Origin of the sequence: Cytobacillus sp. T106 (assembly GCF_040492155.1) — a bacterium.
In the GTDB taxonomy this organism is placed as follows: Bacteria; Bacillota; Bacilli; order Bacillales; family Cytobacillaceae; genus Bacillus_AB; species Bacillus_AB infantis.
Map to the genome: position 1 here is coordinate 229,397 of NZ_JBEUMK010000001.1, position 57,671 is coordinate 287,067.

General features: G+C 46.5%; 46 protein-coding genes, 1 tRNA gene, 1 pseudogene and 2 other annotated features (2 of these 50 running past the window's edge). Of the genes and pseudogenes, 43 read left to right on the forward strand and 5 right to left on the reverse strand.

The window, feature by feature from the left end:
* The 30 genes and pseudogenes from sdhA to ABU165_RS01280 all read left to right on the forward strand — a co-directional run.
* Positions 1 to 993, forward strand: partial view of a succinate dehydrogenase flavoprotein subunit gene (sdhA, locus tag ABU165_RS01135; RefSeq protein ID WP_009796029.1) — the 3' portion only. 768 nt of this gene lie to the left of the window's left edge; the window shows 993 of its 1,761 coding nt (coding positions 769-1,761); its start codon lies off the left edge, out of view; its stop codon occupies positions 991 to 993.
* Positions 994 to 996: 3 nt separating this feature from the next.
* Positions 997 to 1,758 (forward strand): succinate dehydrogenase iron-sulfur subunit, encoded by a 762-nt coding sequence (sdhB, locus tag ABU165_RS01140; protein WP_009796030.1) that lies wholly within the window; start codon positions 997 to 999, stop codon positions 1,756 to 1,758.
* 121 nt (positions 1,759 to 1,879) lie between these two features.
* On the forward strand, positions 1,880 to 2,344 hold the full coding sequence (locus ABU165_RS01145) for an acyl-CoA thioesterase (protein ID WP_022544252.1): 465 nt from the start codon (positions 1,880 to 1,882) through the stop codon (positions 2,342 to 2,344).
* A gap of 260 nt (positions 2,345 to 2,604) precedes the next feature.
* Positions 2,605 to 2,829, forward strand: a complete 225-nt coding sequence (gerE, locus tag ABU165_RS01150) for a spore germination transcription factor GerE (protein ID WP_009796032.1) — start codon at positions 2,605 to 2,607, stop codon at positions 2,827 to 2,829.
* Between the two features lie 227 nt (positions 2,830 to 3,056).
* Positions 3,057 to 3,518, forward strand: a complete 462-nt coding sequence (locus ABU165_RS01155) for a MarR family winged helix-turn-helix transcriptional regulator (protein ID WP_022544251.1) — start codon at positions 3,057 to 3,059, stop codon at positions 3,516 to 3,518.
* A gap of 10 nt (positions 3,519 to 3,528) precedes the next feature.
* The gene (racE, locus tag ABU165_RS01160) at positions 3,529 to 4,329 is read left to right on the forward strand and encodes a glutamate racemase (RefSeq protein WP_101550482.1); all 801 of its coding nucleotides are present in this window, start codon (positions 3,529 to 3,531) and stop codon (positions 4,327 to 4,329) included.
* A 207-nt stretch (positions 4,330 to 4,536) separates the two neighbouring features.
* A complete protein-coding gene (gene recQ / locus ABU165_RS01165; RefSeq protein WP_009796036.1) occupies positions 4,537 to 6,696 on the forward strand; it encodes a DNA helicase RecQ in 2,160 nt (719 codons plus the stop codon).
* Between the two features lie 218 nt (positions 6,697 to 6,914).
* Positions 6,915 to 7,985: a GerMN domain-containing protein gene (locus ABU165_RS01170; RefSeq protein WP_094766933.1), complete on the forward strand. Its 1,071-nt coding sequence runs from the start codon at positions 6,915 to 6,917 to the stop codon at positions 7,983 to 7,985.
* Between the two features lie 115 nt (positions 7,986 to 8,100).
* Positions 8,101 to 8,844 carry a ribonuclease PH gene (gene rph, locus ABU165_RS01175; protein WP_101550476.1) on the forward strand — a complete coding sequence of 248 codons (744 nt, stop codon included), beginning with the start codon at positions 8,101 to 8,103 and terminating at the stop codon, positions 8,842 to 8,844.
* Positions 8,845 to 8,863: 19 nt separating this feature from the next.
* The gene (locus ABU165_RS01180) at positions 8,864 to 9,478 is read left to right on the forward strand and encodes an XTP/dITP diphosphatase (RefSeq protein WP_306009007.1); all 615 of its coding nucleotides are present in this window, start codon (positions 8,864 to 8,866) and stop codon (positions 9,476 to 9,478) included.
* A complete protein-coding gene (locus ABU165_RS01185; protein ID WP_224951632.1) occupies positions 9,471 to 9,995 on the forward strand; it encodes a metallophosphoesterase in 525 nt (174 codons plus the stop codon). Before ABU165_RS01180 ends, ABU165_RS01185 begins: the two co-directional genes overlap by 8 nt.
* Before the next feature lie 163 nt (positions 9,996 to 10,158).
* Positions 10,159 to 10,235 (forward strand) — tRNA-Arg (locus ABU165_RS01190).
* 802 nt (positions 10,236 to 11,037) lie between these two features.
* Entirely contained in the window at positions 11,038 to 11,943 is a 906-nt protein-coding gene (gene ilvE / locus ABU165_RS01195; protein ID WP_022544247.1) for a branched-chain-amino-acid transaminase, read from the forward strand.
* A gap of 17 nt (positions 11,944 to 11,960) precedes the next feature.
* Positions 11,961 to 12,214 (forward strand) — a binding site (T-box leader).
* Between the two features lie 80 nt (positions 12,215 to 12,294).
* The gene (gene ilvB, locus ABU165_RS01200) at positions 12,295 to 14,010 is read left to right on the forward strand and encodes an acetolactate synthase large subunit (protein WP_094766937.1); all 1,716 of its coding nucleotides are present in this window, start codon (positions 12,295 to 12,297) and stop codon (positions 14,008 to 14,010) included.
* Positions 14,007 to 14,525 carry an acetolactate synthase small subunit gene (ilvN, locus tag ABU165_RS01205; RefSeq protein WP_101550470.1) on the forward strand — a complete coding sequence of 173 codons (519 nt, stop codon included), beginning with the start codon at positions 14,007 to 14,009 and terminating at the stop codon, positions 14,523 to 14,525. The genes ilvB and ilvN overlap by 4 nt, the downstream gene beginning before the upstream one ends.
* A 47-nt stretch (positions 14,526 to 14,572) precedes the next feature.
* On the forward strand, positions 14,573 to 15,595 hold the full coding sequence (gene ilvC / locus ABU165_RS01210) for a ketol-acid reductoisomerase (RefSeq protein ID WP_009796044.1): 1,023 nt from the start codon (positions 14,573 to 14,575) through the stop codon (positions 15,593 to 15,595).
* A complete protein-coding gene (locus ABU165_RS01215; protein WP_129613930.1) occupies positions 15,582 to 17,114 on the forward strand; it encodes a 2-isopropylmalate synthase in 1,533 nt (510 codons plus the stop codon). The genes ilvC and ABU165_RS01215 overlap by 14 nt, the downstream gene beginning before the upstream one ends.
* Positions 17,115 to 17,137: 23 nt before the next feature.
* Entirely contained in the window at positions 17,138 to 18,247 is a 1,110-nt protein-coding gene (gene leuB / locus ABU165_RS01220) for a 3-isopropylmalate dehydrogenase (protein WP_318059597.1), read from the forward strand.
* A gap of 95 nt (positions 18,248 to 18,342) precedes the next feature.
* Positions 18,343 to 19,761 (forward strand): 3-isopropylmalate dehydratase large subunit, encoded by a 1,419-nt coding sequence (gene leuC, locus ABU165_RS01225; protein WP_318059596.1) that lies wholly within the window; start codon positions 18,343 to 18,345, stop codon positions 19,759 to 19,761.
* 11 nt (positions 19,762 to 19,772) lie between these two features.
* Positions 19,773 to 20,351 carry a 3-isopropylmalate dehydratase small subunit gene (gene leuD, locus ABU165_RS01230; protein ID WP_148948960.1) on the forward strand — a complete coding sequence of 193 codons (579 nt, stop codon included), beginning with the start codon at positions 19,773 to 19,775 and terminating at the stop codon, positions 20,349 to 20,351.
* Positions 20,352 to 20,902: 551 nt separating this feature from the next.
* Positions 20,903 to 22,160, forward strand: a pseudogene (gene ltrA, locus ABU165_RS01235) (group II intron reverse transcriptase/maturase).
* A 189-nt stretch (positions 22,161 to 22,349) separates the two neighbouring features.
* A complete protein-coding gene (locus ABU165_RS01240) occupies positions 22,350 to 23,375 on the forward strand; it encodes a tetratricopeptide repeat protein (RefSeq protein ID WP_253618089.1) in 1,026 nt (341 codons plus the stop codon).
* A gap of 168 nt (positions 23,376 to 23,543) precedes the next feature.
* Positions 23,544 to 24,827, forward strand: a complete 1,284-nt coding sequence (gene tig, locus ABU165_RS01245) for a trigger factor (protein WP_009796050.1) — start codon at positions 23,544 to 23,546, stop codon at positions 24,825 to 24,827.
* A 530-nt stretch (positions 24,828 to 25,357) separates the two neighbouring features.
* Positions 25,358 to 26,623, forward strand: a complete 1,266-nt coding sequence (clpX, locus tag ABU165_RS01250) for an ATP-dependent protease ATP-binding subunit ClpX (protein ID WP_022544244.1) — start codon at positions 25,358 to 25,360, stop codon at positions 26,621 to 26,623.
* A 185-nt stretch (positions 26,624 to 26,808) separates the two neighbouring features.
* Positions 26,809 to 28,476 (forward strand): ATP-dependent protease LonB, encoded by a 1,668-nt coding sequence (gene lonB / locus ABU165_RS01255; RefSeq protein WP_009796052.1) that lies wholly within the window; start codon positions 26,809 to 26,811, stop codon positions 28,474 to 28,476.
* Positions 28,477 to 28,801: 325 nt separating this feature from the next.
* Complete coding sequence (gene lon, locus ABU165_RS01260) at positions 28,802 to 31,138, forward strand: endopeptidase La (protein ID WP_094766943.1); 2,337 nt, start codon at positions 28,802 to 28,804, stop codon at positions 31,136 to 31,138.
* A complete protein-coding gene (gene yihA / locus ABU165_RS01265; protein WP_009796054.1) occupies positions 31,125 to 31,712 on the forward strand; it encodes a ribosome biogenesis GTP-binding protein YihA/YsxC in 588 nt (195 codons plus the stop codon). Before lon ends, yihA begins: the two co-directional genes overlap by 14 nt.
* Positions 31,713 to 31,976: 264 nt before the next feature.
* Positions 31,977 to 32,759 carry a transporter substrate-binding domain-containing protein gene (locus ABU165_RS01270; protein ID WP_009796056.1) on the forward strand — a complete coding sequence of 261 codons (783 nt, stop codon included), beginning with the start codon at positions 31,977 to 31,979 and terminating at the stop codon, positions 32,757 to 32,759.
* Positions 32,760 to 32,851: 92 nt separating this feature from the next.
* Entirely contained in the window at positions 32,852 to 33,499 is a 648-nt protein-coding gene (locus ABU165_RS01275; RefSeq protein ID WP_009796057.1) for an amino acid ABC transporter permease, read from the forward strand.
* 17 nt (positions 33,500 to 33,516) lie between these two features.
* Positions 33,517 to 34,254, forward strand: a complete 738-nt coding sequence (locus ABU165_RS01280; RefSeq protein ID WP_101550460.1) for an amino acid ABC transporter ATP-binding protein — start codon at positions 33,517 to 33,519, stop codon at positions 34,252 to 34,254.
* A gap of 89 nt (positions 34,255 to 34,343) precedes the next feature.
* On the opposite strand, the gene ABU165_RS01285 is transcribed toward ABU165_RS01280, so the two are convergent.
* The gene (locus ABU165_RS01285; RefSeq protein ID WP_101550605.1) at positions 34,344 to 34,829 is read right to left on the reverse strand and encodes a LiaI-LiaF-like domain-containing protein; all 486 of its coding nucleotides are present in this window, start codon (positions 34,827 to 34,829) and stop codon (positions 34,344 to 34,346) included.
* Positions 34,830 to 35,088: 259 nt separating this feature from the next.
* Here ABU165_RS01285 and hemA point away from each other — a divergent pair, with 259 nt between their 5' ends.
* The 8 genes from hemA to ysxE all read left to right on the forward strand — a co-directional run bounded on the left by hemA (position 35,089) and on the right by ysxE (position 44,065).
* Positions 35,089 to 36,438 carry a glutamyl-tRNA reductase gene (hemA, locus tag ABU165_RS01290; protein ID WP_148948965.1) on the forward strand — a complete coding sequence of 450 codons (1,350 nt, stop codon included), beginning with the start codon at positions 35,089 to 35,091 and terminating at the stop codon, positions 36,436 to 36,438.
* A 15-nt stretch (positions 36,439 to 36,453) separates the two neighbouring features.
* On the forward strand, positions 36,454 to 37,287 hold the full coding sequence (locus ABU165_RS01295; RefSeq protein WP_009796061.1) for a cytochrome c biogenesis protein: 834 nt from the start codon (positions 36,454 to 36,456) through the stop codon (positions 37,285 to 37,287).
* Positions 37,288 to 37,346: 59 nt separating this feature from the next.
* The gene (gene hemC, locus ABU165_RS01300) at positions 37,347 to 38,282 is read left to right on the forward strand and encodes a hydroxymethylbilane synthase (protein WP_009796062.1); all 936 of its coding nucleotides are present in this window, start codon (positions 37,347 to 37,349) and stop codon (positions 38,280 to 38,282) included.
* Positions 38,279 to 39,058: a uroporphyrinogen-III synthase gene (locus ABU165_RS01305; RefSeq protein ID WP_148948967.1), complete on the forward strand. Its 780-nt coding sequence runs from the start codon at positions 38,279 to 38,281 to the stop codon at positions 39,056 to 39,058. The genes hemC and ABU165_RS01305 overlap by 4 nt, the downstream gene beginning before the upstream one ends.
* Position 39,059: 1 nt before the next feature.
* The gene (gene hemB / locus ABU165_RS01310) at positions 39,060 to 40,040 is read left to right on the forward strand and encodes a porphobilinogen synthase (protein WP_009796064.1); all 981 of its coding nucleotides are present in this window, start codon (positions 39,060 to 39,062) and stop codon (positions 40,038 to 40,040) included.
* A gap of 56 nt (positions 40,041 to 40,096) precedes the next feature.
* Entirely contained in the window at positions 40,097 to 41,386 is a 1,290-nt protein-coding gene (gene hemL / locus ABU165_RS01315; RefSeq protein ID WP_009796065.1) for a glutamate-1-semialdehyde 2,1-aminomutase, read from the forward strand.
* Positions 41,387 to 41,587: 201 nt separating this feature from the next.
* Positions 41,588 to 42,877, forward strand: coding sequence for a stage VI sporulation protein D (gene spoVID / locus ABU165_RS01320; RefSeq protein ID WP_318059595.1), 1,290 nt, complete (start codon positions 41,588 to 41,590; stop codon positions 42,875 to 42,877).
* A gap of 117 nt (positions 42,878 to 42,994) precedes the next feature.
* Positions 42,995 to 44,065 carry a spore coat protein YsxE gene (gene ysxE, locus ABU165_RS01325; protein WP_094766949.1) on the forward strand — a complete coding sequence of 357 codons (1,071 nt, stop codon included), beginning with the start codon at positions 42,995 to 42,997 and terminating at the stop codon, positions 44,063 to 44,065.
* Positions 44,066 to 44,071: 6 nt separating this feature from the next.
* Here the strand turns inward: ysxE and ABU165_RS01330 are convergent, their stop codons facing one another.
* A complete protein-coding gene (locus tag ABU165_RS01330; RefSeq protein ID WP_009796068.1) occupies positions 44,072 to 44,263 on the reverse strand; it encodes a hypothetical protein in 192 nt (63 codons plus the stop codon).
* A gap of 164 nt (positions 44,264 to 44,427) precedes the next feature.
* Positions 44,428 to 44,665: a binding site (T-box leader), on the forward strand.
* A 71-nt stretch (positions 44,666 to 44,736) separates the two neighbouring features.
* On the opposite strand from ABU165_RS01330, the gene ABU165_RS01335 reads away from it, so the two are divergent.
* The 4 genes from ABU165_RS01335 (at position 44,737) to ABU165_RS01350 (ending at position 53,643) form a co-directional block, all read left to right on the forward strand.
* Positions 44,737 to 47,379 (forward strand): valine--tRNA ligase, encoded by a 2,643-nt coding sequence (locus ABU165_RS01335; protein ID WP_094767244.1) that lies wholly within the window; start codon positions 44,737 to 44,739, stop codon positions 47,377 to 47,379.
* Positions 47,380 to 47,457: 78 nt separating this feature from the next.
* Complete coding sequence (locus ABU165_RS01340) at positions 47,458 to 48,771, forward strand: bifunctional folylpolyglutamate synthase/dihydrofolate synthase (RefSeq protein WP_318059594.1); 1,314 nt, start codon at positions 47,458 to 47,460, stop codon at positions 48,769 to 48,771.
* Positions 48,772 to 48,898: 127 nt separating this feature from the next.
* Complete coding sequence (locus ABU165_RS01345) at positions 48,899 to 50,611, forward strand: sensor domain-containing diguanylate cyclase (protein ID WP_318059593.1); 1,713 nt, start codon at positions 48,899 to 48,901, stop codon at positions 50,609 to 50,611.
* A 197-nt stretch (positions 50,612 to 50,808) separates the two neighbouring features.
* Entirely contained in the window at positions 50,809 to 53,643 is a 2,835-nt protein-coding gene (locus ABU165_RS01350) for a VWA domain-containing protein (protein WP_353762498.1), read from the forward strand.
* Between the two features lie 50 nt (positions 53,644 to 53,693).
* On the opposite strand, the gene ABU165_RS01355 is transcribed toward ABU165_RS01350, so the two are convergent.
* Genes ABU165_RS01355 through ABU165_RS01365 form a run of 3 tightly spaced genes read right to left on the reverse strand, consistent with a single transcriptional unit; the run spans position 53,694 to position 56,779 of the window.
* The gene (locus tag ABU165_RS01355) at positions 53,694 to 55,685 is read right to left on the reverse strand and encodes a hypothetical protein (protein ID WP_318059591.1); all 1,992 of its coding nucleotides are present in this window, start codon (positions 55,683 to 55,685) and stop codon (positions 53,694 to 53,696) included.
* The gene (locus tag ABU165_RS01360) at positions 55,675 to 56,280 is read right to left on the reverse strand and encodes a PilW family protein (protein ID WP_318059590.1); all 606 of its coding nucleotides are present in this window, start codon (positions 56,278 to 56,280) and stop codon (positions 55,675 to 55,677) included. The genes ABU165_RS01355 and ABU165_RS01360 overlap by 11 nt, the downstream gene beginning before the upstream one ends.
* Positions 56,264 to 56,779 (reverse strand): type IV pilus modification PilV family protein, encoded by a 516-nt coding sequence (locus ABU165_RS01365; protein ID WP_318059589.1) that lies wholly within the window; start codon positions 56,777 to 56,779, stop codon positions 56,264 to 56,266. Before ABU165_RS01365 ends, ABU165_RS01360 begins: the two co-directional genes overlap by 17 nt.
* 157 nt (positions 56,780 to 56,936) lie before the next feature.
* Here ABU165_RS01365 and ABU165_RS01370 point away from each other — a divergent pair, with 157 nt between their 5' ends.
* A protein-coding gene (locus ABU165_RS01370) for a hypothetical protein (protein ID WP_318059588.1) crosses the window boundary here: on the forward strand, positions 56,937 to 57,671 show its 5' portion. 621 nt of this gene lie beyond the right edge of the window; only the first 735 of its 1,356 coding nucleotides appear in the window; it begins with the start codon at positions 56,937 to 56,939; its stop codon lies beyond the right edge, outside the window.

Below are 57,671 nucleotides of genomic sequence, written 5' to 3' on the forward strand. Positions count from 1 at the left end.
GGCGGCCGTGTATGGACCTATAAAGATGGGAAGCCATGGTACTTCCTGGAGGAGAAATATCCTGCCTACGGAAACCTGGTGCCGCGTGATATCGCCACACGTGAAATCTTCGATGTCTGCGTCAATCAGAAGCTTGGCATCAATGGCGAGAACATGGTTTATCTTGACCTGTCCCATAAAGATCCTAAAGAGCTTGACATCAAGCTAGGCGGAATCATTGAAATCTATGAAAAATTCATGGGGGATGACCCTCGCAAGGTACCTATGAAAATTTTCCCTGCCGTACACTATTCGATGGGCGGACTGTGGGTAGATTATGATCAGATGACGAATATCCCAGGTTTATTTGCAGCAGGGGAGTGCGATTATTCCCAGCATGGTGCAAACCGCCTGGGCGCCAACTCCCTTCTGTCTGCCATCTACGGCGGAATGGTTGCAGGTCCGAAAGCACTCGAATATATCGCCGGCCTTGAAAAGAGTGCAGAAGATGTTTCGTCTTCCGTTTTCGACAGGTATGTCAGACAGGAAGAAGAAAAATGGAGCAGCATCATGTCCCTTAATGGAACAGAGAATGCATATGTTCTCCATAAAGAGCTGGGCGAATGGATGACAGATAATGTAACGGTTGTCCGCCATAATGATAAGCTATTGAAAACTGATGAAAAAATCGTAGAATTGCTTGAACGCTATAAAAATATCAATATCAATGACACAGCAAAATGGAGCAATCAGGGAGCTGTCTTCACACGCCAGCTTCAAAACATGCTGCAGCTTGCCAGGGTCATCACAATTGGTGCCTATAACCGGAATGAAAGCCGCGGGGCTCACTATAAGCCTGAATTTCCTGACCGTAATGATGATGAGTTCCTGAAGACGACCATGGCAAAGTTCGCTGGTCCTGATTCAGCGCCACAATTCCATTACGAGGAAGTAGATACAGGCCTGATCACGCCTCGTAAACGTGATTACACGAAGAAGAAAGGGGGAAAATAAACGATGTCTGAAAACAAAACGGTTACATTTCAAATCACCCGGCAGGACTCGCCTGATTCAGCCCCTTATCAAGAAGAGTTCAAACTGGCTTACCGCCCGAATATGAACGTTATCTCAGCACTGATGGAAATCCGCCGTAATCCGGTTAATTCCAAAGGGGAGAGCACGACGCCGATTGCATGGGACATGAACTGTCTTGAAGAAGTATGCGGCGCCTGCTCAATGATCATAAACGGCAAGCCGCGCCAATCCTGTACTGCGCTTGTCGACAAGCTCGAGCAGCCGATCAGGCTTGAGCCGATGCGTACATTCCCTGTCGTCCGCGACCTTCAGGTAGACAGAAGCCGCATGTTCGACTCCCTGAAAAAGGTGAAAGCATGGATTCCGATTGACGGAACATACGATCTTGGACCTGGACCGCGCATGCCTGAGAAGAAGCGCCAATGGGCTTATGAGCTGTCCAAGTGCATGACTTGCGGCGTTTGCCTTGAGGCCTGCCCGAATGTGAACAGCAAAGCCGATTTCATCGGTCCTGCCCCGTTATCACAGGTGCGCTTGTTCAACGCCCATCCAACTGGTGAGATGAATAAATCCGAACGCCTGGAGCAGATCATGGGCGATGGCGGACTGGCGAATTGCGGAAATTCCCAGAACTGCGTTCAGTCCTGCCCGAAAGGCATCCCTTTGACTACCTCAATCGCAGCATTGAACCGGGATACAACAATCCAGTCATTCAGAAGCTTCTTCGGAAGCGATCAGGCTTAATAGAACAGACCCCCTTTCAGGCTGAAAGGGGGTTTTTGTGCATTTGATGTTTCCAAATCCGGTGAAAGAAATTATAATAATATAAAACGACTGAATGTTCATTCATTATTGGAGGCGCGTCATGAGTAAAATGAATTATGTTGATGACTTTGCGGCTTGGGAGGAAAGCTTTGTGTTTTCCCATCCTGTCAAGGTCCGGTTTTCAGAAACAGATATGTTTGGCCATTTGAATAACACAGTTCCCTTCACATATTTTGAGGAAGCAAGAATAGAGTTTTTCAAGAGCATCGGCTTCATGCAGGAATGGGTGAAGCCTGGGAACGAAACGATTCCTGTTGTAGCCGATCTGCAGTGCGATTTCCTGAAGCAGGTATTTTTCGATGAAAGCCTCAGCATCCATGTAAAAGCAGAAAGCATTGGGCGGTCTTCAGCAGATCTTCATTATATGGCAAAACGGAAAGATGGAGCAGTCTGCTTTGCGGGCAGGGGGACAATCGTGCAAATTTCCAGGAAAACAGGAAAAGGCGTACCCTGGACCGAGGGAATGAGGAATCTTCTTACAGCCGGAAAAACCATCCACGCTTAAGCCGCAGGAGCAGTTCTTTCACACCTGCTCCTGCAGCTGCATATAATTGGGGGAGCAGGTGTATGGAGCATGAATCATAAATCATGTGGCTGTATGGCGCGGACCCCCAACTAAACCAGGCAATAGCCCTTTTAGAAAAAATAATCTCTCCTTCCAGTAAATGCAGTCACTCCGCCAGTACAGATTACATATGATATGGTGACTAAATATATACCCATCCCGCGGTTCATAGCTGGCGAAGGCAAGGAGGGTTACAATACTTGAAGGAGAACGAATATACTCACAAGCCGTTACTCACCAAACGTGAAAGAGAAGTATTCGAGCTATTAGTTCAAGACAAGACAACGAAAGAAATCGCTGGTGAACTATTTATTAGCGAAAAGACGGTTCGCAACCATATTTCAAATGCTATGCAAAAGCTTGGCGTTAAGGGGCGTTCTCAAGCCGTTGTAGAGCTCCTTCGAATGGGAGAGCTAGAACTTTGATTATGGCCGGCAATCTTGGATAAGGTTGCCGGTTATCATATTTTATAGGGCAGTTTTGCAGGGGAGAGCCTGCCGGCAGGACGTGCAGTCTGCAGAATTGACGCATTTTTTGCATTGCCTGGATTTCCATCTTGAAAATTGGATGAAAAAAGTAGACAATAAAGCAAAGAACTGCAATCTTTCCGCCTGCATAAAGACTGGAATTGCTTAAATGGGAGTTGTATGGGATGACGCATGGAAATAATAAAGACATAAAAGAAACGATTGATATTGTTGCAGATATTGAGAAAGACCTTCGCTACATATCCGGCATCATTAAGCAAAAAGGCCGGGAAATATTAAGCAATTATACAATTACGCCCCCACAGTTTGTTGCCCTGCAGTGGCTGCACGAGGAAGGGGACATGACAATCGGCGAGCTTTCTAATAAAATGTATTTAGCCTTCAGTACAACGACAGACCTTGTGGACAGAATGGAAAAAAACGAGCTCGTCCAGAGAGTGAAGGACCCGAATGACAGGCGGGTCGTCCGCATCCATCTGCTGCCGGAGGGAGAGCGGATCATCGAAGAGGTTATCGTGAAGAGGCAGATCTACTTGCGCGAGGTTCTCAAGAATTTCTCCAAGGATGAAGTAACCGTACTGAAGAACAACTTAACGCAATTACACCAAGATATGCGCGAAAAATGAGGCGGTATGTTTGAAGCAACCAATTGGGATCATTGATTCAGGGGTCGGCGGTTTGACAGTGGCAAAAGAAGTCATGAGGCAGCTGCCGAATGAGAATATCGTTTATTTGGGAGATACTGCCCGGTGCCCCTACGGGCCGAGGACGGCTGAAGAAGTAAGGCGGTTTACATGGCAGATGACTGAGTTTTTATTGACTCAGGATATCAAAATGCTTGTGATTGCCTGTAATACGGCAACTGCGGTCGTGCTTGAGGAAATACAGGAAAAGCTCCCCATTCCTGTCCTTGGGGTCATCTATCCCGGGGCAAGGGCGGCTTTAAAGGTATCCAAAAGCAATAAGATCGGAATCATCGGCACGATCGGCACGGTCAACAGCAAAGCCTATGAAAAGGCCCTTAAGCAAATCAACCGGAAGGTATGTGTGAAACCTTTGGCCTGCCCGAAATTTGTCCCGCTTGTGGAAAGCGGGGAATATGGGAGTGCTGTAGCCAAGAAAATTGTTGCTGAAACCTTGAAGCCTTTAAGGAACAAGGATCTTGATACACTGATCCTTGGGTGTACGCACTACCCGCTGCTTGAACCCTTGATTAAAAATATCATGGGGCCGGGTGTGAAAGTGATCAGCTCAGGTGAAGAGACCGCAAGGGAAGTCAGCACCATACTGGACTACCGGGGATTGCTCAATCAAAGTGCGGACGAGCCTGTCCATAAATATTTTGCGACAGGATCCATAAGCATTTTTACGAAGATTGCGGGCCAATGGCTGCAAAGGCCGATTGACCATATTGAAAAAATAAAGCTGGAAGCATAGCCTCCTTATTGGGGGCTTTTGCTGTTCGATTTTTTAAAAAGTCAGGCTGTGTTATTGTACCTTGTTGATTTTGGGCTCATTTCAGAACAGCTGAAATGAGCCCAAAATCAACAGCAATGTTTAACAATGCCAAAAGTTAATAGCAGAAATAAAGGCATAAGGCTTCCGAAAATGGTACAATTCTAGTATCTCTAAAAGAAAAAGGTGATGATATTGATAGAACAAGCGGAAAAGCTGCTTAAGCAATATTTCGGCTATTCCACCTTCCGTAATGGCCAAAAAGAAATCATTCAGAATGTCATGAATGGCCGCCATACTCTTGGCATCCTCCCGACAGGAGGAGGAAAATCCCTCTCATTTCAAATTCCCGCACTCGCGATGCCTGGCACCGCCATCGTCATTTCCCCGCTCATTTCTTTAATGAAGGACCAAGTAGACGCATTGCTTGCAGCAGGCGTGTCCGCCACTTTCATAAACAGCAGCCTCACTCAGCAGGAGCTGATGGAAAGGACCTCAGGGATCCGGAATGGAGAGTATAAGCTGGTTTATGCTGCGCCGGAGCGTTTTGATTCCACTGGATTCATCCATCTGCTGAATTCCATCGATATTTCGATGATTGTATTCGATGAAGCACATTGTATCTCCCAATGGGGCCACGATTTCAGGCCGAGCTACCGCTCCATTATTCCTGCGCTCGGGCAGTTGAACGGCAGGCCGATCCTTGTCGGGCTCACCGCAACTGCGACAGAGGATGTGGCCAATGATATCTGCGGGCTGCTGCAGATCAGGGACGAAGATATATTCATTACCGGGTTCGCGAGGGAAAACCTTGCTTTTAAAGTGGCCAAAGGCGTCAACAAGAGAGAATTCATTGCAAGTTATATCCGTAAGCATCAAGGACAGCCGGGTATTATTTACACCTCGAGCCGCAAGGAAACCGATCAGCTGCAGCAATTTTTGCAGGGGAAAAACATCCCGGCTTCACGCTACCATGCCGGCATGAATGAGGAAGACAGGAAAACAGCCCAGAATGATTTCGTCCATGACCAGACAGACATCATGGTGGCCACCAATGCGTTTGGCATGGGGATTGATAAATCAAATGTCCGTTTTGTTATCCATTACAGCCTGCCGAAGAATATTGAGGCCTATTATCAGGAAGCCGGCAGGGCCGGGCGTGACGGGGAGGAGAGTGAATGCATCCTTCTTTTTGCCCAGCAGGATATCCAGCTGCAGAAGTTCCTGATCGAGGAAACCGGCCTTGACAGCCGGAACAGGGAGCTTGAATTCAGCAAGCTGAACCGGATGGTGAACTATTGCCATACAGAGCAATGCCTTCAATCCTACATCATTGAGTACTTCGACCATGGAAGCGATGAAAGCCGCTGCGGAAAATGCAGCAATTGCATGGATGACAGAGAGAAGATTGATATTACGCTTGAAGCACAGATGATTTTCTCATGTATAAAGCGCATGGGTGAGCGCTTTGGCGTGAGTCTGACAGCGCAGGTGCTGAAAGGTTCCAATAATAAAAGAATCCGTGATATGAAATTCAATGAGTTGTCTACCTATGGATTGATGCGAAATCGTGCAGAAAAAGAAATTGCTGCTGTTATTAACTATCTGCTTGCTGAAGGTTTTCTCAGCCTGACAGACGGGAAGTATCCGGTGATCATGCTGACATCAAGGGTCCAAGGGGTTCTTAAGGGACAGGAAACGATCATGATGCGCAAAACAAAGGCAATCGAACAGAAGCCCGAAGCTGAAGGGGATCATGACCTGTTTGAACGGCTGCGTGCATTGCGGAAGCAGGTGGCTGAACAGGGGAAAATCCCGCCATATGTTGTTTTCCCTGATAGCACATTGCGCGAAATGAGCAAGTATTACCCGGCTGATGGAGAGTCTATGCTGCAGATCAAAGGCGTCGGGCAGATGAAGTATGATAAATACGGCAGCATGTTCGCTGAGGAAATCAAATTATATATGCAGGAGAACAATATTGAACCGCCGTCTGCCCTCCCCCCGAAAGAGGAAAAACAGGCGGACAGGCTCAAGGTTGATGAGGAGCCAAGCTATATGGTTTCCTACAAGCACTATATGGAGGGGATGGGCATAAAAGAGATTGCCAAGCAGCGCGGCTTTTCTTTAGTGACCGTCCAGAACCATGTCCTCCGGGCAGTGACTGAAGGGAATCCTTTCAACTGGTCTGAGCTGTTTGATGAGGAAACAGAGCAGAAGATCATGTCGGCAGCCGTGGAAAGCGGAGATACAAAGCTTAAGCCCATAAAAGAGCTCCTCGGGGATGAAATCGACTATTTTACAATCAAAGCAGTACTGATTAAAAATGAAGCAGCCGTCACATCATGAATATGGTAAAACAAGCAGGCCTTTACAGGGACTGCTTGTTTGGATTGGGCAGAAAGCGGCGCATGGGCATGGCGCTGGATTTGGAGTTCCTAGTCGCGTTCCTTAATAGAACTAGCGCCCTCCACATTTCAGTTGTCCTATTTTTTTTTCTCTCACGGGTCTATTTTTCCGGAAGGCTCGTATATATGTAGTACAAACTGTTCTGGGAGGGATTCAATATGTCTATAAATAAAAAGACAACAATGGTTTCAGCCGTACTGGCTTCTTCTGTGCTTTTATCCGGATGCGGGCTGTTCGGGATCGGGGAAAAAGAAAAGATCGATCCTCCGAAAGAGGTCAGCTATACAGAGGATGAAACAGCTGTTGAGGAAACAGCTGGAACTGAGGCAGAGCAGTCAGGTGAAGAGGCAGAGGTGGAGGGGTCTGTCCAGACCGAATTATATCTGGTTGATAAAAATGGCTATGTAGTTCCGCAGACGCTAACTCTGCCGAAAACAGAGTCTGTTGCTACACAGGCGCTGGAATATCTCGTGCAGAACGGGCCAGTTACCGATATGCTGCCGAATGACTTCAGGGCCGTCCTTCCTGCAGATACGAAAATAAGCGTAAACGTGAAGGATAAGGTGGCTACCGTTGATTTCTCGAAAGAGTTCGGGGACTATCAGGCCGAGGATGAAGAAAAAATTCTTGAATCTATTACCTGGACCCTCACACAATTCGATTCGATCGAGAAAGTAAAGCTCCAGATGAATGGCCATGCTCTGACAGAAATGCCTGTAAACGGGACGCCGATCAGCGAAACCCTGTCCAGGTCAAAGGGCATCAATATGGACACGTCCGATGCAGTGGATATTTCTAATACAAAATCCCTGACGGTTTATTATCTGGGCGGTGAAGAAGGCGCCTACTATTATGTTCCTGTGACAAAGCGCATCAGCGCACAGGAAGACAATCAGGTTGAAGCGGTAGTGAAGGAGCTTGTCAAAGGCCCTAGCTTCACATCCAATTTGTTTACAGACTTTATGCCGGAGGTTGAGCTGCTCGGCGACCCTAAGATCGAAAACGGTCTGGCAACATTGGATTTCAATGAATCCGTTTATGGCAGCTTTGAAGAAAAAATCATTTCCCAGCACCTGCTTAATTCATTAGTACTGTCCCTGACTGAACAAAAGGGCATTGAAAGTGTAGCAGTCACTGTAAATGGAAAGGCAGAGCTGGTAGATGAAAATGGCGAAAAGCTGACAGAACCGGTTACACGGCCTGAAAATGTGAATACAGGTAGTTTTTAAAAAAACTTTTTTGATATACTATATAATGACAAGGATAGAGGTAGGCAATTATTTGCCGCCTCTTCTTTATTGGATTCCGGATACATGCCGGAACAGGTTCGAAGGAGGAATGAACATGCGGAAAGACGGGCGTGAACAGCTGCAGTTAAGACCGATACATATTGAAACGAATTATTTAATGCATCCTGAAGGTTCTGTGCTGATCAGTGTGGGCAATACAAAGGTGATTTGCACAGCCAGCATAGATGAGCGGGTGCCCCCATTTATGAGAGGGGAAGGAAAAGGGTGGATTACTGCTGAATACAGCATGCTGCCCCGGGCAACAGAGCAAAGGAATATCCGTGAAGCCGCAAAGGGGAAAATCACCGGGCGCACAATGGAAATACAGCGCTTGATCGGACGGGCATTAAGGGCAGTCGTGGACCTTGAGGCACTTGGTGAAAGAACAATCTGGCTGGATTGCGATGTTATCCAGGCCGATGGCGGGACAAGGACAGCTTCCATAACAGGCGCATTTGTCGCCATGGCAATTGCTGTCGAAAAGCTGTATAGCAATAAAAAATTGTCAAAATTCCCGATTACGCAATTTCTTGCAGCTACAAGTGTGGGAATCCTTGAAAACAAACAGGTAGTCCTTGACCTGAATTATGCTGAAGATTCCAAGGCGGAAGTCGACATGAATGTGGTCATGACAGGCAATGGCGAATTTGTGGAGCTTCAGGGTACAGGAGAAGAAGCAACATTCTCAGCGAGCCAGCTGACGGAGCTGTTAAAAGCGGCGGAAGAAGGCGTAGGCAGGCTGTTTGATATTCAAAAGCAAGTGCTCGGCGAAAAAATCAGCTCACAGATCGCAAAGTAAATCCAGGGAGATGAAAACTGTGCAGGAAGTTATTATTGCAACGAAAAATGCAGGGAAAGCGAAAGAATTCAGCAGGATGTTCAAGCCGCTGGGCTATGAAGTGAAAACCCTTCTCGACTTTCCTGAATTTGAGGATATTGAAGAGACTGGAAGCACATTTGAGGAAAATGCAGTCCTAAAAGCAGAGGCTGTCTCTAAAGCCTTTGGAAAAATCGTCATTGCCGATGATTCCGGCCTTATGATCGATGCCCTTGAGGGCCGTCCGGGCATCTACTCCGCAAGGTATGCCGGCGAAGCGAAAAGTGATGAAGCAAATATGCAAAAGGTGCTCGCAGAGCTAGTAGGTGTGCCGGAAGAAAAGAGGACAGCCAGATTTTATTGTGCCTTGGCTGTTTCGGTGCCAGGCAAGGAAGCTTACACAGTCTCCGGAGCGTGTGAGGGCAGGATCCTGACTGATAAAAGGGGCAGCCATGGATTTGGCTATGATCCGATCTTCTTTGTGACTGAAAAAAATAAAAGCATGGCAGAACTCCCCCCTGAAGAGAAAAGCCAGATCAGCCACAGGGCCAAAGCCCTTGTGAAGCTGGAAAACAGTCTGGGAGCCCTTTTTAAAGGGGACGGTGCCAATGGCTAGAATATTGATCGTAAGTGACAGCCACGGGCTTGAGGAGGAGCTGGCGCAGCTCGCTGAGAGGCATGGAAAAGAAGCAGATTTCATGATCCACTGCGGGGATTCCGAGCTGCCTGCCGGACACCCTTCTATGTCGGGTTTTGCTGGAGTAAGGGGAAATTGCGATTATGATGATGCTTATCCTGACCAGCTTGTCAAAAACCTTGGAGGTTTGACGATTTTTGTTACCCATGGGCATCTCTACGGAGTGAAGAGCAGCCTTATGAAGCTGAAATATAAAGGCGAGGAAGAAGGAGCAGATATCATCTGCTTCGGACATTCGCACGAGCTTGGGGCAGAAATGATTGATGGCAGGCTGTTTTTGAACCCGGGAAGCTTGAGGCTGCCGAGAGGGCGCTATGAGAGAACCTATCTTCTGCTGGAAACGGCGGAGAGGGAAATCCGTGTGGATATATATGACTTTGAAACCGGAAAGCTTGAAAAGCTGTCACAGACTTTTCAGATTCCGGAAAGGGCATGAATCCGTTTATTGCATGAGGGGGGAACCCCTCTTGCAATAAACAGATTTATATGGCCGGAAAAAAAGATGCCAGGTTTATTATATTTTTCCTGAGAAGTTGTTGACTTTCATTTATTTGTCTACTATAATAAAAAATGTCCTCGCGATAACTAATTAAAAAAATGTCCCAGTAGCTCAGCAGGATAGAGCAACGGCCTTCTAAGCCGTCGGTCGGGAGTTCGAATCTCTCCTGGGACGCCATTACTACATACACCTATATTACCGCTGTTTGATTTCTAATCAAATGGCGGTTTTTTTGTCGTTAAGAAATTAGAAATCCTTGATCCGAGTCCAGCCGCTGTGCCGGGGTTCTCGGGGGTTACAAGCCTCATTTTCATGCCGACCATGCATAGATAAAGCCTTTTGCTATTCATGACTCACTCTTTTCATGCCGGTGATGTTTCGATGCCCCCAGGACGGGGCTTTTTTTGTGTTCAAGGCACTTACGCCTTTGTTCTTCCTCGAAAAATCTGTATCTTCTCCGATTAAGGTTACAGGGTTTATAAAAGTACTCAGTGCTGCAGCTGAATATTATACCTCCCGCTAAATGAAAGCGCTTCTTTGTATGTCAATAAACCTGACATGATCAACTGGTTTCTTCTATATTATATGTTCATTGAAAATGCGCCATTAACTCCTATATGCTCCATCTTTATATTGAAAAAGCATTCTTAAGTATATCCCCAGTACGGATCTTTCGATGCTGATAAAAAAGAGCGGAGAACCTTGCTCGAGGGATTGAAAAATAAAATAAAAAATTTCTTGGCTGAATAAATTCATATATACAAGCAATGTAAGCGCATTCAATAAATCAGATTAATCTAAATTATCAAATAATTCTTGAAAATGGTGTTGACTCCCAAAAAAAATGAGCGTAAGATAGTCCTCAAATAATAAAACAAACCGCTCCACACGGGAATTGGAAGTGTGGAACCCATATTTTTTTAACCTGTCATTTCAACCGTTTAAAGCGTGTATACATTAAATCGAAGAGGTGTTTTTCGTGTCTGAGCAATTGATATTTTTAAACGGGGAGTTTGTGACGAAAGAGAATGCAAAAATATCCGTTTATGACCATGGCTTCCTGTATGGCGATGGCATCTTTGAAGGGATCCGGGTATACAGCGGAAATATCTTCAGGATGAAAGAGCATATGGACCGGCTTTATCGTTCAGCCAAATCCATATTACTGACAATGCCATATACGGAGGAAGAGCTGACAGATATCATTGTTGCCACTGTCGAAAAGAATTTGTATGAAGATGCCTACATCAGGGTCGTTGTTTCCAGGGGAGTAGGCGACCTTGGGCTGGACCCATACAATTGCAAAAAAGCAAATGTTGTCGTGATCGTCGAGCCGCTGAGCATCTTCCCGAAAGAATTGTATGAAACAGGGCTTGAGATAGTCACAGTAGCGACAAGAAGGAACAGACCTGATGTATTAAGCCCTAAAGTCAAATCATTGAATTATTTGAACAATGTGCTGGTAAGGATTGAGGCCCGCCTGGCAAATGTCAGTGAAGCGCTCATGCTGAATGATCAGGGCTATGTGGCGGAGGGTTCGGCTGACAATGTGTTCATCATTAAGGATAAATGCTTTTACACACCTCCAGGATACGTTGGGGCACTTGAAGGGATCACCCGCAATGCGGTCATGGAAATTGCAAGGGAGCTTGGCTATGAAGTGAAGGAGGAGCCTTTCACAAGGCACGATGTTTATACGGCAGATGAAGTATTTCTTACAGGGACGGCAGCGGAAGTCATTGCAGTCGTAAAGGTGGACGGACGGACAATCGGTGAAGGCTATCCGGGGGCACATACAAAAGAGCTTCTGGTGAAATTTAGGGAAAGAGTAGTTTCGGAAGGTGTTAAAGTAGCATCGAAACATTTTGAACCCCATGTAAGCTGACAGCTAATCACTATATGTTAAAAGCGCGGATGAGGATAAGTAGTTTTGCGGATCAGGATTTACAGAGAGCCGGGCAGGCTGAGAGCCGGCATTCCTGCCGCATCATGAACTCCCCTCAGAGCGCCGGCCTGAAAGCTTGACGAGTAGGGCCGGCCGGGTGTGAGAGCACCCGTTATCAAAAAGGATGGCTCTGCCGTCCATAAGTGCACGCAAATTGCGTGAATCAGGGTGGTACCGTGGAACAGGCTGACAAAGCCTTTTCATCCCTTCGTCTGCTGATGCAGGCGTTCTTGGGGATGGGAAGGCTTTTTATATTGTTTTTTTCTTGAATCAAAAGGAGGTTATTTCAAAATGCTGCAGGAAGCTGCCTTTGCAGAAAACAAGACTGGCTCGAAGCCGGCAACCGGTGCAGAACTGCTATTGCAGGCACTGGAGAAGGAACAGGTGGAAGTGATTTTTGGCTACCCGGGAGGAGCTGTTCTTCCGATTTATGACAAAATCTATGATTCTGGCATACTTCATGTGCTTCCCAGGCATGAACAGGGAGGCATCCATGCTGCGGAAGGATATGCGAGGATTTCCGGCAAGCCTGGAGTTGTCATCGCGACTTCAGGACCGGGGGCGACCAATATTGTAACAGGCCTTGCCGATGCCATGATGGATTCTTTGCCTCTTGTCGTCATTACCGGGCAGGTGGCAACAGGCGTCATCGGAACGGATGCCTTCCAGGAGGCTGACATCCTCGGGATTACCACCCCGATAACCAAGTATAACTATCAGGCAAGGAGCATAGCGGACATTCCGAGGATTGTGAAGGAGGCCTTTCATATTGCTTCTACAGGGAGGCCTGGTCCGGTATTGATTGATATTCCGAAGGATATTGCTGCAGGCGCAGAACAGCCCTCTGAGGAGACAGAGATCTTCCTCCCGGGCTACCAGCCGACTCTAAAGCCAAACTATCTTCAGATCCGCAAGCTGACAGAAGCTGTGAGCCGTGCGAAAAGGCCGGTCATCCTGGCAGGGGCGGGCGTCCTCCATGCAAAGGCTTCCGGATTGCTTAAGGAATATGCCGAACAGCAGCAGCTTCCGGTCGTGCATACCCTTCTCGGACTCGGGGGCTTTCCTGCAGACCACAGCCTGTTTGTCGGGATGGCCGGTATGCATGGATGCTATGCAGCCAATATGGCCTTACATGAATGCGATCTGCTCATCAATATAGGGGCGAGGTTTGATGACAGGCTCACCGGCAATCTTGCCTATTTTGCACCTAAGGCAGATGTGGCCCATGTTGATATCGACCCTGCAGAGATCGGCAAAAACGTCCCAACACTGATTCCGGTTGTGGCTGATGCGAAAGAGGCTTTGAATCAGCTTGTGAGCCAGAAGGGGAAGCCTCCTGAACATGGTGAATGGATGACAAAGCTTAGAAGCTGGAAGGAAGAATTTCCTTATCATTTTCACAAATCGGCTGACTTGAAGCCGCAGCGGGTCATGGAGCTCTTGTTTGAAAAGACGGGCGGAGATGCGATTGTCACAACAGATGTCGGACAGCATCAAATGTGGGCAGCCCAATATTACCGCTTTAAGAAAGCTGGTAGATGGGTCACTTCAGGAGGGCTCGGCACGATGGGATTCGGAATGCCAGCGGCCATCGGAGCTCAGCTTGCTGCACCGGATTCCCTGGTCGTTTCAATTGTTGGCGATGGCGGCTTCCAGATGTCCGCGCAGGAGCTCGGCCTGATCCGTGAGCTAAATCTCCCGGTAAAAATAGCTATTTTCAATAACAGAGCGCTGGGGATGGTAAGGCAGTGGCAGGAAATCTTTTATGACTCACGCTTTTCGCACAGCAAAGCCCAGTATCAGCCTTCTTTTGTCAAGCTGGCGGAAGCCTATGATATTAAAGCTTATGAGATCCGAACTGAGGAAGAAGCTGTTAAGGCGCTGGATGAAGCACTCCAAAGCGATGAGCCGGTGTTATTCGATTTCAGGATAGCTCCTGATGAAAATGTATTCCCGATGATCGCCCCGGGCAAAGGGCACCATGAGATGGAAGGTGTAAAACCATGAAACGAATCATCTGTTTAACCGTGATGAACAGGCCGGGGGTCCTCAATAGAATCACCAACCTGTTCTCAAAGCGCAACTTCAATATTGAAAGCATCTCGGTCGGGCATTCTGAACAGGAGGGGATTTCCCGGATTACCTGCACGGTCCATGTGGACAATGAAGAGGCCGCAGAGCAGATTGCGAAACAGCTCAATAAACAGATTGATATCTTGAAAGTAAATGATATAAGCGGCCAGCAGATTGTCGCCAGGGAGCTTGCGCTCATAAAGGTGCTCTCGCTTCCGCAGACGAGGAGTGAGTTATACTCGCTGATTGAGCCTTTCCGGGCATCGGTGATAGATGTTGGCAAAGACAGCCTGGTCATCCAAATTACAGGTGAGTCGGAAAAAATAGAAGCCTTCATTGAGCTTGTAAAGCCGTATGGAATCAAGGAGATTGCCCGGACAGGGACAACAGCCTTTACAAGAGGAAGCCAGAGGAGCCAGGGGCAGCCGAAGAATTATTCAATCGTGTAAAAATAATTTAAATAAAAATATTCCAAAAACGAGAGGGAGAATAAATCATGGCGAAAATGTATTATAACGGAGACGCAAATCCAGCATATCTGAATGGAAAGAAAGTAGCGGTAATCGGCTATGGATCACAGGGTCATGCCCATGCACAGAACCTGAGGGACAGCGGTGCTGATGTAGTAATCGGCCTGAGGAAAGGAAATTCATGGGATAAAGCGTCAGAGGATGGGTTCCCGGTATTTTCTGTTGGAGAGTCTGTTGCTCAAAGCGATATTGTCATGATCCTCCTGCCGGATGAGCTTCAGCCTAAAGTCTATAAGGAAGAAATTGAGCCGAATCTGACAAATCAAGCCTTGCTTTTCGCGCATGGATTCAATATCCATTTCCATCAGATTGTGGCGCCAAAGACATGTGATGTCCTGCTTGTGGCTCCTAAGGGCCCTGGCCACCTGGTAAGAAGGACATATCAGGAAGGAGCAGGAGTGCCGGCATTATTTGCAGTCCATCAGGATGTAACGGGAGAAGCCCAGGAGCTTGCGCTCGCTTATGCCAGAGCGATTGGGGCACTGAGGGCAGGGGCGCTGGAAACCACTTTTAAGGAAGAAACAGAAACTGATTTATTCGGCGAACAGGCTGTATTGTGCGGAGGCCTGACATCTCTGGTGAAAGCAGGTTTTGAAACATTGACTGAGGCAGGCTATCAGCCTGAGCTGGCATACTTTGAGTGTCTCCACGAGCTGAAGCTGATTGTTGATCTGATGTATGAAGGCGGCCTTGAAGGCATGCGCTACAGCATTTCGGATACAGCGCAATGGGGTGATTTTGTCAGCGGGCCGAGAGTAGTCGATGAGAGAGTGAAGCAGGAGATGAAAGCTGTCCTGAAGGATATCCAGGAAGGCAAGTTCGCGAAAGGCTGGATCCTGGAAAACCAGGCAAACCGTCCGGTCTTCAACAGTATCCTTGCAAGGGAAAATGAGCATCCGATTGAACAGGTCGGCAGGGAGCTGAGAAAAATGATGCCATTTGTGAATAAAGAGAAAAAGAAAGAAGTGGCTGTCAGTGCGAACCATTAACATCTTTGACACGACTTTGCGTGACGGGGAACAGTCTGCGGGAGTCAACTTAAATCTATCTGAAAAGCTGGAAATTGCCAAACAGCTCGAAAGGCTTAATGTCGATATTATAGAAGCCGGGTTTCCGGCAGCTTCAAAAGGTGATTTTATTTCAGTCCGTGAAATCGCCACCCTCATCAGGAATTGCTCGGTTACAGGGCTTGCAAGATCAGTGATGTCAGATATTGATGCAGCCTGGGAAGCATTGAGAGAGGGGGAGGATCCGAGGCTTCACGTCTTCCTCGCAACCTCTCCCATCCACCGGCAGTATAAGTTGAAGCAGTCAAAGGAAGAAGTTATTGAGACGGCGGTTTCTGCTGTGAAATATGCAGCCGGGAAATTCCCGCTCATTCAATGGTCGGCAGAGGATGCCTGCCGGACGGAGCTGCCTTTTCTGGCCCGCATCGTTGAGGAGGTCATCCAGGCCGGGGCCCGTGTCATCAATATTCCGGATACGGTCGGATATATTTCGCCAGGTGAATATGGGAAAGTCTTTCAATATTTAAGAGAGAATGTTCCTTCCATTGATAAAGTCATATTATCCGCTCATTGCCATGATGATCTTGGCATGGCGATTGCCAACTCCCTTGCAGCCATCGAAAATGGGGCTGGGCAAATTGAAGGGACGATCAACGGCATCGGGGAACGGGCCGGGAACGCTGCGCTGGAAGAGCTTGCCGTCGCTCTGCACATACGGCAGGACCATTATCAGGCAGGGACCCGCCTCAAGCTTGAGGAAATCAGCAGAACAAGCAGCCTGGTCAGCAAACTGACCGGTATGGCTGTACCGGCGAACAAGGCTATTGTCGGCAGAAATGCTTTTGCACATGAATCAGGCATCCACCAGGATGGCGTGCTGAAAGAGAAGACCACTTATGAGATTATTTCGCCTGAACTTGTCGGCTTCCATTCCAATTCCATGGTTCTCGGAAAGCATTCTGGCAGGCATGCTTTTAAATCCCGCCTTGAAGAACTTGGGCTCGCTGTTCCGGAAGAGGAAATCAAGCCGCTGTTTGCTATTTTTAAAGACTTGGCAGACAGAAAGAAAGAGATGACAGATGATGACCTTGCCGCCATCGTACTGGAGGAAAGACTGTCAAAGGATCAGCAATTCTATGAACTGCTCCAGATCCAGGTCCAGTACGGGACCAATCAAGTGCCAACAGCGACAGTGACACTTTCAGGCAGGGAGAATGAAGTCGTCCAGGAGGCAGCAACCGGGGCGGGAAGCATTGAAGCCTTGTACAATACGCTGGAGAAATCAGTGAATGGTACGGTGAACCTCCTGGATTACCGGATCCAGTCGGTTGGGGCCGGAAGGGATGCCCTGGCGCAGGTGTTCGTCAAAATGAAATACAATGGCAGGGAAACGAGCGGGAGGGGGCTTGCGCAGGATGTACTTGAAGCATCCGCGAAAGCCTATCTGAACGCTGTTAACAGGGTCATCTACCTGGAGGAAAAGACGAAAGTGGCATTATAAAACTTGCAACGGAGGGATTAGGCATGAAGAAGCGGATCGCAGTGCTGCCTGGTGACGGCATCGGAAAAGAAGTGGCAGCAGGGGCAGTTGAAGTGCTGCAGGCTGCAGGAGAACGATTTGGGCATACATTTGAATTCAGCTATGGGAAAATTGGCGGAACAGCAATTGATTCCACCGGGGTGCCGCTGCCGGATGAAACAGTCGAACTCTGTAAAAGCAGTGATGCCATTTTGCTTGGAGCTGTTGGCGGCCCGCGCTGGGAGAAGCTCCATCCAAGCCTCCGGCCGGAACGCGGCCTCCTGAAAATCCGTAAAGATCTGAATCTATATGCAAACCTCCGGCCCACCAGCTATTTTGCGAGTGTGGCAGATTCCTCTCCTTTAAGGAAGGAAGTCATTGAAGGTACCGACTTTTTAATGGTAAGGGAGCTTACGGGCGGACTCTACTTCGGAAAGCCGAGCGAAAGGGCCGGGAATGGCAGTGAAGAAACTGCCGTGGACACTTTATTTTATAAAAAGGAAGAAGTACAGAGGGTGGTTAGGCTGGCCTTTGAACTCGCCCGGGGAAGGGACAGAAAGGTAACGAGCGTGGATAAGGCGAATGTCCTTGAATCAAGCAGGATGTGGAGGGAAACGGCAGAGGAAATTGCAGCCCAATATCCCGATATACAGCTTGAGCATATGCTGGTCGATAATGCAGCCATGCAGATCATTAAAAATCCAAAACAGTTTGATGTGATTGTTACCGAGAATATGTTTGGAGATATTTTAAGTGATGAAGCTTCTGTTCTGACTGGATCCCTCGGCATGCTTCCATCTGCCAGCCTGTCAGAAGGCGGGCCATATCTTTATGAGCCGATCCACGGATCGGCCCCGGACATCGAAGGCAAAGGCATCGCCAACCCGGTTGGAATGATTCTTTCCGCATCCATGATGCTCCGCCTCTCCTTCGGGATGGAAGAAGAAGCTGCTGCAATCGAGAAGGCAGTCAGTGATGTACTCGAATCAGGCATTCGCACAGCTGATCTGGCTTCAGGAGGGAAGGCAGCTTCTACCAAGGTGATGACCGAGGAAATTAAAGCTGCTCTGCTGGATAATGAAGCCATTCTGCAGATAATGGGGGCATATGCCTGACAGATTCAGGATATCACGGCTGGTTTTCCAGCCGTGTACTTATTTATAAAAGATTCCGGGAGAAGGACCCGGAAAAGATGGAGGGAGAAAAATAGATGGGCAAATCAATTGTAGAGAAAATTTGGGACCGGCATATCGTCCATACAGAAACAGACAAGCCTGATCTGCTTTATATCGATTTGCATTTAGTGCATGAAGTCACATCCCCTCAGGCATTTTCCGGCCTGCGGATGAAAAACAGGAAAGTCAGGCGCCCGGACAAAACCTTCGCTACTATGGATCATAATGTGCCGACAATCAACCGCGGCCATATAGATGATCCAGTCGCCAAAAAACAGATGACCACCCTTGAAAAAAATTGTCGGGAATTTGGTGTGCCGCTTGCAGGAATGGACAGCCCGGATCAGGGCATTGTCCATGTCATCGGCCCTGAACTTGGCCTGACCCGCCCGGGGATGACCATTGTCTGCGGGGACAGCCATACTTCCACCCATGGTGCTTTTGGTTCGCTTGCTTTTGGCATCGGAACAAGTGAAGTGGAGCATGTCCTTGCAACCCAGACATTATGGCAGTCCAGGCCGAAAACACTGAAGCTTCAGATTGATGGCCGGCTTGAAAGCGGGGTTACAGCCAAGGATGTCATCCTGTATATCATCAGCAGGTTTGGCATCGGGTTCGGAACAGGACATGTCATTGAATACTGCGGAGAGGCTGTAAGGTCTATGTCCATGGAAGAGCGGATGACCATATGCAATATGTCGATAGAGGGAGGAGCAAGGGCTGGCCTGGTCAGTCCTGATGAGACCACCTTCTCTTATATAAAGGGGCGGAAATATGCACCGAAAGACAATGAATGGGATACTTCCCTTGCTCATTGGCAGGCCCTCGCATCGGATTCTGATGCGAATTATGACAAAGAAATCACGCTCGATGCCGGGGAGATCCCGCCGATGGTCAGCTGGGGGACCAATCCTTCCATGGCAGCGGGGGTTGATGAAAGGATACCTTCTGAGGCTGATTGCAAGACCGAAACAGAACGGACGTCACTTGAGCGGGCTCTTCGGTATATGGGTCTTTCTGAAGGGCAGGAGATCAGCAATATCAGCATTCAGCATGTGTTCATCGGATCGTGCACAAATTCGCGCATCGAGGACCTTAGGCAGGCTGCAGAGTTTGCGGCCGGCAAAAAAGTCCATCCGGGTGTCAGGGCCCTTGTAGTACCGGGATCACAGGCCGTGAAGGAGCAGGCGGAAAAGGAAGGGCTTCACCATATTTTTATTGAATCCGGCTTTGAATGGCGGGAATCAGGCTGCAGTATGTGCCTCAGCATGAATAATGATATCGTGCCTCCGGGCGAGCATTGCGCATCAACCTCAAACCGCAATTTCGAGGGGCGGCAGGGATCAGGTGCGAGGACCCATCTTGTCAGCCCGCTTATGGCAGCAGCTGCTGCTGTGAATGGAAAATTTGTTGATGTCCGGAAAACATTGATGGAAGAATCAATTACAGTGTAGGAGGAGATAGAATGGGCGGTTTCAAAAAGCTGTCAGGCAAAGCAGCTGCGCTGGACAGGGTTAATGTAGATACTGATCAGATCATACCGAAGCAATTTTTAAAAAGAATCGAGAAAACCGGATTTGGGAAATACCTATTCTATGACTGGCGCTATAAAGATGGACAGCTTGATCCTGCATTTGAATTGAATAAGCCTGAAAACAGCGGTGCGGAAATTCTGATTGCAAATGAAAACTTCGGCTGCGGCTCTTCAAGAGAACATGCCCCTTGGGCTCTGCAGGACTTCGGATTTAAAGCGGTAATTGCCCCTTCCTTCGCTGACATCTTCCATCAGAACTGCCTGAAAAATGGTCTGCTGCCCATCCGTCTGAGCCAGGGGGAGACAGAACAGCTCCTGCTGAAAGCAGCAGAAGCCGAGCTGTTTTTGACAGTTGATCTTGAAACACAAACTGTCTATAGTGAGGATGGGTTCTCAGCAAGCTTTCCGATCCAGCCTTATTGGAAGACAATGCTTCTTAATGGGTGGGATGAAATTGAAATAACGCTTCAGCTTGAGAAGGAAATAGAGGCGTATGAAAAAACAAGCTAGATCCACTCTCATGTGGATCTTCTTTTTTGTGTGCCGGGCATGTTCATCAACTAGGCGGTGCAAGTCCGCTATGGGCGTTGGGATATGCGAACCATTAGCTGAAGGCAAGGGTGTCCATGGCGACGTGGAATCTGAAGGAAGCCCTAGGCAAATCCTCGGTCTGAGGTACACGAATCACATTTGAGGTGGACTGTTTCAGGACGAGTTTGCAAAACAAAACAAAGTCCAAAATATCCCCGGATGGAACAGACATAAATGTGGCAGATATATGAGGAGAAAGTGGATGAACTTACCCCGGGAGGTCTCTTAGAAACCTCCGGAAGGAGAACCTGCTTAGTGATAAGCAGCTGAACTAAGAGAAGTCAGCAGAAGCCATAGTATCAACGATTTGTTGAGAAGGGCGGAACGAAAGGAGCTACCATGTTAGAGAACTTTACAAAAGAACGATGACACAGCCAACAAATCTGGTTTAAGGCAGAAAGCTCGGAAAGCTGGAAACCTTAAACTAGCGTGGAGTTACTTTTGTGCAATCTCAAGAGCATGGAAACAATATGGAATGTAACCAAACATTAATTGACCGTATCGTTGATACTGAAAACCTTGACCTTGCTTTTAAAAAGGTTAAACGAAACAAAGGAGCAGCAGGTGTCGATGAGAAAGATATAGAAGCTACTCGCCTATATTTGAGGGAAAATGGACAAGAGATTATTCAACTGATACGAGAAGGAAAATAAAAACCTCAGCCAGTTAGAAGGGTTGAGATACCAAAAGCTAATGGTGGAAAACGACAACTTGGGATTCCTACTGTGACGGACCGAGTGATTCAGCAAGCCATGGTTCAAAGGTTAACACCTATATTTGAAAGGCAGTTCAGCCACTTTAGTTATGGTTTTCGACCGAATTAAGAGTGCACATCAAGCCATTGAACAGGCAAGACAATACATCGAAGAAGGCTACAACTTCGTTGTAGATATGGATCTAGAGAAATTCTTTGACCGAGTCCAGCATGATAAGCTCATGTCTCTGATAGCCAAGACCATCTCTGATAAACCGACACTTAAGCTTATCCGAAGATTTCTTCAAGCCGGGGTTATGGTGAACGGTGTGGTTATTACCAACAGAGAGGGGACTCCGCAAGGAGGTCCCTTAAGCCCTCTTCTCAGCAATATTATCCTTAATGAATTAGATAAGGAGCTGGAGAAAAGAGGACATAAATTTGTACGCTACGCAGATGACTGCAATATCTATGTTAAGAGCATTAAAGCTGGAGAGAGAGTTAAACAAGGAGTTACAGAATTTCTAGAGAGAAAATTAAAGCTAAAGGTCAACGAGGAGAAAAGTGCGGTGGGAAAGCCGAGTGCACGGACATTCTTAGGAGTGAGTTTCTATAGAACGAAAACCAGGGTGTACGTGCCAAAGAAATCAAAACAAAGGCTTGAAACCAAACTACTGAAGCTGACAAACCGTAACTGGGGAGTAAGTATGACTTACAGAATCCTTAAAATTAATCAACTCATCCAGGGGTGGGGGAACTATTTTAAAGTTGGGGATATAAAATCATACGCAGAGGATATCGATAAACATACCCGTCGTAGACTGAGAGCGTGCCTGTGGAAACAATGGAAAAAGATAAAGACCAAGTACCAAAACCTTAGGAAATTAGGTATCTCAAGAGAAAATGCACGGAAAAGCGCCAACACCCGAAAGGGTTATTGGCGCAACTCCCGAAACCCTGTAATTAATGCCGCCTTGAGCAATAAGTATTGGCGACAGCTAGGTTTAAAATCGTTACAAGTAATCATTTCATAAAACTTTCGAGGCGCCGTATACCGAACGGTACGTACGGTGCTGTGAGAGGTCGGCACGGTGACGTGCCTCCTACTCGATTACTGTGGAAGTTAATCTATTCCCCCTTTCAAGGCTCTCTTCTTTGAATTTCTTTTTTCTTTCCATGCATGCTATACTATCTTCAATATTAACAGGGAAGGCGGTTTTTTCATGACTAAGCGGAACCAGAACGACAGCAGCAATATCATCCCCTTTCCCGGTCTGGAAAAACGTTTGCTTGAGAAAGGGCTTGAGAGCCTCCAGGGAAAGAAGTTTTCAGATGCAATCCAGCTGTTTGAGGACGCCAAAGAGCTTGACCCGGAGAGCAGTGATATACATATAGGGCTTGTCCTGGCCTATTTTGAGGCCGGAGCGCTGAAAAAGGCCAAAAATCTAGCCAAATCCATGCTTCAGGAGGGGATCGGAGATTATTTTGAAATCGTAGATCTTTATCTGATGATCATGGTCCAGCTCCATGAATATGGGGAAATAGCCGCCACTATCGAAGCCCTTCTCCAGGAAAGGGAGATCCCTAAGGATAAGCTGGAGCATTTCGCAAAAATGCTGCACTTCAGCAGGCGTATGGCGGAGGGAAGCCCTGATCCTGCTGCAGAAGAACAGCTCCGCGAAGAATACAGGGATAAGGAATTGAACCTCCTGTCCTATCAAGATCCCAAAGAGCAGGTCCTGCTGCTGGCAAAGCTTGCAAACATCAACATCAGGCCATATCTTGAAGAGCTGAAGTCTTACCTGATTTCAGAGGAAGGGCATCCTTTCCTGAAAACAATGATTATCAATATACTGAAAGAGCAGGAATATGATAAGCCTGTGACTGTAAAAAAGCTCGGGATGAATGAAGAGTTCATCCCATCGGCACTTCATGACGTCCATGATCATAAGCAGCTGAGGGCAATTGAAGCAGCGGTTAAAGATAAACTTGAACACGAAGATCCGGTCCTGCTGGAAAATATCATCGCTTTGCTCCAGAGGCAGTTCTTCCTGTTGTACCCGTTCAAGCTGCAGCCTGATCAGCCTGACCTTTGGGCAGCTGCATATCATCTTGTCGGATGCTCATTTTACGGCATGGATGGAGATCCGGGGGATATGGCCGGCCAATATGGGGTGGAAGAAGATACTCTTGAGGCATCCAGGATTTTTATAGGGAAGATAGAAGAAATTTCTTATCCCAATATTTGAGTATCTCTGTTGAAACAAAGATAACGTATGTTATAATATAGTGGCTGTTATGTGTAAAAATAGTTATTTTACATATCAAAAAGATGAATATGCTATGATATTTAGGCAATATTCATACAAAGTCCGCAAAAATGGTAATGACAATAGATTGTTGGAGGGAATTATAGTATGTCTGCTAAGTTTGAAAAGCTAGAAGGGAACCAAGGGGTTCTCACAATTGAAGTAGATGCAGAGAAAGTCAAAGAAGGTCTGGACGCTGCATTCAAAAAAGTTGTTGCACAAGTAAACGTGCCAGGATTCCGTAAAGGGAAAATGCCGCGCGGGATGTTCGAAAAACGCTTTGGCGTTGAATCTCTATACCAGGACGCAATTGACTTCCTTCTTCCTGAAGCATATGCAAGTGCAATTGATGAGACAGGGATCGAGCCTGTTGACCGCCCTGAAATCGATGTAGAGCAAATTGAAAAAGGCAAGAGCCTTATTTTCAAGGCAACAGTTACAGTTAAGCCTGAAGTTAAGCTTGGCGAATACAAAGGCCTTGAAGTAGAAAAGCTTGAAACAGAAGTAACTGAAGAAGATGTAAACAATGAAATCACTTCCCTTCAGGAGCGCCAGGCTGAATTGGTCGTTAAAGAAGAAGGCAAAGCTGAAAACGGCGATACAGTTGTCATGGACTTCGAAGGTTTTGTTGACGGCGAAGCATTCGAAGGCGGAAAAGCTGAGAACTATTCACTAGAGCTTGGTTCAGGCCAGTTCATCCCTGGTTTCGAAGAACAGCTTGAAGGAACAGCTGCTGGCGAATCCAAGGATGTTGAAGTGACTTTCCCTGAGGAATACCATGCTGCTGAGCTTGCCGGCAAGAAGGCAGTATTCAAGGTGACTGTTCACGAAATCAAAGGCAAAGAGCTTCCTGAGCTTGATGACGAGTTTGCAAAAGATGTTGACGAAGAGGTTGAAACTCTTGATGCCCTTAAGGAAAAAATCAGGACTCGCCTTGAAGAAAGCAAGAAGCAGGAATCTGAAAACAACCTTCGCGACACTGTAGTCGAAAAAGCTGCTGATAATGCTGAAATCGACCTGCCTGCAGTAATGATCGACAATGAAGTCGACAGAATGATGCAGGAATTCGAACAGCGCCTTCAAATGCAGGGTATGAACCTTGAGCTTTACTTCCAGTTCTCAGGCCAGGACGAAAGTGCCCTGCGCGAGCAGATGAAAGAAGAAGGCGAAAAGCGTGTACGCATCAACCTGACTCTTGAAGAGATCGCAAAAGCAGAGAACATTGAAGTAACAGACGAAGAGGTTACTGCCGAGCTTGATAAAATGGCTGAAATGTACAACATGACTGCCGATGCAATCAAGCAGGCGCTTGGAAGCCTCGACAGCGTGAAAGCAGACCTTAAAGTGAAAAAAGCTGTTGACTTCCTTATCGAAAACAGCAAAACTGCTTAATAGCCAAAAATAAATGTTTGTAATAGCAGCAATGGCTGCAAAAACTTTTTTAATAAAACAAGGCGCGATTTGATCGTGCCTTGTTTTATACAATAAAAAGCAGCATATAGTATATTAAGGCTTAAAACGGACAGGAAAAATTCTATACATAACCGCCGTAATTAAATATCCCTTAATCGGGATTTAACTCTCTGTTTTATGGATAAGCTTATTGGGTACATAGTTTTAAATGCGGATCAGCAGACAGATCATGATAAAAATGAAACATACTTTTCTAAGAGTTATCATTTCCTGTCCAGTTGTTAAATGTGTTACAATGCAATACATAACTGTTAAAGTTTTCTCCTGTGTGAACTGTTCCCAACCAATCGATTGACAAATAGCAATCAAAAGGACATAAAGGCACAGGGGCTGTTTTGGGATTTTCCCAGCCGTTATTCCATAAGCTGAAAAAGCTGAATAGTAAAAATTGTTTGCAGTGATCCGCAAGCTTTATATAAGGCACAGAAGTAATTCAAGGGGTGAAGGCATTGTTTAAATTTAATGATGAAAAAGGGCAATTAAAGTGTTCCTTCTGTGGGAAAACACAGGATCAAGTACGTAAATTAGTTGCCGGACCAGGTGTATATATATGTGACGAATGCATCGAGCTCTGCACGGAAATCGTGGAAGAGGAGCTTGGCACAGAGGAAGAAGTGGAATTCAAGGATGTGCCAAAGCCGGCAGAAATCCGCGATATTCTTGACGAGTATGTAATCGGCCAGGAACAGGCAAAGAAATCTCTGTCAGTGGCTGTTTATAACCACTATAAGAGAATCAATTCAAACAGCAAGATCGATGATGTTGAGCTTTCAAAAAGTAATATCAGCATGATCGGGCCGACAGGAAGCGGTAAAACCCTCCTTGCCCAGACGCTTGCCCGTATTCTCAACGTTCCATTTGCAATTGCTGATGCTACATCACTTACGGAAGCTGGCTATGTTGGGGAAGATGTGGAAAATATTCTCCTGAAATTGATCCAGGCTGCAGACTATGATGTGGAAAAGGCAGAAAAAGGCATTATCTATATCGATGAAATCGATAAGGTGGCGCGTAAATCTGAGAACCCGTCCATAACAAGGGATGTATCAGGTGAGGGTGTGCAGCAGGCATTGCTTAAGATTTTGGAAGGAACTGTAGCAAGTGTTCCTCCACAGGGCGGAAGAAAGCATCCGCACCAGGAATTTATCCAAATTGATACAACTAATATCCTGTTCATCTGCGGGGGTGCATTTGACGGCATCGAGCAGATCATTAAGCGCCGTCTTGGCCAGAAAGTGATCGGATTCGGTTCTGAACAGAAGCAGCAGGAGCTTGACCAGAAGGAATTGCTTTCAAAAGTTCTTCCTGAAGACCTGCTGAAATTCGGTCTGATCCCTGAATTCATCGGACGTCTTCCGGTCATTGCCAGCCTTACTCAGCTGGATGAGGAAGCTCTTATTGAAATTCTGACAAAGCCGAAAAATGCTCTTGTTAAGCAGTATCAGAAAATGCTTGAGCTTGATGATGTTGAGCTAGAATTCGAAGAAGGTGCCCTGCATGAGATTGCGAAGAAAGCAATCGAGCGAAAAACAGGCGCCCGCGGACTCCGTTCAATCATTGAAGGCATTATGCTGGATGTTATGTTCGATCTTCCGTCCCGTGATGATATTTCTAAATGCATCATCACAAAAGAGACAGTTACAGATAACAGCGTGCCAAAGCTTGTGCTGAATGATGGTACGGTTGTGGAAGAAGAGCGTAAAACTTCTGCCTGATAACAGAATAAATAAAGCCAGGCCGGGGTTTTCTCTGCCTGGCTTTTTTGTATTCACTGCTGCACGTTAAGATTCTGTTCAAGTCTTTGCTCAGGAAGTTTTTTACAGTGTATTCTTGTTTATTCCAACCTGTACAAGGAGATACTACCAAGTATCAGCTTGAACAAAAGTGCAGGAGGGATACTATGAGTTGGACCGGGATAGCTTTATTCATCCAGCTGTTTTTCGGAATCATTATCGGGCTTTATTTCTGGAATCTGCTAAAGAGCCAGAGGACTCAAAAGGTGTCGATCGACCGGGAGTCAAAAAAAGAAATGGACCAGCTGAAAAAAATGCGTTCCATCAGGCTGACTGAACCGCTTTCGGAAAGAGTGCGTCCGGCAAGCTTCGAAGATATCGTCGGTCAGGCAGATGGAATTAAGTCATTAAAAGCGGCACTCTGCGGACCAAATCCTCAGCATGTCATCATCTATGGGCCGCCTGGAGTCGGTAAAACCGCTGCGGCAAGGCTGGTGCTGGAAGAAGCAAAGAAGCAGGACAAGTCTCCATTTCGGAAATCTTCTGTTTTCGTTGAGCTTGATGCGACAACAGCCCGCTTTGATGAAAGGGGGATAGCAGATCCGCTGATCGGTTCTGTCCATGATCCCATCTATCAAGGTGCAGGGGCTATGGGACAGGCAGGCATTCCGCAGCCAAAGCAGGGAGCAGTCACCAATGCGCATGGGGGAGTGCTGTTCATAGATGAAATTGGCGAATTGCATCCGATTCAAATGAATAAGCTGCTTAAAGTTTTAGAGGATCGCAAGGTCTTTTTGGAAAGTGCTTATTATAATGAAGAAAATACACAAATTCCTCAGCATATCCATGATATTTTTAAGAACGGGCTTCCTGCAGATTTCAGGCTTGTGGGAGCGACGACAAGGACTCCGAGTGAGATTCCGCCGGCAATCAGATCACGCTGCATGGAAGTATTTTTTAAAGAGCTCACAGAAGATGAAGTGGAAACGATCAGCAGCAAGGCGGCGGATAAGGTCAAAATGCCAATCAGCGGAAAAAGCTTAAAGACACTGGCCTCATACGCACGAAACGGTCGTGAAGCGGTAAATCTTGTGCAGATATCTGCAGGGGTTGCCATTACCGAGGATAGGGATTACATAAAGGATGAGGATATTGAATGGGTCATTAACTCAAGCCAGCTCTCTCCAAGGATGGAAAGAAAGATCAGTGAAGAATCGGCAGTCGGGCTTGTAAACGGACTTGCTGTATATGGGCCAAACACAGGTGCCCTGCTGGAAATAGAAGTGACGGTCATGCCTGCAAAGGAAAAAGGTTCTATCAATATCACCGGGATTGTTGAAGAGGAAAGCATCGGGGACCGCGGAAAATCAATACGCAGGAAAAGTATGGCAAAGGGTTCAATTGAAAATGTTTTGACCGTTTTAAAAACAATGGGAGTGCCTGCTGAAGATTATGATATCCATGTGAATTTCCCAGGCGGTGTGCCAATTGACGGTCCTTCTGCTGGGATTGCTATGGCTACCGGAATTTATTCGGCTATATATAAAAGGCCGGTGAACAGGGAAGTGGCCATGACAGGAGAAATCAGCATCCACGGCCATGTTAAGCCGATCGGCGGAGTGTATGCCAAAGTAAAGGCTGCCCAGAAAGCCGGCGCCAGGACTGTTATCATCCCTGAAGAAAATATGCAAAGCATTTTGAAAGAGATAGAGGGAATCGACATCATTCCTGTCAGCCACCTCAGCCAGGTGTTCACTGCAGCCCTGCTGAAGGACTATGCAAGAGACCAGTCCCTCACAGCGTCAATCGAGCTTTCTAAGAAAGAAAGTATCTAAAGGAGCTCCGGTTTGCAGCATATGCTTCAAACCGGAGTTTTATTTTATTCTGACAGGATAAAAGAGAAATAAGCTGTCTAACAGGAATTCATTCGTCATATAATCAATGAAGCAATAAGATAAGGGGGCTGGGCAAGCGCCCTCCGCATTTCTATTAATAGACACCCACAAATAAATAAGTTAGAATTGTACAAAGGCTTGACCTGTGATATGATGCGGGTTTGGAATGATTGTTTGGTTTCTCTTTCTCATTTTTTGCGGGCTTAGTGCAAAGAATAAGGATGAGGCAGATAATATATTTGATTTGCATTTGGAGGTGCAAACTATGGCGAATAAGAAAGACATCATCGTCCCCCTCCTGCCGCTTCGGGGCTTGCTCGTCTACCCTACAATGGTCCTGCATCTGGACGTTGGACGGGAAAGATCCGTGCAGGCGCTTGAAAAAGCAATGGTAGATGACCATCTTATTTTTTTGACGACTCAAAAGGATATTTCAATAGATGAGCCGGCGGAAGATGACTTATACAAAATGGGTACTCTTACCCGTGTAAAACAAATGCTGAAGCTTCCAAACGGCACAATCCGTGTGCTGGTGGAAGGATTGAAGAGGGCAGAAATTACCGAGCTCACCGATGAGGGAGATCATTATACAGTCAGTGTTGAGACTTATGATGACAGAGAAGACAAGGATGCCGAAGACCAGGCGCTGATGAGGACGATGCTTGAGTACTTTGAACAGTACATAAAAGTATCCAAGAAGATTTCTGCAGAAACCTATTCCTCAGTATCCGATATTGAGGAACCGGGGCGCATGGCAGATATCGTCGCTTCCCATCTGCCGCTGAAGCTGAAGGAAAAGCAGGATATTCTAGAAATGATCGATGTCAAAAAAAGGCTGAATCAGGTCATAGAGATTATCCACAATGAAAAAGAGGTCCTGAATCTTGAGAAGAAGATTGGGCAGCGCGTCAAAAAAAGCATGGAAAGAACGCAGAAGGAGTATTATCTCCGTGAGCAGATGAAGGCGATTCAGAAGGAATTGGGCGATAAGGAAGGCAAAACAGGCGAAATCGCCGAGCTCAATGATAGAATCGAACAATCCGGGATGCCTGATCATGTCAAACTTGCTGCATTAAAAGAGCTTGATCGTTATGAAAAGGTGCCTTCCAGCTCTGCTGAAAGCGCGGTAATCCGCAACTATATCGACTGGCTTGTTTCTCTGCCATGGACCGAGGCAACTGTTGATGACCTGAACATTCATAATGCAGAGCGGATCCTGAATAGGGATCATTACGGCCTAGAAAAGGTCAAGGAGCGGGTGCTGGAATATTTGGCTGTGCAAAAGCTCACCAATTCGCTGAAAGGTCCCATCCTTTGCCTGGCCGGGCCTCCGGGAGTCGGTAAGACGAGCCTTGCCAAGTCTATTGCTGCGTCGCTGAACCGCAACTTTGTCCGCGTTTCCCTTGGAGGGGTGCGGGACGAATCTGAAATCCGCGGACATAGAAGGACCTATGTCGGCGCCATGCCGGGCCGGATTATCCAGGGCATGAAAAAGGCAGAGACCATCAATCCGGTGTTCCTGCTTGATGAAATTGATAAAATGTCCAATGATTTCAGGGGAGACCCTTCATCAGCCATGCTGGAAGTCCTGGATCCTGAGCAGAACCACAATTTCAGCGATCATTATATTGAAGAAACATATGACCTGTCGAAGGTTATGTTCATTGCAACAGCGAATAATCTGGCAACCATACCGGGCCCTCTCCGCGATCGGATGGAAATTATCACGATTGCAGGCTATACGGAGCTTGAAAAGATTCATATAGCAAAGGACCATCTCCTGCCTAAGCAGATCAGCGAGCACGGGCTTTCTAAATCCCAGCTGCAGATCAGGGAGGACGGAATCCAGAAAATCGTCCGCTATTATACAAGAGAAGCAGGTGTCCGCGGGCTTGAGCGCCAGCTGGCTTCCATCTGCCGTAAGACTGCAAAGATTATTGTTTCAGGCGAGAAAAAGAAGGTCATCATTTCTGAAAAGAATATAGAAGACTTCCTTGGCAAGCCAAAGTTCAGATATGGCCAGGCAGAGGTCGAGGACCAGATCGGGGTTGCGACCGGCCTTGCTTATACAACAGTTGGCGGAGACACGCTGCAGATCGAAGTATCTTTATCTCCAGGCAAAGGCAAATTGGTCCTGACAGGCAAGCTTGGGGATGTCATGAAAGAATCTGCACAGACTGCATTCAGCTATGTCCGTTCAAAAGCGAAAGAGCTGGGCATCGAGGCAGATTTTTATGAAAAGTACGATATCCACATCCATGTGCCTGAAGGTGCCGTTCCAAAAGACGGCCCATCTGCAGGGATTACCATCACTACAGCCCTTGTTTCAGCGCTGTCGGGGAATCCGATACGCAAAGAAGTGGGGATGACAGGAGAAATAACGCTCCGCGGCCGGGTCTTGCCGATCGGCGGAGTGAAAGAAAAAACTTTAAGTGCCCATAGAGCGGGATTGACTAAAATTATCCTTCCTAAAGATAATGAAAAAGATATTGATGATATTCCAGAGAGTGTCCGCGACGAATTGGATTTTGTTCTCGTATCACATGTTGACGAAGTTCTCAAGCACGCCCTGAATGGAGTGCACAGCAATGAAAGTAAATAGTGCTGAAATCGTTATAAGTGCGGTCAAACCGGCACAATATCCTGAGGAGTCCCTGCCCGAGTTTGCCCTGGCAGGGAGATCCAATGTCGGCAAATCCTCATTTATTAACAAAATGCTTAACCGCAAGAACCTGGCGAGGACATCCTCGAAGCCAGGCAAAACCCAGACATTGAATTTCTATCTGATCAATGAAATGATGCATTTTGTCGATGTCCCGGGATATGGCTATGCCAAAGTTTCCAAAAAGGAGCGCGAAGCATGGGGTAGGATGATTGAAACCTATTTTACCTCCAGGGAGCAGCTGAAGGCAGCTGTCCTGATCGTCGACTTGCGCCATCCTCCTACCAAGGATGATATCATGATGTACGATTTCCTGAAGCACCACGGAATCCGATGCATCATCATAGCCACAAAGGCTGATAAAATTCCTAAAACAAAAAGGCAGAAGCATTTCAAAATCACGAAAGAGACTCTGGAGCTTGAACCTGGGGACGATATTGTATTGTTCTCATCCGAGACCGGTGAAGGCAAGGATGAGGCCTGGGGGATTCTCAAGAAATATATGCAGAGCTAAAAAACGCCGATTTGGCGTTTTTTTTTTGCAAAAACAGCTCTTTTGCTGCTGTATGGCGGCCGTTCGGGAGGAAATGGGAGAAGAGGGCAGTATATGCCCCCATTTAATAGCATTGTACAGCTGAGCGGCTGTCAGGCCAGTATGGGGGTTAATGACTGAAAATACAGCTAAATTTGAATTTTGTGGCAAAAGTAAGTGTAATGTTATGGTAATAAGGGTAATAAGCTTGAAATGAAATTCAGAAAACATTGAGGGGGAAAACAATTGAAAAAATGGATCATAGCTGTTGTAATTTTATGCTGTGCCGCTGTTCTCGGAGCATGCGGGAAAAAAGAGGCATCCTCCGGGGGGATGGAGCTTGCAGACGAAGGTAAGTTTACATATGCTGCATCAGGTGAATTCAAGCCTTTCAGCGTGACAGAAGCGGATGGGACCATGACCGGCTTTGATATTGAAGTCGGAGAAGCAGTGGCCAAGGAGCTGGGCCTTGAACCGGTTCAGAAGAAATTTAAGTTTGGCGGAATTGTTGAAGGCGTCAAATCAGGGCGTTTTGATGCCGCGGTAGCGAGCCACACCATCAATGAAGACAGGCTGAAGGCAGTGAATTTTTCCATTCCTTATTATTATTCAGGACCGCAGATTTTTGTCCGTCCTGACAGTTCGGCGAAAAGCCTTGATGATCTGAAGGATCTGGAGATTGCTGTATCCAAAGGTTCAACCTATGCAGACTCTGCTGAAGAGGTGACAGACAACATCATTTTTTACGACAGTGATGTAACCGCCCTCGAAGCATTGAGCAGGGGGAAGCATGATGCCGTCATCACTGACTTCATCACAGGCAAAGAGGCTATCGGTTCCGGGATGGAAATCGAAGGCAAGGAGCTGCTTGGGCGCAGTGAACAGGCAATTGCCGTAGCGAAGGACAATGAAGAGCTGCTTGATCAAATCAATGAAGCGCTTGAAAAGCTTCATGAAGATGGAACTTTGACAGAAATCAGCAAGAAGTACATCGGTGAGGACATCACAAAAGACCCTGAAAAGGAATAAGGGGAAGAAGGCGAATGTACTGCAACTTGCATTCGCCTCTTTATGTACATAAAAGAAATGCTTCATATTACAATTAAAGAGAGGAAAAGCCTATGGAACTTGCAGGAAAATTTATAGAAACATATCCCGTATTTTTACGGGGCATGCTTCTTACCTTTGAATTGACGATTGTTTCTGTTTTTATAGCCATCTTCATCGGGCTGTTTTTTGCCTTTTTAAAAATCTCGCGAATAAAAGTTCTTGAATGGATTGCAGATATATATATATTCCTTGTAAGGGGAACGCCTTTAGTTGTCCAGATATTTATCTTCTACTTTGGGCTGACATCTCTGAATATCTCGCAGTTTCTGGCCGTTGTCCTTGGGCTCGCCTTCCATAACGGCGCTTATATAGCGGAGATTTTCAGGGGCTCGATTCAGTCCATTGAAAAAGGGCAGATGGAAGCGGGCAGGTCGCTCGGCATGTCAGCGGGGCTTGCTATGAGGCGCATCATTCTTCCGCAGGCAGTTCGAAGGGCCCTGCCGCCTCTTGGCAATCAATTCATTATAGCGCTGAAGGATTCATCCCTTGCCTCATTCATTGGCATGTACGAGCTTTTCAATGTGGCGACCACATATGGATCAAATGAGTATGACTATATGAGCTATCTTTTAATCGTGGCAGTCTATTACCTCATACTGGTGCTCGTATTCTCATTCCTGGTCAGCATTATTGAAAAGCGGATGGCAATTAGTGATTAAAGAGGAGGCAATGGCAGATGAATGAAGCAGTCATGATAAAAGTGGAGAAGCTGAACAAGTCGTTTGGGGACCTTCATGTATTGAAGGATATAGATATGACAGTGAAAGAAAGCGATGTAGTCTGTTTGATCGGGGCAAGCGGGTCAGGAAAAAGCACGCTGCTGCGATGCCTCAACTTCCTTGAAATGAAGGACAGCGGAAACATTGTCATTGAAGGGGAGAAGGTTGAGAAAGAAACGCATGACCTGAACAGGATCCGGTCAAAAGTGGGGATGGTGTTTCAGCATTTCTACCTGTTCCCCCATCGGACTGTCCTTGAGAATGTAATGGAGGCCCCGGTGTATGTAAAAAAAGTGCCAAAGGAGCAGGCCAGGAAAGAGGCAAAAGAGCTCCTGAAAAAAGTGGGGTTATCAGATAAAGAGGACGTATATCCCGCCAAGCTGTCAGGGGGGCAGAAGCAAAGGGTGGCCATTGCAAGGGCATTGGCCATGAAGCCTGATATCATGCTGTTTGACGAACCGACCTCTGCGCTTGACCCCGAGCTGGTCGGTGAAGTGCTTGCCACCATGAAGGACCTTGCGAAGGAAGGGATGACCATGATTGTCGTGACCCATGAAATGGGCTTTGCGAGAGAAGTCGCCGATTTTGCGGTATATATGCATGAAGGAAGGATTGTCGAGGTAGGCCATCCGGAGCAGCTGTTTTTGAGCCCGAAGGAAGAGCGGACAAAAAGCTTCCTGGATTCTGTGCTGTAAGGCAGTGGAGATTTTTGAATAAAGGAAGATAAAACACCCGGCCGGGTGTTTTATCTTTGTGCAAGTGTGGAATGATAGGCAGTATAAGCCTACTTTTTCTTTGATAACAGCAGGTACAGGCCTACCAGCACAAGTGCAGCCGGCCAGAATCTTAAGATGGATGATAGGCCCGGCCCTAATGGTCCTAAAATGTTTTCTGCTTTGTCATTGAATAGAAGCAGGATGCTGATGGACAGGAAAAGCAGCCCCTGGACAAAGCCTGCCCCCGTCTTTTGGGCTCTGAGCAGGAACCCGAGGGCGATGATCAGGATGAAGGTGCCGATATGGTCAGGCCACACTTCGAGCCGGCTTACAATATGGAAGTGCAATCCAAACCCTGCCAGGATGACGCCGGGAAGGATCGCTTCATATTCTTTGGCTCCGTATCCCTGGAATAGAAAAGCAATACCGACGATCAATAATAGTGTCGGCCAGGAATAGAAATCCTGGAATAATTGTACGTTTGAGCGCTGCATCAGGAAATAGGCACCGAAGCCTATAAGGATGATTCCTGGGAAAATCCGCTGGTTTTTCATTTTTACACCACTTCCAGTAAGGTTCACTTGAATCCCGGCTTTATTTTTGGTACTGTACATAAGTAAGCCTTTTTGTCGATATATGTAATTTGGGCTAAGGCTTTCTGCTCCTGCAGGCTTCTTTTGAGCCATGCAGCAAGAGCACCTTTCAATCATTTATATTACCATATGAGTTCATTATCTGTTCACAATTTCACACGAAAAAAATGTTATAATTATAGTATTGAATTACGTACTTAGCTGGGGGTGCAAACACTTTATGCATATTATTGTAGCAGGTCTTAATTATAAAACTGCCCCTGTCGAAATCCGCGAGCGTTTGACATTCAATCCGGACTCTCTGGGGGATGCCATGACGGCATTGAACAGCAAAAAGAGCATCCTGGAAAATGTTATCCTCTCTACTTGCAACCGCACTGAAATTTACGCAGTGGTCGATCAGCTTCACACCGGCCGCTATTATATAAAAGAATTTTTGTCTGAGTGGTTTGATATGGCCCATGAAGAATTCTCTCCGTATCTGTTTGTTTACGAACAGGACGGTGCTGTAGAGCATCTGTTTAAAGTTGCCTGCGGTTTGGACTCCATGGTTCTTGGCGAAACACAGATTCTTGGACAAGTGCGTACTAGCTTCCTGGCTTCACAGGAAAAGCAGGCGACAGGCACTGTATTTAATCAGCTTTTCAAGCAGGCTGTTACATTGGCGAAGAAGGCCCATTCTGAAACTGAAATTGGCGCAAATGCGGTTTCGGTCAGTTATGCTGCCGTCGAGCTGGCTAAAAAGATATTCGGATCTCTTGACCGGAAGCATGTCCTTGTCCTTGGAGCAGGGAAAATGGGAGAGCTGGCCATTCAGAACCTGCATGCCAATGGGGCAAGCAAGGTGACTGTCATCAACCGTACATTTGAAAAGGCCCAGGATCTGGCGAGCCGCTTCCACGGTGAAGCCAAGACCCTCCAGGAGCTGCAGTGCGCTTTAATGGAAGCTGATATCCTGATCAGCTCTACAGGTGCAAAGGAATTCGTCATTACGAAAGAGATGATGGTCCATGTAGAGAAGATGCGCAAAGGCAAACCGCTCTTTATGGTGGATATTGCCGTGCCGCGTGATCTTGATCCTAAGCTTTCTGAGCTGGACAGCGTATTCCTTTATGATATTGACGATCTGGAAGGCATTGTGGAAGCTAACCTTCAGGAACGCAAAAAAGCGGCAGCAGCTATCATGATGCTGATTGAAGGCGAGATTGTGGAATTCAAGCAGTGGCTCAACCTCCTTGGGGTTGTTCCTGTCATTTCCGCCCTGCGTGAGAAAGCTTTGGCCATCCAGTCCGAAACCATGAACAGCATTGAAAGAAAACTGCCTCATCTCAGTGAGCGCGACAAAAAAGTGCTGAACAAACACACGAAGAGCATCATCAACCAGATGCTGAAAGACCCAATCCTGCAGGCCAAGGAAATGGCTGCCCAGGCTGATGCCGATAAAGCGCTGGATTTATTTGTGAAAATCTTCAATATTGAAGACCTTGTTGCAGAACATGATGATGAAGTGAAGGCAGCAGAACCAAAGCGGGCAGCAGTGAAGCCGGCCGTGCCTTCTTTTCAGTCATAAGCGGGGTTCTGGGCAATGTTTGACATCTATATGACAAGGCTGCATGAGTTAACAGTCGTTCTGTATGCTTTATGCGTGCTTTTATACTTCATCGACTTTCTTCACAATAACCGGAAGGCCAACAGGGTTGCCTTCTGGTTACTTGCATTTGTGTGGATTCTGCAGACTGTTTTTCTGTTTTTGTACATGAAAAATACAGGGCGTTTTCCGGTGCTGACTATATTTGAAGGGCTATATTTTTATGCCTGGGTGCTTATCACTCTTTCGCTCGGAATCAACCGCCTTCTGAGAGTGGATTTTATCGTCTTTTTCACTAATGTGCTCGGCTTTGTCATCATGGCCATCCACACTTTTGCACCCGTTCAGTACGAATCTGAAGTCATGGCCCAGCAGCTCGTCTCGGAATTGCTCCTGATCCACATAACAGTCGCAATCCTTTCATATGGCGCCTTTTCACTGTCATTTGTCTTCTCTTTGCTGTATCTTATTCAGTATGACCTGCTAAAGAGGAAAAAATGGGGATCCAGGCTCCTGAGAATTGCAGATTTGTCAAAGCTTGAGCATATGTCATATGTATTAAATGTAATCGGTGTACCGATGCTGATTATAAGCCTGATCCTCGGGACGCAATGGGCTTATATCAAGGTACCAGATATGCATTGGTATGATGCGAAAGTCATTGGCTCATTCATCGTGCTTGGCGTATACAGCGTATACCTGTATGTGAGGGTGGCAAGGGGCTTTTCAGGCAAATCGCTGGCCCTGTGGAATCTCGCATCCTTTTTAATTGTACTTATCAACTTTTTCCTGTTTGGAAGGCTTTCATCCTTCCACTTCTGGAGCTCATAATAATGATTTATATCAGGGGGCTTGGCAAAAGCCTTGCCCCCTATACATAGGAGGCTGTCATGAGAAAAATTATAGTCGGTTCTAGGCGCAGCAAGCTTGCATTAACACAGACCAACTGGGTGATGGACCAGTTGAAGAAGATAGACGATTCTTTCGAGTTTGAAGTGAAAGAAATCGTGACAAAAGGAGATCAGATCCTTGATGTGACCTTATCCAAGGTTGGCGGAAAAGGCTTATTTGTAAAAGAAATCGAGCAGGCTATGCTTGATGAAGAAATCGATATGGCAGTCCACAGCATGAAGGATATGCCCGCTGTCCTGCCGGAAGGCCTTGTGATAGGCTCTATTCCTGAAAGGGAGGATCACCGTGATGCATTGATTTCAAAAGGGCATCAGACACTGGATCAGCTTAAGCCGGGAGCGGTTGTCGGCACAAGCAGCCTGCGAAGAGGCGCACAGCTGCTTGCAAAGCGCCCGGATCTTGAAATCAAATGGATCAGGGGCAATATTGATACGAGGCTCGCAAAGCTTGAAACAGAGGAGTATGATGCCATCATTCTCGCTGCAGCAGGTCTGTCAAGAATGGGATGGACAACTGATACTGTTTCGGAATTCCTTGAGCCGGAAGTCTGCCTGCCGGCCGTTGGCCAGGGGGCATTGTCCATTGAGTGCCGCGAGAGCGATAAGGAGCTGCTTGAGCTGCTGAGCAAGTTCACTTGCGGGACAACAAACCAGACAGTCCGTGCCGAGCGTGCATTCCTTCATAAAATGGAGGGCGGATGCCAGGTTCCTATTGCAGGATATGCTGTGCTGAATGAGAAGGATGAAATTGAGCTTACAGGTCTTGTGGCTTCACCGGACGGAAAAACGATTTATAAAGAAAAAGTGACTGGAGCTGATCCTGTAGAAGTGGGCCTGAGAACTGCGGAAAAGCTGATTGAAAAAGGCGCCAAAAAGCTTATTGATGATGTAAAAAAGGAGCTTGACGGAGAATGACCGGGGAGAGCCTTCCCCTTGCAGGCAAAAAAGTGCTTGTACCCAGGGGGAAGGATCAGGCCGGACCTTTTTCTGAGCTGATCCGCAGCTATGGCGGCATACCAGTGGAAATACCGCTGCTTGCTTTCAGGCCGGCAGAGGTAACAGAAGAAATCCTTCATGCTGTCAGGGAGCTTCCTACATACGATTGGGTCATTTTTACCAGCAGAAATGCCCTTGAAACTTTTATATCCTTTGCCGGCAGAAATGCCGTTTTTCCCAAGATTGCGGCCATTGGCACAAAAACAGAGAGGGCCGCAGAGGAGTCAGGGCTTGCTGTCAGCTTTACTCCGGAGGAATTTGCTGCAGAAGGATTTATTGATGAGTTCCTTCCCTTTGTCGAAAAAGGCATGAAGGTGCTGATCCCCAAAGGGAATAAAGCAAGAAGCTATATTGCAGACGAGCTTAAAAGGGCAGGGGCAGAGCCGCAGGAAATCATTATATATGAAACCGGATTTCCTGAAGATAGCGGAGAAAAGCTCGCAGTCATGCTGAAAAATGGATCGTTGGATGTGCTGGCCTTCACCAGCCCGTCGACTGTAGAGCATTTTATGGAGATTGTCCGCAAGACGGGTGCTGAAGCAGCTATCAAAGGCTGCCTTGTGGCCTGCATCGGCCCTGTTACTCAGAAAAGGGCGGAAGAACTGGGGCTTGGTGTCCATGTGGTCCCTGCCGGATATACGATTGAAGATTTGGCAAAAAGCATAGCAGCTGAATTGAATCAGAGGAGGAAATGAAATGGATATGCAGTTCAAAAGATACCGCCGTTTACGGCAGACAGCCAGTATGAGAGCGCTTGTAAGGGAAAATCATCTTCGTATTGAAGACTTGATTTATCCGATATTCGCCGCAGAAGGAGAAAATATTAAAAGGGAAATCCCTTCTATGCCTGGCCAGTATAACCTTTCCCTTGACCGCATTGAGGAAGAAATGGAAGAGGTTGTATCATTAGGGATCAAATCAGTCCTCTTATTCGGAATTCCGCTCGAAAAAGACGAATGCGGCCAGCAGGCTTATCACGATCACGGTATTGTCCAGGAGGCAACGAGACTGATCAAGTCCAAATTTCCTGAGGTGGTCATCATCGCCGATACCTGCCTGTGCGAATATACAAGCCATGGGCATTGCGGGCTGATAGAGGATGGAAAAGTCCTGAACGACGCGTCCCTTGAGCTCCTTGTCCAGACTGCAGTCAGCCAGGCGAAAGCAGGCGCTGATATCATCGCCCCTTCCAATATGATGGATGGATTTGTTGCAGCCATCAGGGCCGGACTGGATGAGGCAGGCTTCCAGGATGTGCCGGTCATGTCTTACGCAGTCAAATATTCTTCAGCATTCTACGGCCCATTCCGTGATGCAGCCGGCAGCACGCCTCAATTTGGCGACCGGAAAGCTTATCAGATGGACCCTGCCAACCGCATGGAGGCACTCAGGGAAGCAGAAGCTGATCTTGCAGAAGGTGCAGACTTCCTGATTGTAAAGCCTGGAATGCCTTATCTGGATATTGTAAGAGACGTGAAAAATGCAGTGAACCTGCCAATGGTCATCTATAATGTGAGCGGCGAATATTCAATGGTGAAAGCGGCAGCGCAAAATGGCTGGATCGACGAGAAAAACATTGTAATGGAGATGCTGACCGGGATGAAGCGTGCCGGTTCAGATTTAATCATCACCTACCATGCCAAAGATGCTGCAAGATGGATTAAAGAACAGCAGTAATGCCAGTAAAGCCATCCTATTCTTGAATGATTAAAAAGAAGAAAAGAGGGAAAAGCATGCGTTCTTATACTAAATCGGCCGAAGCCTATAATGAAGCGAAATCGCTGATGCCAGGCGGCGTCAACAGCCCGGTCCGTGCCTTTAAATCGGTCAATATGGATCCGATCTTCATGGAGCGGGGAAAAGGCTCGAAGATCTATGATATTGACGGCAATGAATATATCGATTATGTGCTTTCCTGGGGGCCGTTAATCCTTGGGCACACGAATGACAGGGTAGTGGAAGGGATCAAGAAAATCGCGGAACTTGGCACAAGCTTCGGCGCTCCGACCATTGCCGAAAATGAGCTGGCCAAGCTTGTGATTGAGCGGGTGCCGTCCATCGAGATCGTCAGGATGGTTTCTTCAGGTACAGAGGCGACAATGAGCGCCCTGCGCCTTGCCCGCGGATATACAGGGCGCAACAAAATCCTTAAATTTGAAGGCTGCTACCATGGCCATGGCGATTCCCTCCTGATCAAAGCAGGCTCAGGTGTTGCCACACTCGGCCTTCCCGACAGCCCGGGGGTGCCTGAAGGCGTTGCGAAGAACACAATTACTGTGCCTTACAATGATATGGAAAGTGTAAAATATGCTTTTGAGCAATTCGGCGAAGATATTGCCGGGGTCATCGTAGAACCTGTTGCCGGCAATATGGGGGTTGTCCCTCCTCTTCCAGGATTCCTTGAAGCATTAAGGGACATAACGAGTGAATATGGGACGCTCCTGATTTTTGACGAAGTCATGACAGGCTTCCGTGTCGGCTATCATTGCGCTCAAGGCTATTACGGCGTTACCCCTGACATTACCTGCCTCGGCAAAGTAATCGGCGGCGGCCTGCCTGTAGGCGCCTATGGCGGCAAAGCGGAAATCATGGAGAGAATCGCCCCGAGCGGCCCGATCTATCAGGCAGGAACACTTTCAGGCAATCCGCTGGCCATGACTGCCGGATACGAAACGCTGAGCCAGCTCACTCCTGAATCGTACAAAGAATTTGAACGGAAGGCTGACAGGCTGGAAGAAGGCCTTTATGCAGCAGCGAAGAAGCATGATATCCCGCTGACGGTCAACCGTGCAGGTTCAATGATCGGTTTCTTCTTTACAAACGAAGAAGTCATCAATTATGAAAAAGCGAAAACCTCCAACCTGGACTATTTTGCTTCTTATTACCGTGAAATGGCGAATGAAGGAGTCTTCCTGCCTCCATCGCAATTCGAGGGATTATTTTTATCAACCGCCCATACGGATGAAGATATTGAAAAAACATTGAACGCAGCCGAGCTTGCATTTTCCAAGCTGAAAGGCTGATGGAAGCAGGCCGGTTAACTCCGGCCTGTTTTTTGTGTGTGTCCTTATACACGAATCCCCCCTCATTGCCTCATTAATATTCACCCCCTACTCTCCTGCGCTCCATAACTTTTCACAATCTAATCATAATTACTATCAGCCGTTCATAGAGTGATAATGACATAGTGATTATACGTGAAAGAGCTGAAAGGAGGAGTCGCTTTGTCCCAGGAAGATCAATCATGCCTGCGCTTTTCTTTAGAAGAATCCGTCTGGTTCCAAAAAGGACAGGAAGTATCTGAGCTTGTTTCTATTTCGCTTGATCCGAATATAACCATCCAGGAACATGAACAATATGTATCGATTCAAGGATCGCTGAAGCTGGCCGGGGAGTACCGGAAAAATGAAGAAGGTGAACTGGAAGAATCTTTTGCCAGCCCGAAATTCATTCAATCCGTTGAAGAGAGGGAAGGGGGGATCTGTGAATTTTCTCACCATTTTCCTGTTGATATAACCATTCCGAATAATAGGATAGGAAGCGTCTATGATTTGGATGTCTATATTGATTCTTTTGACTATCAATTCCAGGAAAGAAGCTGCATGAGGCTGACAGCAGATCTGACCATCACCGGCCTCTACGGGGAACAGCAGCATCCTGCCGCGGAGTATGATGAGGAAGATGCAGCACAGGAACACGATGAAAGGCCGGAAGAAGAGGAAGCTGAGGCAGAAGCTCAGGAAGAGGAGCAGCAGCAGGATCATTTTGAGCCACTGCTTGCAGCAGAAGAGGAGACTGAAAAGGAGCTGGAGCCTTTATTCCGTTCGGCAGCGCCGGCAGAGTTAATAATAGAAAACAATGAAGAGGTGCAGCTCCCGGAATATGCCGGTTTCAAAGATTCTATTTATAAAGCCGGGGCAGGAGCGGAAGAGGAAGATGAAACAGAGAACGCAGAAGCTGCCGATCTGTTTGCCCCTTTTACTGCCGAAGCGAGAAAGCAGCCGGAGGAGGCTGAAAAAGAAGAAAAGCCGGCAGCGTTTTTTGACACCATCAAAGATCATGAGCTTCCGGTCCCGGAAGCAGCATACCATGCTGAACCTGCAGAACAAGTGCCTGACCATAGCTTTGCAACGTTCAGGAGTGAAAAGGCAGCAGAAGATACTTATGCCGGTAACCAAAAGCCGGAAATGCAGCCGGCAGAAATATTGACCGGCTTCAAGGCCCAGCAGGAGGAAAGTGAATCTTCTTCTGACCAGGCTCCAAAAAAGAAGAAAGCAGCCAATAAGAAAAAAAGCAAGAGCTTGTCACTGGCTGAGTTTCTGGCCCGAAAGGAAGAAGAGCAGTCTGCCAGGATGAAAGTGTGCATCGTCCAGCATGGCGACACACTCGATATTATCGCAGAAAGATATGAGGTTCCTGTTCCGGCGCTGCTGAGAGTCAATCACCTGGAGCTGAACCAGGACGTTTATGAAGGCCAGGTGCTGTATGTCCCTGTGCATGCCTATCAGAAATAGCCTTCTGCAGGCAATAAGACATGTATGAAACAGGCTGGGCAGGTATGGAGGTACCTGTTCAACTGTTTCTTTTATTTCCGGAGGATCACTACGCCAATAAGAAAGTGGGATACGCGTATGGAAGGAAGCAACAGATTAGCAGCGGTTTCCCCGATTTTAAAGCACTATGCCGTCCAGCCCCACTTTGTGGAAGACTACGGCAGGACCAGGAAGATCTATTCCGATAAAGGCGTTTTTGCACTGAAAAAGCTGAAAGCAAAGCATGGGACCGATTTTATCAGGCAGGTTCAGTCCCTTTATCAGAAGGGCTACAACCGGATAGTGCCGATCTATCCGGCTGCTGACGGCCGCTACGCTGTTTTTCATGAGAGTGAACTGTATTATTTAATGCCATGGCTCGCCAATGAAGAAAAAGAAAACCGTTTTGAACGCCATCAGCAGATGTTCCGGGAACTGGCACGGCTGCACACACTGTCATTGAAGGAAGTCAATGTCACCAGCGAGGAGCGGCAGGAGCATTATGAAAAGACCCTGCTCGCCTGGGAGAAGGAGACAGAATTCTGCGAGGGATTTATTGATGAATGTGAAAGAAAGCAGTATATGGCGCCATTCGAGCTCCTTTTCTGCCTGTATTACCATGATATTACCCAGGCGCTGAAATTTTCGAAAGGCAAGCTGAAGGATTGGCATGAAAAAACGAAGGATGATGAAAAAGCGCGGACTGTCATCATCCATGGAAAAGTTTCAACAGAGCATTTTCTGTATGATGAAAGAGGCTACGGATATTTCAGCAATTTTGAAAAATCGCGCCAGGCTTCCCCGCTCCACGATCTCCTGCCGTTTCTGTCGCGCTCTTTAAGAAGCTACCCGAAGCGGAGCGATGAATCGGTTGAGTGGCTGTATACCTACTTTAAATATATGCCGTTCAAGCAGGATGAAATGCTCTTGTTCCAGAGCTATCTTGCCCACCCGGGCCCTGTCCTGAGAGAGGCGGAAAACTACCATAAGAACCGCGGTGCCGCAGATGAAAGAAAGCTCGTCCAGCAGTTTCAGCGCCAATTCTGGCTTCTGAAGAATACAGAGTACATCGTCATGAGGATCGACGAAATCGAAAGGCAGAAGCAGCAGGCACAGGAAGCAGCAAAAGCCCAGGCCGAACAGGAAGGAGCCCCGGACAATTCGTCCTGAGGGCTCCTAAATGAATTCAAGATGGAGTGCCAGAGCCAGCAAGATAAAGACTGAAAGCAAAAGAACATCAAAGGTCGTAGGAATAAGAATGGTCCGTATTCCCTGAAAGACACAGAAGGGAATTATGAATTGGGCACAAACACTTCTAAAGGTCCTCAGCCATGGAGGCAGGGTATAAGGATTGAATTTCCTTTTCATCTGTTTTCCCCCTAATCTCTTTTACACCATTCTATGTCCCTTCCCCAGGTTAAGTGCCTATTTTTTAGAATCGTACGGGCGGACGTATGATTTTAAAAAATATTGCCGATACTTATTGACTATAAACCGCGAAATTCGGTACTATATCATATATAAATATCATTAGAAAAGCATTGACAGGGAAGAGTACAGTGCAAGCTGCCTAAAGAGAGGAAAACCCCAAGCTGAAAGGTTTTCCAGGCAGAATCATTGGAAGGTCGCCCTTGAGCTTCTTTCGCGAACAGAACATGTTCACAGTAGCGAAAGACGGGAAAACCGTTATCAGATTAAGCGCCTGGCAGGATTGCATTACTTGCCCGGAAAAAAGGTGGTACCGCGAAATCAGCTCCATTCGTCCTTTTATTGACGGATGGAGTTTTTTATTTGTTCAGGTACCCACAACACTAACAGATACAAGGAAGGCAGGGAATACAATGGAGAATAATGAATTGGCGATGCCAACAAAGTATGATCCCCGGAATATTGAAAAGGGACGGTATGAATGGTGGATCGGTAACAAATTTTTTGAAGCGAAGGATGATCAAAGCAAAGAGCCTTATACGATCGTCATCCCGCCGCCGAACGTAACAGGAAAGCTTCACCTCGGCCATGCCTGGGATACCACGCTTCAGGATATCCTTACCCGCATGAAGAGGATGCAGGGCTATGATGTATTATGGCTTCCAGGCATGGACCATGCCGGCATCGCAACACAGGCGAAAGTCGAGCAGAAGCTGAAAAGCGAAGGAAAATCCCGCTACGATCTCGGCCGCGAAGCATTTGTCCAGGAAACATGGAAATGGAAAGAAGAATATGCAGAGCATATCCGCCAGCAGTGGTCTAAGCTCGGCCTGGGACTTGATTACAGCCGTGAGCGCTTCACAATGGATGAGGGGCTTTCCAAGGCGGTTAATAAAGTTTTTGTCTCTCTTTATAAAAAAGGCCTGATTTACCGCGGCGAATATATCATCAACTGGGATCCAGCCACAAAAACTGCGCTCTCAGATATCGAAGTAATTCATCAGGATGTCCAGGGCGCCTTTTATCATATGAACTACCCGCTTGCAGACGGTTCAGGATCCATTGAGGTTGCCACAACCCGTCCGGAGACCATGCTTGGCGATACAGCGGTAGCAGTCCACCCTGAAGACGAACGCTATCAGCATCTGATCGGGAAAAATGTTGTCCTCCCGATTACCGGCCGTGAAATCCCGATTGTTGCCGATGATTATGTGGATAAGGAATTCGGATCTGGTGCGGTTAAAATCACTCCTGCACATGACCCGAACGATTTTGAAATCGGGAACCGCCACGATCTTCCGCGCATCCTTGTCATGAACGAGGACGGAACCATGAATGAAAATGCCGGCAAATACAACGGCCTTGACCGCTTTGAATGCCGCAAGCAGATCGTAAAGGACCTGCAGGACGCGGGCGTACTTTTCAAAATTGAAGAGCATATGCATTCTGTCGGCCATTCTGAGCGGAGCGGAGCTGTAGTTGAGCCATATCTGTCCACACAATGGTTTGTCAAAATGCAGCCGCTGGCAGACGAAGCGGTAGCGCTGCAGCAGAAAGAAGACAAAGTCAACTTCATCCCGGACCGCTTTGAAAACACATATCTCCGCTGGATGGAAAATATCCGCGACTGGTGCATCTCCAGGCAGCTCTGGTGGGGCCACCGCATCCCGGCCTGGTATCACAAGGAAACAGGCGAAGTGTATGTAGATTCCGAGCCTCCGGCTGATGCTGAGAATTGGACCCAGGATAATGATGTTCTTGATACCTGGTTCAGCTCCGCCCTATGGCCATTCTCTACAATGGGCTGGCCGGATGAAGAAAACCCTGATTTCAAGCGCTATTATCCGACAGCAAGCCTTGTAACAGGCTATGACATCATCTTCTTCTGGGTATCCAGGATGATTTTCCAAGGCCTTGAGTTTACAGGAGAGCGCCCATTCAAAGATGTACTCATCCACGGACTGGTAAGAGATGAGCAAGGCAGGAAAATGAGCAAATCACTCGGCAACGGTGTAGATCCGATGGATGTCATTGCCCAGTACGGTGCCGATTCACTCCGCTACTTCCTGTCAACTGGAAGCTCGCCTGGACAGGATTTGCGCTTCAGCATGGAAAAGGTAGAAGCAACTTGGAATTTTGCCAATAAAATTTGGAATGCCTCCCGCTTCGCCCTTATGAATATGGCTGGCCTGAAATTTGAAGACATCGATTTAACAGGAGAAAAATCAGTAGCTGATAAATGGATCCTCACAAGGCTGAACGAAACGATTGAAACGGTAACAAGGCTTTCAGACCGCTATGAATTCGGTGAAGTCGGCCGTGTGCTTTATAACTTCATCTGGGACGATTTCTGCGACTGGTATATTGAAATGGCGAAGCTTCCGCTTTATGGGGAAGACGAAGCGGCAAAGAAAACGACCCGTTCGATTCTTGCATATGTACTGGATAATACCATGAGGCTTCTCCACCCGTTCATGCCTTTCATTACAGAAGAAATCTGGCAGAACCTGCCTCACAGCGGCGAATCAATCACTATTGCCGAATGGCCGAAGGTGAAAGAAGAATACACTGATAAAAAGGCAGCAGGCGATATGAAGCTGCTTGTTGAAATCATCCGTTCTGTCCGGAACAGCCGTGCAGAAGTGAATACACCATTGAGCAAGAAGATCAAGATGATCCTGAAGCCGAATGATGACGAGGTTCTTGCTACTCTCACAGCCAATAAAGCTTATATTGAACGCTTCTGCAACCCGGAAGAGCTTGAGATCAGCCCAGCTGCCGCAACACCTGACAAGGCGATGACAGCAGTCGTTTCCGGAGCTGAAATCATCCTGCCGCTGGAGGGACTCATCAACATCGATGAAGAAATTGCCCGGTTGAAAAAAGAGTGGGATAAGCTGGACAAAGAGGTTGAGCGTGTTCAAAAGAAGCTCTCCAATGAAGGCTTTGTTAAAAAAGCGCCTGAAAAGGTCATTGAAGAAGAACGCGCCAAAGAAAAGGACTATACTGAAAAGAGAGCGATTGTAGAAGCTCGCTTAAATGAACTAAAAGGGTAAACCACCCATAACGGAAAAGGCGGATCCAGGAAGGATTCGTCTTTCCGTATGGTTTCCTATGTATGGAGGCAGATACTTATGTTTCAAACGTACGAAGAAGCAATATCCTGGATCCACTCCCGCCTTCGCCTCGGAATCAAGCCAGGGCTAAAGCGGATGGAATGGATGATGGAAAAATTGGGCCATCCCGAGAGAAAGCTCAAGAGTGTACATATCGGAGGAACGAATGGGAAGGGATCAACGGTTGCCTATTTGCGTTCCATCCTTGTGAGTGCCGGATTCAAGACTGGTACCTTCACCTCTCCTTATTTTGAACAATTCAATGAAAGAATCAGCCTGAATGGCCAGCCTGTGAAGGATGAAGAAATCCTCAGGCTTGTTAATGATATTTACCCGCTCAGCGAGGAGCTGGAAAAGACGGAGCTTGGGGCACCGACTGAGTTTGAAGTTATTACTGCAATGGCCTTCCGATATTTTGCCGACGTAAATCCGGTTGATATCGCCCTGTTTGAAGTCGGCCTGGGAGGAAGGTTTGATTCGACCAATATCGTCCATCCGCTTCTGTCCATCATCACCAGCATCGGCCTTGACCACACAGCCATCCTTGGAGACACCTATGAACAGATAGCTTTTGAAAAAGCTGGAATCATCAAAAGCGGTGTCCCTGCCTTGACGGCTGTTTCACAAGAGGGAGCCCTTTCTGTTATTGAAAAAACAGCTAAAGAAAAGAACGCGAAGCTGTACCGGCTTGGCAGCGAAATCGGAATCAGTGATCATCAATCGTCTGACCACGGTGAAAGGTTTACCGTCAGCACGATTTTCCGGGAATATAAGAACCTTGAAATCAGCATGCTGGGATCTCATCAGACAAGGAATGCCGCGCTTGCAGCTGCGGCCGCAGGAATCCTGAACCAGTACTACTCCTTTATGATAGAAGAAAAAGATCTTAGGAAAGGTCTGTCCGAAGCCTATTGGCCAGGCAGGCTTGAACTCCTTTCTGACAATCCTGTCGTTCTCATGGACGGAGCCCATAATGAAGAAGGCATCATGGCTCTTGCAGATGAGCTGGGCAAAAGGTATGATGGCAAAAAAATAGCAGTTGTCTTCGCAGCCTTGTCAGACAAGAAGCTGGACAAAATGATCAGAATCCTTGATGGAGCTGCCGATAGAATTACATTTACCCAATTTGACTTCCACAGGGCGGCGGATGCTGAAATGCTTGCCGGCCTTAGTATATCCAGAAATAAAACGGCCTGTGCCAGCTGGGAAGAGGCCATCAGGACAGAATTGTCGAACCTGCAGTCTGCTGATGTTCTGGTGATTACAGGGTCGCTCTATTTCCTCTCTGCCGCAAAACCATTTCTGAATTCACTGATTGGGAAAAGGTGTTGATGCTTTGGCAGAGCAGCGCATTATTAGAGTGACAAATTTTTGGAAATTTGATACAATAATATTTATTTTGTGACTATTCTACTAGTTTGTGTGTGTTTTGCTGGGCAAGGAAGAAGGAGGGGATAAGGTGAATCAGGGAGCGATAAAATACATATGGATCATCTGGGCGCTGACTGTGCCTGCCGGAGTCTGGCTAACCTATACCCTCTATCCTCCGCAGCCTGCAGCTTTGAACGTCGATGTCCTGGCATTTATGCTGCTTATGTTTTTTGTATCATCCATGCCGATCATCATCAATAACGTGCCCGTGTTTATGCTGCAGTGGGTGGCTTTTGCCGTTTTTTTGACTTTCGGCATCTTTATCGAAATGCTTCTTGTACAGGCTTCAGTCATCTTTCTCCTTCTGAAGCTCCGGCTTCCGAAAAGCCAGTCTTACAGGTTTCCGCTCAATTCATTTATGTTCTTTGTGGTTTCCTTCATAAGCGGGATTTTTTATTATTCCCTTGGCGGAAAGCAGGGAGCAGACCTGATGGAGCACGGTCCTTCCTTATGGCTGTCCATCCTGTATCCGATTGTCTATTATGTTGTGAATCAGCTCGTCCTTTCCCTGATCCTTTTTTTCCTGCATAAGCAGAAAACGAATTTTTTCGGGAAGGATTTTATATGGGAGTCGCTTACATCGATCATGACGCTGCCGGTCGGATTCATGCTCTATATCCTCTATCGTGAAGTGGGGCTATTATCCATCCTGTTTGTAGGTGTACCCTTTGCCAGCCTGTCTATTATCCTGGGACTCTATAATTCCAGCGAAAAGGTGAACGATTATCTGCACAAAGCAGCCGAAATCGGCCATCAGCTTGCTGAGCGCCTCAACAGGTATGAAGTGATGGAGCTTTTTATCGAAAAGCTGATCGGCATGCTGCCGGTAGACTATGCTTATATCCTCGATGTGGTCGATGAGTCTGAGCTCAAGCTTCTTTATCAGGTGGAGGATGGAGAGCGGACCACACCGTCAGCACTCCCGCTGCGCAGAAATGAGGGCATCAGCGGGCTTGTATGGGCGACAGGGAAAGCTGCCCTTTTCAGTACGAAAAAAGAATGGAAGACAGCAGCCAAAGGCTATATGCCGAAGGAGGTCGAAAGCGTCCTCTGCGTTCCCATCGCCCGCTCAAGCAAAGTTGTCGGTGTCCTCCTTCTCGCCTCCCGAAAGAAAAGGGCCTATGAAAAATATCAGCTGATGATTGTGGACATCCTTTGTTCCCACTTCGCCGTCGCCATTGAAAACGCAAGGAACTATGAAAGAACAAAGGAAAACAGCGAACGCTGTGCATTGACGAAGCTGTATAATTACCGCTATTTTGACGTGCTTCTTGGAGAAGAGTTCATAAGGATGGAATCTGGAAAAAGAAGCGTACTTTCGCTCATCATCCTGGATATCGATCACTTTAAAAGCGTAAACGATACTTTTGGGCACCAGAGCGGGAATGAGATCCTGATCGAACTGGCAGAAAGGCTATCCTTGCTCACAGAGCCATACGGAACTGTAGCGCGATATGGCGGAGAGGAGTTTGTTGTCCTGCTTCCTGACGTGGAAAAGCAGGAGGCTCTCGAGCTTGCCGAAGTCATCCGCCTTGCCATCGCCACCCAGCCTTTTACCATCACCCAGCATATGGACGGCGACGGCTCCAGGCTCTCAGTCAGCATCACTGCCTCTATTGGGGTTGCATCTGCACCAGTGGATGCAGATGATCCGCTCGCCCTTATCCGCCATGCCGACCGCGCTTTGTATGTAGGCGCGAAAAGGGCAGGGAGGAATCGGGTGGCGGAGTATGTGAAATAGGAAAATCCCCTGTTGGGGATTTTTTTATTTTGTTGTTTTCTGGCAGTTCCTGTTATGAAGAATCAAACTGCAAAATATGATAAATTCCGCAAGATAAAGCTTTGGAATCTATAGGTAAATTGGTATAATAATAGTAAAAATGACACAGTTGACATCTGAGAGTTTTATATAGAGGAAAATGAGAAAGGGGGAACATGATGAGGAAGTATAGCAGAGCTATATCTGCCATCCTGATGCTGCAGCTGCTGATCCTTATGCTTTCCTATACAGGAAAGGATATATTGGCAGCAGAAGAAGCGGGGGTGGATTTTAGCGCAAAGGCATCGCAATCTGTCATCGTTAAACCGCAGAACAGCAATGCCGAGGGAAGCATCGACTTCCACCTGACGCCAAAAGGCAAAGCCACTAACGCAAACCGCGACCCGATTGATGTAGTGTTTGTGTTTGATAAATCCGGCTCGATGAATGACTCAGGCAGGAATCCGCAGAAATTTCAGAGCGCAAAAGACGCCATGACGGCCGCTGTGGGCTTTTTCAAGGAAAATGCAGGGCCGAATGACCGGTTTGGCTTTGTGCCGTTTGACGATGGTGTTGAAACAGGGAAGGTTGTCACATTTTCTCCCAACAATAATATAGCCAGCCTTAACCTGATTAACTCGAATTCGAATAGCCTTTCAGCACTGGGAGGAACCAACTACACGCAATCTCTGGAAGCAGCATTAGGTATGTTTGGGAACAGCACTAATAATAAATATGTATTATTTATGACGGATGGGGAGCCGACGTTTTCCAACGTGAATGAAAAGGTTACATACAGATCCTGCTCTTTTCTAATCTGGGGCTGTGAAAATGTTACTGCAATGAAAGAAGTGCGTTATGAGCTATATGGACAAAAACCTAACTTAAGCAATTCAGTCTATTTCTATAATGGCAGCCAGAAAACATCTATAAGCAAATCAGTTAACGAAACAGTTGAAAGTATAAGGGCCCATGGTCTCGGGGTGGCTCAAAAACTTGCAGAGAAGGATATCAAGCTTTTTTCCATTGGTTTTGGCAATAACACTGAAGTTGATATGAATTATTTGAGGAGCCTTTCGTCTGTAACAGGTGTAGCGGCCAGGCAAGCCACTCAGGAAAATATAGCTTCCATTTTCCGTGATATTTCTGCTGACATGGATACTCCATCCATCAGCGGGGAGATAAAGGTAGATTTGAAGAAATACAGTGATAAAGTCAGTTTGGTTGAAGGCAGCGGGGCAAGGATTGATGAAAACGGCTTTGCCAGCATAAAGTTCAATCTTCCGTATCCGATAAATCAAAATGCACCGCAGCCAATCGATCTAAACCTTCCACTAAGCTTTAAAGAGCTGGGAATTTATACTTTCGATAATATCAGCATGGCCTATACAGACTTGAACGGCCGAAAAATCACCAAGCCTCATAGCTCTGTGACAATAGAGGTCAAAGCCGATGCTCCGCCTGGCTTCAAGGGGACAATGAATCTTAATGGGTCAATCAACACTCCTGACAATCTAATTAAAGTTAGCGGATCGGCAGAGAAGACCAATGAGTTTGAGGTGCAGTATTCGCTAAATCCGTTTGGACTTGTAAACAATACTGTAAAAGGCTCGTTAACGAATTTGAGGATTGTCCAGCCGCTTCCTGAAGGGGTATCACTAGTAAGCTCTGTAGGAGCAGCAGCTATCGATCTTCCGGACGGCAGAAAAGCGATTGAGTTATCGTTTACAGGCTCAGTGGGTTACAGCAATGGCCGTTTCACTCCTGACCTTGTGATAGGAGCTTTCAAGCTGAAGGGGGACTGGGCGCTCAGCAACGTCAAGATGCCGGCTGCCATTTTATATTATAAGGACAGCCGCTTTGGAAACCAGCAGACAACAATCGCCGCCTCCAGCCAGGTCATCAATATGAAAGTCAGGCTGAAGGACACGACAAAGCAGCAGGCGTATGATGGTGATGCAGCAGGCATCATCAGCAAAATCGATCTTAGCGACAATGGGAAAAAGCTGGCGCAGACAGGATTCCCAAATGATCACGGGCTGCTTAATAAACCAATTATGGAAATGCGTTTTACTGATAACAATAAATCAATTGAAGTTATATACAGTGATGGGAGCAAGGCTACAATTTATCTGGTACTTGATTATGAAATGACAGGTGTGGACACAGGCAAGTCTTATAACAGCAGCGAAAAGGCAAATGAACATGTCAATGTTAAACTGACAAAGCTGGTGGCAGGACAGGGAGTTAAATATTTTTACAAGATTATAAACGAAAAAGGCACAACCGAATGGAAGGAGTTCTCACCAGATGAAGAAATCCCTCTGACAGAGCCGGGGGAAAACACCATAAAGATTAAAGCGATTGGCGGGTTCTCTGCTACTGATCAGCCAGTTACAAAATCACTGACAATTGAGAAAAGAATAGAATCAATCAATGTTTCACCTGATCCAATTGAAGTGGAAATAGATAAAACAGCGGTATACAAAGTGGAAATCCTGCCTGCACAGGCGACCAATAAGAAATTGGAAATATCGATAGTTGATAATGAAATTGCAAGCCTGGTTGGAGAAGATTCCGTTTATGGACATAAAAAGGGTGAAACAGAACTAATTGTCAAAACGACTGATGGCTCAAAGCTTGAAAAAAGGGTCAAAATCATCGTTAAAGATCCATACATTGCCCTTGAAGAAATTAACTTCAAAAAGGCAGTCTATAAGCTGGAAATTAATAAGAAAGTCAATATTGAATCACTATTGATATTCAATCCAGAAAAGGCTACAAAGAAGAAAATCACTGAGGTTTTCACAGCCGATGCGAAGAATGGCAGTGTTAGAGTTGTACAGGATGGAGACGATTTTTATCTGGAAGCAGCAGGTATCGGCTATACAACCGTAACAGCTGTTGCCGAAGAACAACGGGATAAATCCAAGCCAAAAGCTTCGGCTTTATTTGAAGTAGTCAATCCGGATGGATCTGGAAATGACGGTACAGGCAGCGGAGGCCGATGGTAAATAAAAAAGCATACAAAAGAAAGGTGCTGCAGCAAGTGCAGCACCTTTTTTTATTCTACCAGCAGTTCATCTGAGAAAATTTGCAGCTGTTCAGCGAGCGGCAATAATTCAATCCTTTTTAGAAGAACATCCTGGTCGTATTTTACAACAAATCTGGAGAACTTTCCTTCCTGTGTTAAGGTTGGCAGGTTATCTATGTTTGAACCAACTTCTCCCCGGATGGCATTGATTGTCAAATTCTCCTTGGCAAAAATACCACCGTTTATATAAAACAGCGATCCTACTCCGTAAAGCACGGCATTCTCTTCGGTATAGAAAAACCCTTTAAGCGGCTTGATTTTTGAATCATTTTCTGGAAGATATGGTTTCTTACCTTCATCTGTATCATTATAATTGTTAAATTCATCGATTCTTGTAATCATTAAATCCTGTTTGGCCATCAAGATAATCTGCTGTTCCTCGCCATCTTTGGATAAACCTAAAATATTGGCATTAGAAATGGACGCTTTGCCGCCTGCGTAAACAACGGAATCAAATTTCACGGCGTCGTCCTCCTGGCCGGCATCAGAGTTTTCCCCTTTGACAGTGAACTCATTGGCAGCAATAATATTTTCGCTGAATTCTATAGAAGTATTGGAAGGCTGGATGGTCAGGCTTTCACCTGTCAGTATATCGCCTTTTGCTTTTAATTTGGCGCCTTCATGAGACTCGGCCATAATCGAATCTGCAGATATAACTTTCTTCTCCATATCAAGCTTCCCGTTTAAGTTTAAAATGTAGGTTTTACCCGTTACATATACATTATCCATCAGCGTCAGATTTTGATAGCTGGTAAGGTACAGATCACCTTCTACAATCAATTTACCGCCGAATGTAATTGGATTCTGCGTGCTCATGACGACAAGGTTTCCATAAATCTTAAAATCGTCAGAAATATAAAGTCCCTGTTCACTGCTGTCAATGATATAACTTCCTGCCGTAGGAGTTATATTTTCTCCAAGGGTTGATAAAGGGCTGCTTTGCCCTTCAATCACTTTTACAAAGCCATCCTCCGTAATTTCATAAGCCCTTACAGGCAAGGCCGAAATCTCGCTTCTGAGTTTTTCTTTAAAGCTTGTCCCTTCGTCAGCGACGGATTGGCTGATTTCAGTATCCTTCAGCATATCCCGCAGACTTTGCCTGAAGGTTTTATCGTAATCAATATTGAAAAACTGGCTGTCATGCTTTAATGGAGGGATGTCCCCTTTGTAGAAATTATCTTCATCTTTAACTATGTCGAGCAGATGGGATGAACTGCTGAACAAGTCCCCCATCAGGGAAGGCATTGGTGTTCCATGAGTTTTCTCTGTGCCCCCGTCAACTTCGTAGTGAGCGTCCTCGTCGATATACAGCCTATTCGCATAAGTATTACCAACGATGTTAGGGGAGCCATTTAAGAATAAGCCGGAATCCTCTTCATCCGACTCTGAGCCGACCGCATACTTTAAAAAGCTTGGCAGCGGTGACAGAATGATCCGCTTTTTGATGGTACGGGAAATTTCGCCTTCTGTTTCCTGGGGGTTATTAGTCACTAAGACTAAATCAAGTACCCTGGTAAAATCGGAACCTATGTCAATTTCATAGTCAGCCTGGTCGAAAGAAAGCTGTTTCCCGCATGAAACAGAAGGGTCAATAGGATTGTCTGAACCTTTGCTGATGTCTATGATATTTAGGCACTCAAGCTGTGCGGAGTTCTCAGCCCTGCTTTTCTCAAGTACATCTTCTAAGATACTGTGCAGCTTTGTATTATAGCCGCTTTCCACTATCTTTTTGTCATAATTCATATAATCTTCCAAATCCAAAGCTGCCAGGGAGCGGGAAAGGTCAGCGGTCATGTTCTCAAGCACCTTTATGCTGCTATATGTTAAGTCGATGTCCGACTCCCTCGTCTCTGTCCTTTTTGCACCTCCAATGGCAGAAGCAATGATGCTCAATCCCAGAATAGTGAAGATAAGGGAAATGAGCAGAACAGTAATTAAAGCATTTCCTTGTTCATTCTTCATCAGGCGGCCCTCCTGCAGAAAAACCAAATTTGCTGTGAAGGTCTAAAGCTTCTTCCAGACGATGATTATCCAGGCTGTAGTCCAGGCTGATCATGCCTTTACCGCATGCAGCCTCATCTGCGTTATTAGCACACTTATAAACAAGCTTTGAGTTATTAAAATCAGATTCGACTTCAAGAGGTTTTCCATCGATTTCGAAAACCCGCACTGTCCCATCTTCTGTGGCCTTTTCTGTCAATTCAATTCTAACTGAGGTTTCCAATGTATTCTTCTTATTGCGATACACGCCATAGAATGTTGCTCCGCTGCTGTTATTTTCAACTTTGTCTACTCCAGTGAACGTTGAGTTGACCAGTTCAATACAATCATCACCACAGCTCTTTACATAGTCAAAGGGATAAGAGTAAAAGGCATTCATAATCATCGTGGAGGTGTAGTCTGCATCATCCCGCAGCTGCCCTTCGACCTGAATTTTGTTATAAAGCTTAATGCCCGAAGTGAAAACGCCATAGATGACCGGCAAAACGATAGCTGTTATCGCAAGAACAGCGAGCAGTTCATATAAGGTAAACCCCTTGTTATCGAAGATCTTCACTTTTTATGGCTCCTTCAATTTTTACTGGAGTTTCGCTGCCTACCCATTCTACGGTTGCTCTAAGCGGGATGGAGGAGGCATCAGTTTCTGGAATATGTCCCTCTGGCAACGCAATTGTAACATCGTATTCAACATTATTGATTACTATAGGAGTGGGGATGCAGCTTGGAGCACCTGCAGCCTCGGCCGAATGAAGGCTGCTTCCATCCTTCCATGCTCCCCTGTAGCTCTCATCGCAGATTGTTATTTTCATTTCCTCAGCCGGGTCGTCAGTGAATTTTTTCCTGATTTCTATAAAACTTTCATTTTCTATGTACATTAGAGCATTTCTTGCTACATTGATTCCGGCAGTTTTGTTTTGGCTGCCGCTGGTATAGCTGTATGCCTGTGTGAAAAATTTCATTGAGCCCAAAAGAATGATGCTTAAGATTGTAAGGGAAAGGAGTACTTCTACAAGTGTTAGTCCATTGGAACTATTTATTATTTTTTTAAGTTTCATTCAGACCCTTCTTTCATTCTTTCTGCTTATATTATACAATATTTTATAGCTATATTTGTCTTAAAAGGTCGAAAAAGACAAGTGAAATATATAAGGAGAATAAAGAAAGAAAAGATTAATAGGACTATATTACTTGCTGCTGGAAGGAGAAGTGTTTTTGAGCACATACATATTTGCGTTGATTTCTTTATTGCTGCTCATCCCGATTATTTATTTTCTGCCTTTGGGCATGACACTGAAAGGTAAAATGATTACTATTTCTGCATCCCTGCTGTTCGCTGTAATGGGGGTTGCTGCACAAGCAAGCTTTCTTTGGTGGCAGATTTTACTGCTTATGCTTGCTTTAGTGCTGGCTGCGGCATATTTTATGGGAAGCAGAATGCCTAATGCCTTATTTTCTGCTGATTCTGCTGAAGAAACAGCAGAAGATTCTTTTACAGGCTTCAGTTATCCTCATGAAGAGTCAACTGCTTTGGCGTCTGAGCTTGATCTGGAAACATCTCCAGAAGCGGAAGCAGTCGAACAAGCTGCGCCAGAGTATCAAATTGAAACCGAACCGGTTATGGAAGAAGCGGGCGATACGAATGATTCTGCAGATTTCAGCGTCGGATTGGAAGAAGAAGAGCTGGAAGATTTATTTTCAGGAAGAAACACTGAATCTGCTGAGGAATTCGAAGAACTTTCTGCATCAACAGATCTCTACTCTGATGAAGAGAGAGAATTAGCTCTATCTGATTCAAGCTTAAATGATGATGAAATAGAACCTTTTCCCGAATTCAGCTTAACAGGGGTTGAAGATGAACAAGGTGAAGAGATCAAGATCGTGGAATCCGATCTTCCTGTTCCGGAATATATGGCAGATTTAGAAAAGCTGATGCTTGAAGAAACTGAG

Excerpts from the sequence above, each read along its gene's own strand:
- sdhB (WP_009796030.1), top strand. The coding sequence starts at position 997 with ATGTCTGAAAACAAAACGGTTACATTTCAAATCACCCGGCAGGACTCG.
- ABU165_RS01145 (WP_022544252.1), top strand. The coding sequence starts at position 1,880 with ATGAGTAAAATGAATTATGTTGATGACTTTGCGGCTTGGGAGGAAAGC.
- ABU165_RS01155 (WP_022544251.1), top strand. The coding sequence starts at position 3,057 with ATGACGCATGGAAATAATAAAGACATAAAAGAAACGATTGATATTGTT.
- recQ (WP_009796036.1), top strand. The coding sequence starts at position 4,537 with ATGATATTGATAGAACAAGCGGAAAAGCTGCTTAAGCAATATTTCGGC.
- ABU165_RS01170 (WP_094766933.1), top strand. The coding sequence starts at position 6,915 with ATGTCTATAAATAAAAAGACAACAATGGTTTCAGCCGTACTGGCTTCT.
- rph (WP_101550476.1), top strand. The coding sequence starts at position 8,101 with ATGCGGAAAGACGGGCGTGAACAGCTGCAGTTAAGACCGATACATATT.
- ABU165_RS01185 (WP_224951632.1), top strand. The coding sequence starts at position 9,471 with ATGGCTAGAATATTGATCGTAAGTGACAGCCACGGGCTTGAGGAGGAG.
- ilvB (WP_094766937.1), top strand. The coding sequence starts at position 12,295 with ATGCTGCAGGAAGCTGCCTTTGCAGAAAACAAGACTGGCTCGAAGCCG.
- ilvN (WP_101550470.1), top strand. The coding sequence starts at position 14,007 with ATGAAACGAATCATCTGTTTAACCGTGATGAACAGGCCGGGGGTCCTC.
- ilvC (WP_009796044.1), top strand. The coding sequence starts at position 14,573 with ATGGCGAAAATGTATTATAACGGAGACGCAAATCCAGCATATCTGAAT.
- leuB (WP_318059597.1), top strand. The coding sequence starts at position 17,138 with ATGAAGAAGCGGATCGCAGTGCTGCCTGGTGACGGCATCGGAAAAGAA.
- leuC (WP_318059596.1), top strand. The coding sequence starts at position 18,343 with ATGGGCAAATCAATTGTAGAGAAAATTTGGGACCGGCATATCGTCCAT.
- leuD (WP_148948960.1), top strand. The coding sequence starts at position 19,773 with ATGGGCGGTTTCAAAAAGCTGTCAGGCAAAGCAGCTGCGCTGGACAGG.
- ABU165_RS01240 (WP_253618089.1), top strand. The coding sequence starts at position 22,350 with ATGACTAAGCGGAACCAGAACGACAGCAGCAATATCATCCCCTTTCCC.
- tig (WP_009796050.1), top strand. The coding sequence starts at position 23,544 with ATGTCTGCTAAGTTTGAAAAGCTAGAAGGGAACCAAGGGGTTCTCACA.
- lonB (WP_009796052.1), top strand. The coding sequence starts at position 26,809 with ATGAGTTGGACCGGGATAGCTTTATTCATCCAGCTGTTTTTCGGAATC.
- lon (WP_094766943.1), top strand. The coding sequence starts at position 28,802 with ATGGCGAATAAGAAAGACATCATCGTCCCCCTCCTGCCGCTTCGGGGC.
- yihA (WP_009796054.1), top strand. The coding sequence starts at position 31,125 with ATGAAAGTAAATAGTGCTGAAATCGTTATAAGTGCGGTCAAACCGGCA.
- ABU165_RS01275 (WP_009796057.1), top strand. The coding sequence starts at position 32,852 with ATGGAACTTGCAGGAAAATTTATAGAAACATATCCCGTATTTTTACGG.
- ABU165_RS01280 (WP_101550460.1), top strand. The coding sequence starts at position 33,517 with ATGAATGAAGCAGTCATGATAAAAGTGGAGAAGCTGAACAAGTCGTTT.
- ABU165_RS01285 (WP_101550605.1), bottom strand. The coding sequence starts at position 34,829 with ATGAAAAACCAGCGGATTTTCCCAGGAATCATCCTTATAGGCTTCGGT.
- hemA (WP_148948965.1), top strand. The coding sequence starts at position 35,089 with ATGCATATTATTGTAGCAGGTCTTAATTATAAAACTGCCCCTGTCGAA.
- ABU165_RS01295 (WP_009796061.1), top strand. The coding sequence starts at position 36,454 with ATGTTTGACATCTATATGACAAGGCTGCATGAGTTAACAGTCGTTCTG.
- hemC (WP_009796062.1), top strand. The coding sequence starts at position 37,347 with ATGAGAAAAATTATAGTCGGTTCTAGGCGCAGCAAGCTTGCATTAACA.
- ABU165_RS01305 (WP_148948967.1), top strand. The coding sequence starts at position 38,279 with ATGACCGGGGAGAGCCTTCCCCTTGCAGGCAAAAAAGTGCTTGTACCC.
- hemB (WP_009796064.1), top strand. The coding sequence starts at position 39,060 with ATGGATATGCAGTTCAAAAGATACCGCCGTTTACGGCAGACAGCCAGT.
- hemL (WP_009796065.1), top strand. The coding sequence starts at position 40,097 with ATGCGTTCTTATACTAAATCGGCCGAAGCCTATAATGAAGCGAAATCG.
- ysxE (WP_094766949.1), top strand. The coding sequence starts at position 42,995 with ATGGAAGGAAGCAACAGATTAGCAGCGGTTTCCCCGATTTTAAAGCAC.
- ABU165_RS01330 (WP_009796068.1), bottom strand. The coding sequence starts at position 44,263 with ATGAAAAGGAAATTCAATCCTTATACCCTGCCTCCATGGCTGAGGACC.
- ABU165_RS01335 (WP_094767244.1), top strand. The coding sequence starts at position 44,737 with ATGGAGAATAATGAATTGGCGATGCCAACAAAGTATGATCCCCGGAAT.
- ABU165_RS01340 (WP_318059594.1), top strand. The coding sequence starts at position 47,458 with ATGTTTCAAACGTACGAAGAAGCAATATCCTGGATCCACTCCCGCCTT.
- ABU165_RS01350 (WP_353762498.1), top strand. The coding sequence starts at position 50,809 with ATGAGGAAGTATAGCAGAGCTATATCTGCCATCCTGATGCTGCAGCTG.
- ABU165_RS01355 (WP_318059591.1), bottom strand. The coding sequence starts at position 55,685 with ATGAAGAATGAACAAGGAAATGCTTTAATTACTGTTCTGCTCATTTCC.
- ABU165_RS01365 (WP_318059589.1), bottom strand. The coding sequence starts at position 56,779 with ATGAAACTTAAAAAAATAATAAATAGTTCCAATGGACTAACACTTGTA.